This is a genomic window from Yaniella halotolerans DSM 15476, from assembly GCF_000420805.1.
Taxonomy (GTDB): Bacteria; Actinomycetota; Actinomycetes; order Actinomycetales; family Micrococcaceae; genus Yaniella; species Yaniella halotolerans.
The window spans coordinates 115344-173014 of record NZ_ATVQ01000001.1 but is presented as its reverse complement, the minus strand read 5'-3'; the positions used below and the strand labels follow the sequence as shown (position 1 = coordinate 173014).

53 protein-coding genes, 1 tRNA gene and 1 riboswitch (2 of these 55 cut by a window edge) are annotated in these 57671 nt (G+C 55.6%); of the genes, 32 read left to right on the top strand and 22 right to left on the bottom strand.

Features of this window, described 5'->3' with window-relative positions:
* From G583_RS0100830 to G583_RS0100815, 4 genes are all read left to right on the top strand, one after another.
* Positions 1 to 809 carry the 3' portion of an MFS transporter gene (locus G583_RS0100830; protein WP_029629135.1) on the top strand. Its footprint begins 520 nt before the window's first position, so only the last 809 of its 1329 coding nucleotides appear in the window; its start codon lies off the left edge, out of view; the stop codon is at positions 807 to 809.
* 99 nt (positions 810 to 908) lie between these two features.
* A complete protein-coding gene (locus G583_RS0100825) occupies positions 909 to 1256 on the top strand; it encodes a DMT family transporter (protein WP_022869295.1) in 348 nt (115 codons plus the stop codon).
* Positions 1253 to 1567 carry a DMT family transporter gene (locus G583_RS0100820; RefSeq protein WP_022869294.1) on the top strand — a complete coding sequence of 105 codons (315 nt, stop codon included), beginning with the start codon at positions 1253 to 1255 and terminating at the stop codon, positions 1565 to 1567. Before G583_RS0100825 ends, G583_RS0100820 begins: the two co-directional genes overlap by 4 nt.
* A gap of 18 nt (positions 1568 to 1585) precedes the next feature.
* Positions 1586 to 2563, top strand: a complete 978-nt coding sequence (locus tag G583_RS0100815; protein WP_022869293.1) for an arsenic resistance protein — start codon at positions 1586 to 1588, stop codon at positions 2561 to 2563.
* Here G583_RS0100815 and acs read toward each other — a convergent pair.
* The 6 genes from acs to G583_RS0100785 all read right to left on the bottom strand — a co-directional run bounded on the left by acs (position 2560) and on the right by G583_RS0100785 (position 10424).
* On the bottom strand, positions 2560 to 4515 hold the full coding sequence (acs, locus tag G583_RS0100810) for an acetate--CoA ligase (protein ID WP_022869292.1): 1956 nt from the start codon (positions 4513 to 4515) through the stop codon (positions 2560 to 2562). The genes G583_RS0100815 and acs overlap by 4 nt on opposite strands.
* A 109-nt stretch (positions 4516 to 4624) precedes the next feature.
* Positions 4625 to 5782 carry a cysteine desulfurase family protein gene (locus G583_RS0100805; protein WP_022869291.1) on the bottom strand — a complete coding sequence of 386 codons (1158 nt, stop codon included), beginning with the start codon at positions 5780 to 5782 and terminating at the stop codon, positions 4625 to 4627.
* Positions 5782 to 6636 carry a carboxylating nicotinate-nucleotide diphosphorylase gene (gene nadC / locus G583_RS0100800; RefSeq protein ID WP_029629367.1) on the bottom strand — a complete coding sequence of 285 codons (855 nt, stop codon included), beginning with the start codon at positions 6634 to 6636 and terminating at the stop codon, positions 5782 to 5784. The genes G583_RS0100805 and nadC overlap by 1 nt, the downstream gene beginning before the upstream one ends.
* Complete coding sequence (locus G583_RS16490) at positions 6623 to 8224, bottom strand: L-aspartate oxidase (protein WP_022869289.1); 1602 nt, start codon at positions 8222 to 8224, stop codon at positions 6623 to 6625. The genes nadC and G583_RS16490 overlap by 14 nt, the downstream gene beginning before the upstream one ends.
* Positions 8221 to 9534 (bottom strand): quinolinate synthase NadA, encoded by a 1314-nt coding sequence (gene nadA / locus G583_RS0100790; protein ID WP_022869288.1) that lies wholly within the window; start codon positions 9532 to 9534, stop codon positions 8221 to 8223. The genes G583_RS16490 and nadA overlap by 4 nt, the downstream gene beginning before the upstream one ends.
* Before the next feature lie 29 nt (positions 9535 to 9563).
* Positions 9564 to 10424 (bottom strand): NUDIX hydrolase, encoded by an 861-nt coding sequence (locus G583_RS0100785; protein WP_022869287.1) that lies wholly within the window; start codon positions 10422 to 10424, stop codon positions 9564 to 9566.
* A gap of 205 nt (positions 10425 to 10629) precedes the next feature.
* Between G583_RS0100785 and G583_RS17020 the strand changes: the two genes are divergently transcribed.
* The 9 genes from G583_RS17020 to pth all read left to right on the top strand — a co-directional run bounded on the left by G583_RS17020 (position 10630) and on the right by pth (position 17026).
* On the top strand, positions 10630 to 11172 hold the full coding sequence (locus G583_RS17020; RefSeq protein ID WP_022869286.1) for a methylated-DNA--[protein]-cysteine S-methyltransferase: 543 nt from the start codon (positions 10630 to 10632) through the stop codon (positions 11170 to 11172).
* Positions 11156 to 11797 carry a DNA-3-methyladenine glycosylase I gene (locus G583_RS13365; RefSeq protein WP_022869285.1) on the top strand — a complete coding sequence of 214 codons (642 nt, stop codon included), beginning with the start codon at positions 11156 to 11158 and terminating at the stop codon, positions 11795 to 11797. The genes G583_RS17020 and G583_RS13365 overlap by 17 nt, the downstream gene beginning before the upstream one ends.
* A 4-nt stretch (positions 11798 to 11801) precedes the next feature.
* Complete coding sequence (locus tag G583_RS0100770; protein WP_022869284.1) at positions 11802 to 12329, top strand: type 1 glutamine amidotransferase domain-containing protein; 528 nt, start codon at positions 11802 to 11804, stop codon at positions 12327 to 12329.
* A gap of 147 nt (positions 12330 to 12476) precedes the next feature.
* On the top strand, positions 12477 to 12854 hold the full coding sequence (locus tag G583_RS0100765) for a hypothetical protein (protein WP_022869283.1): 378 nt from the start codon (positions 12477 to 12479) through the stop codon (positions 12852 to 12854).
* A 61-nt stretch (positions 12855 to 12915) separates the two neighbouring features.
* Positions 12916 to 12987: transfer RNA gene (locus G583_RS0100760), tRNA-Gln, on the top strand.
* 46 nt (positions 12988 to 13033) lie between these two features.
* Positions 13034 to 14494, top strand: a complete 1461-nt coding sequence (glmU, locus tag G583_RS0100755; RefSeq protein ID WP_029629133.1) for a bifunctional UDP-N-acetylglucosamine diphosphorylase/glucosamine-1-phosphate N-acetyltransferase GlmU — start codon at positions 13034 to 13036, stop codon at positions 14492 to 14494.
* Between the two features lie 85 nt (positions 14495 to 14579).
* Entirely contained in the window at positions 14580 to 15560 is a 981-nt protein-coding gene (locus G583_RS0100750; RefSeq protein WP_022869281.1) for a ribose-phosphate diphosphokinase, read from the top strand.
* A gap of 224 nt (positions 15561 to 15784) precedes the next feature.
* Positions 15785 to 16408: a 50S ribosomal protein L25/general stress protein Ctc gene (locus tag G583_RS0100740; protein ID WP_022869279.1), complete on the top strand. Its 624-nt coding sequence runs from the start codon at positions 15785 to 15787 to the stop codon at positions 16406 to 16408.
* 6 nt (positions 16409 to 16414) lie between these two features.
* Entirely contained in the window at positions 16415 to 17026 is a 612-nt protein-coding gene (gene pth, locus G583_RS0100735; protein ID WP_022869278.1) for an aminoacyl-tRNA hydrolase, read from the top strand.
* A gap of 69 nt (positions 17027 to 17095) precedes the next feature.
* Here pth and G583_RS0100730 read toward each other — a convergent pair whose 3' ends face one another.
* The gene (locus G583_RS0100730) at positions 17096 to 17620 is read right to left on the bottom strand and encodes a DUF2505 domain-containing protein (RefSeq protein ID WP_022869277.1); all 525 of its coding nucleotides are present in this window, start codon (positions 17618 to 17620) and stop codon (positions 17096 to 17098) included.
* A gap of 191 nt (positions 17621 to 17811) precedes the next feature.
* On the opposite strand from G583_RS0100730, the gene mfd reads away from it, so the two are divergent.
* A complete protein-coding gene (gene mfd, locus G583_RS0100725) occupies positions 17812 to 21351 on the top strand; it encodes a transcription-repair coupling factor (protein WP_084677272.1) in 3540 nt (1179 codons plus the stop codon).
* Here the strand turns inward: mfd and G583_RS0100720 are convergent.
* The 6 genes from G583_RS0100720 to G583_RS0100695 form a co-directional block, all read right to left on the bottom strand.
* Positions 21348 to 22418, bottom strand: a complete 1071-nt coding sequence (locus G583_RS0100720; protein ID WP_029629130.1) for an acyltransferase — start codon at positions 22416 to 22418, stop codon at positions 21348 to 21350. The two genes, mfd and G583_RS0100720, sit on opposite strands and share 4 nt — an antisense overlap.
* A gap of 16 nt (positions 22419 to 22434) precedes the next feature.
* The gene (locus tag G583_RS0100715; protein ID WP_022869274.1) at positions 22435 to 23493 is read right to left on the bottom strand and encodes an acyltransferase family protein; all 1059 of its coding nucleotides are present in this window, start codon (positions 23491 to 23493) and stop codon (positions 22435 to 22437) included.
* Positions 23494 to 23577: 84 nt separating this feature from the next.
* A complete protein-coding gene (locus G583_RS13360; RefSeq protein WP_022869273.1) occupies positions 23578 to 23850 on the bottom strand; it encodes a hypothetical protein in 273 nt (90 codons plus the stop codon).
* 71 nt (positions 23851 to 23921) lie between these two features.
* Positions 23922 to 24617, bottom strand: a complete 696-nt coding sequence (gene deoC, locus G583_RS0100705; protein ID WP_022869272.1) for a deoxyribose-phosphate aldolase — start codon at positions 24615 to 24617, stop codon at positions 23922 to 23924.
* Between the two features lie 9 nt (positions 24618 to 24626).
* Positions 24627 to 26327 (bottom strand): phospho-sugar mutase, encoded by a 1701-nt coding sequence (locus G583_RS13355; protein ID WP_022869271.1) that lies wholly within the window; start codon positions 26325 to 26327, stop codon positions 24627 to 24629.
* 1 nt (position 26328) lies between these two features.
* The gene (locus G583_RS0100695) at positions 26329 to 27156 is read right to left on the bottom strand and encodes a purine-nucleoside phosphorylase (RefSeq protein ID WP_407635162.1); all 828 of its coding nucleotides are present in this window, start codon (positions 27154 to 27156) and stop codon (positions 26329 to 26331) included.
* Positions 27157 to 27255: 99 nt separating this feature from the next.
* Here G583_RS0100695 and G583_RS0100690 point away from each other — a divergent pair, with 99 nt between their 5' ends.
* Together G583_RS0100690 and G583_RS0100685 are read left to right on the top strand one after the other, a co-directional pair.
* The gene (locus G583_RS0100690; RefSeq protein WP_022869269.1) at positions 27256 to 28662 is read left to right on the top strand and encodes an NAD(P)H-quinone dehydrogenase; all 1407 of its coding nucleotides are present in this window, start codon (positions 27256 to 27258) and stop codon (positions 28660 to 28662) included.
* 117 nt (positions 28663 to 28779) lie between these two features.
* Complete coding sequence (locus G583_RS0100685; RefSeq protein ID WP_022869268.1) at positions 28780 to 30768, top strand: acetoacetate--CoA ligase; 1989 nt, start codon at positions 28780 to 28782, stop codon at positions 30766 to 30768.
* 119 nt (positions 30769 to 30887) lie between these two features.
* Here the strand turns inward: G583_RS0100685 and G583_RS0100680 are convergent, their stop codons facing one another.
* The 6 genes from G583_RS0100680 to G583_RS0100655 all read right to left on the bottom strand — a co-directional run bounded on the left by G583_RS0100680 (position 30888) and on the right by G583_RS0100655 (position 38572).
* Positions 30888 to 32300, bottom strand: coding sequence for an MFS transporter (locus G583_RS0100680; RefSeq protein WP_022869267.1), 1413 nt, complete (start codon positions 32298 to 32300; stop codon positions 30888 to 30890).
* A gap of 131 nt (positions 32301 to 32431) precedes the next feature.
* Positions 32432 to 34267, bottom strand: a complete 1836-nt coding sequence (locus G583_RS0100675) for an acetyl/propionyl/methylcrotonyl-CoA carboxylase subunit alpha (protein WP_029629126.1) — start codon at positions 34265 to 34267, stop codon at positions 32432 to 32434.
* A gap of 176 nt (positions 34268 to 34443) precedes the next feature.
* A complete protein-coding gene (locus G583_RS0100670; protein ID WP_022869265.1) occupies positions 34444 to 35079 on the bottom strand; it encodes a Maf family protein in 636 nt (211 codons plus the stop codon).
* The gene (locus G583_RS0100665; RefSeq protein WP_022869264.1) at positions 35076 to 36704 is read right to left on the bottom strand and encodes a DUF885 domain-containing protein; all 1629 of its coding nucleotides are present in this window, start codon (positions 36702 to 36704) and stop codon (positions 35076 to 35078) included. Before G583_RS0100665 ends, G583_RS0100670 begins: the two co-directional genes overlap by 4 nt.
* A 45-nt stretch (positions 36705 to 36749) precedes the next feature.
* The gene (locus G583_RS0100660; protein ID WP_022869263.1) at positions 36750 to 36956 is read right to left on the bottom strand and encodes a hypothetical protein; all 207 of its coding nucleotides are present in this window, start codon (positions 36954 to 36956) and stop codon (positions 36750 to 36752) included.
* A complete protein-coding gene (locus G583_RS0100655; RefSeq protein ID WP_022869262.1) occupies positions 36953 to 38572 on the bottom strand; it encodes an acyl-CoA carboxylase subunit beta in 1620 nt (539 codons plus the stop codon). The genes G583_RS0100660 and G583_RS0100655 overlap by 4 nt, the downstream gene beginning before the upstream one ends.
* 74 nt (positions 38573 to 38646) lie before the next feature.
* On the opposite strand from G583_RS0100655, the gene G583_RS0100650 reads away from it, so the two are divergent.
* From G583_RS0100650 to G583_RS0100600, 11 genes are all read left to right on the top strand, one after another.
* Complete coding sequence (locus G583_RS0100650; RefSeq protein ID WP_022869261.1) at positions 38647 to 39378, top strand: biotin--[acetyl-CoA-carboxylase] ligase; 732 nt, start codon at positions 38647 to 38649, stop codon at positions 39376 to 39378.
* A gap of 28 nt (positions 39379 to 39406) precedes the next feature.
* Positions 39407 to 39946 carry a PH domain-containing protein gene (locus G583_RS0100645; protein WP_022869260.1) on the top strand — a complete coding sequence of 180 codons (540 nt, stop codon included), beginning with the start codon at positions 39407 to 39409 and terminating at the stop codon, positions 39944 to 39946.
* Positions 39943 to 41100 carry an adenylate/guanylate cyclase domain-containing protein gene (locus G583_RS0100640; protein ID WP_022869259.1) on the top strand — a complete coding sequence of 386 codons (1158 nt, stop codon included), beginning with the start codon at positions 39943 to 39945 and terminating at the stop codon, positions 41098 to 41100. The genes G583_RS0100645 and G583_RS0100640 overlap by 4 nt, the downstream gene beginning before the upstream one ends.
* On the top strand, positions 41100 to 41822 hold the full coding sequence (locus G583_RS13350; protein ID WP_022869258.1) for a PP2C family protein-serine/threonine phosphatase: 723 nt from the start codon (positions 41100 to 41102) through the stop codon (positions 41820 to 41822). Before G583_RS0100640 ends, G583_RS13350 begins: the two co-directional genes overlap by 1 nt.
* Positions 41823 to 41829: 7 nt before the next feature.
* A complete protein-coding gene (gene ligA, locus G583_RS0100630) occupies positions 41830 to 44034 on the top strand; it encodes an NAD-dependent DNA ligase LigA (protein ID WP_022869257.1) in 2205 nt (734 codons plus the stop codon).
* Positions 44031 to 45101 (top strand): inositol monophosphatase family protein, encoded by a 1071-nt coding sequence (locus G583_RS13345; protein WP_022869256.1) that lies wholly within the window; start codon positions 44031 to 44033, stop codon positions 45099 to 45101. The genes ligA and G583_RS13345 overlap by 4 nt, the downstream gene beginning before the upstream one ends.
* Positions 45095 to 45604, top strand: coding sequence for a GNAT family N-acetyltransferase (locus tag G583_RS0100620; protein WP_022869255.1), 510 nt, complete (start codon positions 45095 to 45097; stop codon positions 45602 to 45604). Before G583_RS13345 ends, G583_RS0100620 begins: the two co-directional genes overlap by 7 nt.
* Before the next feature lie 21 nt (positions 45605 to 45625).
* Positions 45626 to 45892: an Asp-tRNA(Asn)/Glu-tRNA(Gln) amidotransferase subunit GatC gene (gene gatC, locus G583_RS0100615; RefSeq protein ID WP_022869254.1), complete on the top strand. Its 267-nt coding sequence runs from the start codon at positions 45626 to 45628 to the stop codon at positions 45890 to 45892.
* Entirely contained in the window at positions 45892 to 47166 is a 1275-nt protein-coding gene (locus G583_RS13340) for an amidase (RefSeq protein ID WP_022869253.1), read from the top strand. Before gatC ends, G583_RS13340 begins: the two co-directional genes overlap by 1 nt.
* Positions 47163 to 48635, top strand: a complete 1473-nt coding sequence (gene gatB / locus G583_RS0100605) for an Asp-tRNA(Asn)/Glu-tRNA(Gln) amidotransferase subunit GatB (RefSeq protein ID WP_022869252.1) — start codon at positions 47163 to 47165, stop codon at positions 48633 to 48635. The genes G583_RS13340 and gatB overlap by 4 nt, the downstream gene beginning before the upstream one ends.
* 103 nt (positions 48636 to 48738) lie before the next feature.
* Positions 48739 to 49803: an NAD(P)/FAD-dependent oxidoreductase gene (locus tag G583_RS0100600; protein ID WP_022869251.1), complete on the top strand. Its 1065-nt coding sequence runs from the start codon at positions 48739 to 48741 to the stop codon at positions 49801 to 49803.
* On the opposite strand, the gene G583_RS16085 is transcribed toward G583_RS0100600, so the two are convergent.
* Complete coding sequence (locus G583_RS16085) at positions 49800 to 50633, bottom strand: phosphotransferase (RefSeq protein WP_022869250.1); 834 nt, start codon at positions 50631 to 50633, stop codon at positions 49800 to 49802. The two genes, G583_RS0100600 and G583_RS16085, sit on opposite strands and share 4 nt — an antisense overlap.
* A gap of 295 nt (positions 50634 to 50928) precedes the next feature.
* Here G583_RS16085 and trhA point away from each other — a divergent pair, with 295 nt between their 5' ends.
* The 3 genes from trhA (at position 50929) to G583_RS0100580 (ending at position 53334) form a co-directional block, all read left to right on the top strand.
* The gene (gene trhA / locus G583_RS13330; RefSeq protein WP_022869249.1) at positions 50929 to 51615 is read left to right on the top strand and encodes a PAQR family membrane homeostasis protein TrhA; all 687 of its coding nucleotides are present in this window, start codon (positions 50929 to 50931) and stop codon (positions 51613 to 51615) included.
* A 54-nt stretch (positions 51616 to 51669) separates the two neighbouring features.
* Positions 51670 to 52296 (top strand): hypothetical protein, encoded by a 627-nt coding sequence (locus tag G583_RS0100585; protein ID WP_156832024.1) that lies wholly within the window; start codon positions 51670 to 51672, stop codon positions 52294 to 52296.
* 150 nt (positions 52297 to 52446) lie between these two features.
* Positions 52447 to 53334, top strand: a complete 888-nt coding sequence (locus G583_RS0100580) for a VOC family protein (RefSeq protein ID WP_022869247.1) — start codon at positions 52447 to 52449, stop codon at positions 53332 to 53334.
* A gap of 109 nt (positions 53335 to 53443) precedes the next feature.
* Here G583_RS0100580 and G583_RS0100575 read toward each other — a convergent pair whose 3' ends face one another.
* On the bottom strand, positions 53444 to 54088 hold the full coding sequence (locus G583_RS0100575) for a VOC family protein (protein WP_022869246.1): 645 nt from the start codon (positions 54086 to 54088) through the stop codon (positions 53444 to 53446).
* Between the two features lie 138 nt (positions 54089 to 54226).
* Positions 54227 to 55321, bottom strand: coding sequence for a baeRF3 domain-containing protein (locus tag G583_RS0100570; RefSeq protein ID WP_022869245.1), 1095 nt, complete (start codon positions 55319 to 55321; stop codon positions 54227 to 54229).
* A gap of 146 nt (positions 55322 to 55467) precedes the next feature.
* Positions 55468 to 55579: riboswitch (SAM riboswitch) on the top strand.
* 75 nt (positions 55580 to 55654) lie between these two features.
* Between G583_RS0100570 and G583_RS0100565 the strand changes: the two genes are divergently transcribed.
* The gene (locus G583_RS0100565) at positions 55655 to 56992 is read left to right on the top strand and encodes an O-acetylhomoserine aminocarboxypropyltransferase/cysteine synthase family protein (RefSeq protein WP_022869244.1); all 1338 of its coding nucleotides are present in this window, start codon (positions 55655 to 55657) and stop codon (positions 56990 to 56992) included.
* A 16-nt stretch (positions 56993 to 57008) separates the two neighbouring features.
* Positions 57009 to 57671, top strand: the 5' portion of a protein-coding gene (metX, locus tag G583_RS0100560; protein ID WP_022869243.1) for a homoserine O-acetyltransferase MetX. Its footprint extends 468 nt past the window's final position; 663 of the gene's 1131 nt are visible here — the first part of the coding sequence; it begins with the start codon at positions 57009 to 57011; its stop codon lies off the right edge, out of view.

The window sequence follows — 57671 nt, the reverse complement described above, 5'->3', positions numbered from 1 at the left end:
CCGCTGGTTTCGTCGCAATTACTTTGGGATTGGCGATCCGAGTATTTGGCGGCCAGGACCTCTCCAATGTGCAACTTGCCTGGTTTTTGGCCATCGGTGCTGCCCTATGGGTCGGAGTTTCTTTGATCTACGCCGGTATTCGTGAACCACAGCAAACGGACCAAAAGACGGCTTCGGACAACGATGCTGAGACGGCAAATACCTTTGTGCGGATGTACCGTTTGCTTCGGAATGATAAGCCTTTCCGGCACTTTGTCACCGTGCGCAGTTTGCTGCTGGTCTCGTCACTGAGTCCGCCATTCATGGTCACCCTATCGATCCAATACGGTGCGGATAGTCTGGCAGGCCTGGGCGGCTTCATCATCGCTTCGGGGATTGCAGCACTGATCGGCGGTCGCATATTTGGACGGATGGCTGATCGATCGAGCAAACGGCTGATGAGTATTGGTGCTGGCGTAGCCTCGACCATTCTGCTGCTCATCGTCATCATAGCGTGTGTCCCGGGGGTTCTCGGTGGCAACTGGTACACGAACCTCATGTTTATCGCGGCGTATTTCTCGCTGACACTGATGCACACAGGTGTCCGTATCGGTCGCAAAACATACGTCGTTGATATGGCTGAAGGCGACCAACGGACCACCTACGTAGCAGTTTCCAATACGGCCCTGGGCATCGTATTACTGGTCGTTGGGGGAGTGAGTTCATTACTTGCAACGTTCCACGTGCTTTTGACCTTACTGTTTCTCGCGCTCACCGGGTTTGCGGGGGTCTTTGCTGGTTCCCGTCTCCCAGAGGTGTCCAAAGCTTAAGATTGTCGCAAACTGCGATCTCAGAGCCGGTTTCTGGGCCCCGCAAGGTTGCTAGAGTAGAGGTGCCCTAACGACGAAGAAAAGTAGGTCCTTGAAGAAATGAAACGATGGCTGTTGGTCTTGGGCGCGGTCGTTGCCGAAGTGCTCGGCACGATGGCTTTACGCGCCGCAATCGACCAACCGTGGTGGGCAGTAGGTGTTGTCGTCGGATATTTCCTGGCATTTACTCTGTTGGGTTTTGCATTAGGCGAGGGTATGCCAATTGGGGTGGCCTACGGTATATGGGCCGCAGCCGGGGTAGCGTTGGTTGCTATTTTGGGCGCAGCCTTGTTTGGCGAGACCCTTAGCTTGCCCGCTATAGCGGGTGTTGTGATTCTGATGGTCGGCGTTTATCTGGTCCAAGCCGGTGAGAGAGCGCCAAAAGGTGCAGAGGTGGTCGAATCATGAGTTGGCTCTATCTCTCCTCCGCCATTGTTGCTGAAGTTATCGCAACGCTGAGCCTGCGTGCGACCGAAGGCTTTCAGAAAAAACTTTGGATCATCCCCATGGCGGTTTTTTACGCTGTCGCCTTCTTTTGCTTGGCGTTGACCCTGGTGGCCGGGATGCCGGTAGCTATCGCGTATGGCATCTGGTCTGCGGTCGGTGTCGCACTCATCGCTCTGCTTGCACGGGTCATTTGGAAGGAAAAACTAACCCCACGCATGGTATTGGGACTGGTGCTGATTATGGTCGGCGTGATCTTAGTTGAAGTTGGGTAATTTTCGATCGGTTAGAGCATGACCGACCAGCTGAGCCAGTGGGTGGAGCGCCATCAAATCTGGTGTTATCTGTTCGGCTTGGCCCTTGGCGCAGGTATCGGGTTGAGTGTTCCCGTGGTTGCTCCTGTCGCAGAGAGTGCCATCATGCCACTGTTGGCGGTGCTGTTATACGCCACCTTCCTCGGACTACCGTTGGGCAATATCACCGCGGCATTCAAGGACTGGAAATTTATGTCTGCCGTGTTGATACTGAACTTCGTGCTTGTCCCCATCGTGGTGTGGTTCGTCTCAAGAATCGTTGCACACGACCACGTTGTTTTGGTCGGCGTATTCTGTGTTTTGCTGACCCCTTGCATCGACTACGTGATCGTTTTCGCTGGTTTGGCGAGAGGTAATGCCCAGAGTCTGCTCGTCGCAGCTCCGGTGCTGATGGTCCTGCAACTGATGCTTCTCCCGGCGTATTTTTGGTTGTTTTTGGGGCATGGATTCATCGCCTCAATGGACCTAAGACCGTTCATTGAGGTATTCGTCTGGATCATTGTCATCCCGTTGGTCTTCGCCGCCATCACCCAGTTGCTTGCACGACGCTGGCAACGAGCAAAGGTCATCGACACCGTGAACACAGCACTGATGGTGCCGCTCATGACGGCTACTCTCGGTGTCGTGGTAGCAGCACACATCGCGAATGTAAGTCATCAGCTTGGTGATCTGCTGCTAACCGTTGTGGTGTATGTCCTGTTTGCCAGCATCATGTTTGTCTTAGGACTCTGGGTTGGACGTGCGGCAAGATTAGACGTCCCCAAACAACGCGCGCTGGTCTTCAGTGGCGTCACCAGAAATTCATTGGTGATCCTGCCACTCGTGCTAGCGTTGCCCGCCAAATATAGCTTGGCACCACTGGTGGTGGTAACGCAGACCCTAGTTGAGTTGCTGATGATGCTGGTTCTGATCAACGTGGTGCCACGGATGATCCAAGATCGTAGCGGTCGAAGTTAGCTCGTTGACCGACCACGGATTTCTTCTTGGATTTGTTCCATCACTGACGCATCAGCCAGGGTGGTGACATCACCAATTTCGCGGTTCTCTGCGACATCCTTGAGCAGTCGACGCATAATCTTGCCCGAACGGGTCTTTGGTAGATCCGGTACCACCATGATGCCGCGCGGTGTCGCAATCGGTCCGATCGATGCGCGCACGTGATCGCGTAGTTCCTTGACGACATCGTCTTTGTCTCCTGCACTTTCGCGCAAGATCACAAATGCTTCAATGGCGTGGCCGGTTGTTTCATCGGCGGCACCGACCACGGCGGCTTCAGCAACCATGTCGTGCGAAACCAACGCAGACTCGATTTCGGTGGTGGACATCCGGTGACCAGAAACGTTGAGCACATCGTCAACCCGCCCCAGCACCCAGATGTCGCCGTCTTTATCGATCTTGGCACCGTCACCCGCGAAGTACACGCCGGGGTACTGTGACCAGTAGGTTTTCTTGTATCGTTCTTTGTCACCCCACAGGGTCCGCAACATGCCCGGCCACGGCTCGGTAATCACCAGATAGCCACCCTGACCGCGTTCGACGGAATTGCCTGCTTCATCGAATACATCGGCCTCGATGCCCGGAATAGCACGCATAGCCGCACCGGGTTTGGTAGCGGTGACCCCGGGTAGGGGACTAATCAGGATGTTGCCGTTTTCGGTTTGCCACCAGGTATCGACGACCGGGCAGTTGTTCCCACCAATATTTTCGCGGTACCACATCCAGGCTTCCGGGTTGATCGGTTCACCCACGCTACCCAATAACCTGAGGGAAGACAGGTCGTACTCGGCCGGAATATCGCGTCCCCACTTCATGAAGGTGCGAATCCCCGTCGGAGCGCAATACAACACCGTGACACCGTAGTCTTGCACGATTTCCCACCAGCGGCCCCGATGCGGGGTATCCGGGGTGCCTTCATACAGCACCGAAGTGGTCGCATTCAGCAGGGGCCCGTAGACGATGTATGAGTGCCCGGTGACCCAGCCGATGTCTGCGGCAGTCCAGAAGATATCGGTTTCAGGTTTGATATCGAATACTGCCCAGTGGGTATAGGACGTGCCGACCAGGTAACCAGCGGTGGTGTGCATGATGCCCTTGGGTTTCCCGGTCGTGCCCGAAGAATACATGATGTATAGCGGATGTTCTGCATCGAATGCTTCGGGTGTATGCTCGGTACTTTGGCGATCGACGACGTCGTGCCACCACAGGTCTCGGTCATCCTGCCAGTCGACGTCCTGCTCGGTGCGTTGCACGACCAGCACATTTCGGACCTGGGGTAGGTCTGCAATGGCTCTATCGACGGTGGACTTGAGACCGCCGGCTTTTCCGCGGCGGAATCCACCATCGGCGGTAATGACGATTTCAACGCCGCAGTCCTGAATACGGTCCGCGATTGCTCGGTCGGAGAAGCCACCGAAGATGACCGTGTGCGGGGCGCCAATACGCGCACATGCCAGCATCGCGTAGACCGTTTCGGGGATCATGGGCATATAGAGAGCGACCCGGTCACCGGTTTTGACGCCCAGCTCGATCAGCGCATTCGCGGTTTTGGATACCTCGCGCAGCAGATCCGAATAGGTAATCGTGCGAGTATCGCCACCTTCGCCGACGAAATAATAGGCGACGCGATCCCCGAGTCCTGCCTCGACGTGTCGATCCACGCAGTTATAGGCAGCGTTGAGCTTTCCACCCGTGTACCATTTCGCAAACGGTGCTTCAGACCAGTCCAGGACTTCCTCAAACGGGGTATCCCAGGTGATGCGGTTAGCCTTCTCCGCCCAGAAACCGATTCGATCTTTTTCGGCGTGCTCATATTCGGCAGCCGTAGCATTCGCCTTGGCCGCAAAGTCTGGCGGGGGAGGAAATGTTCGGTCTTCGTGACTGAGTTCTTCAATGGTTGGGTTCTCTGTCATGACATACTCCTAACACCAAGCGTCACTGTGATGTGCGTCTCACTTGGTACCCTACGCGGCATGAGGGTGAAGTCAAGACGGAGGCCGGGAGTACCTCGTGCGGCCAGCATTACCGTACTGGTGCAGTGTGGGAGGCGAGTGCTTGCAGAACGCGGTCCATGAGTTGTTGAAATGCTGACTCTTCCAGCGGATCGGCGAATGTGAAGCGCAGAGCCGTTACTGCGAGATCCGGTGAATACCCCATGGCCAGCAGGACGTCGGAAGGGTCTTTTTTGCCTGCTGAACAAGCCGACCCGGACGAGGCTGCGATGCCAGCGACGTCCAGGTCCACCAATAAGGATTCACCAGAAACCCCCTCGACGACAAACGAAGCATGGTTTGGCACCCGCTCTGTTGGATGGCCGGTAAGTTGGGCGCCAGGAACCTCTTGAAGTACACGAGACACCAGGGTATCGCGCTGTGTCATCAGGGACTGTGCGCGGGTTCCGGCTTGCGGCATCAGCGTAGCCACTGCGGCACCGAAACCGGCCAGCGCCGCAATATTTTCCGTACCGGAACGTTGTCCGGACTCTTGTCCGCCGCCGTGGATTAGCGGTTCAAGTGGTATCCCACTGCGCAGCAGAAGCGCGCCCGCACCCTGCGGACCACCAAATTTGTGCGATGCCACGGACATAGCGTCGACAAACGACCCGGGCCAACTCCCGGTGCCAAAATCCACCGGTAGAGCCGCGGCTGCTTGCACAGCGTCTGTATGCATGACGGCCCCCGATGCTTGGGCCGCTTGCCCGATGCGCTCCAGCGATTGGACGGTGCCGATCTCGCCGTTTGCCAGACCGATCGATACCAGCGTCGTGTCATCCCGAATTGCAGCTAGTGCCGCGGCTTCATCCACCCGACCGTATGCGTCCACGGCGATTTCGGTGATCTCAAAACCCGCAAACTTGGATAAGAAGGCACAGGTTTGACGCACTGATGAATGCTCGACAACGGAGGTGACAATGTGTTTGCCGCGCGGCGCAGCTAAGGCCACGCCCTTGAGCAGGAGGTTGTTGGCTTCTGTGCCACCGGAGGTGAAAACCACTTCAGCATCACGTGCCCCAAGCCCGGTTGCAACCTGCTGTCTGGCCTGACGTAAAACATCCTTGGCGAGCTGACCGGGCGTATGGACCGAGGAGGCATTGGCAGGTGCCCCTTCCAAAACCTTCAGCATTGCGTTGCGTGCCGCTGATCGAAGCGGTGCCGTGGCTGCTGCGTCAAGATAGTGCATTAGCTTGCGTCCAATCCCAGATCAAGCGAGCTGGCTCCGTGCGTGATAGCACCAACCGAAATGACGTCCACCCCGGTGGTGGCGATGTCTGCGACCGTATCTAACTGGACACCACCGGATGCTTCAGTGGTACATCGCCCATTGATGACCTGAACGCCCGTTCGCAGGTCTTCCACAGAAAAGTTATCCAATAGAATCCCGGTGACTCCGGCTGCTACCACGGGTTCAATTTGTTCTAGACGATCCACTTCAACGATGATCGAGGTGGTATGCCCGACTGTGGCTTTGACCCGCTGAATCGCTTCGGTCAGCTCGCTGTCTGCGGTCGCCCCCAGTGCGGCGAGATGATTATCTTTGAGCATGATCGCGTCCGACAGGCTAAACCGGTGATTGATGCCGCCGCCTGCGCTCACCGCGTGTTTTTCAAGCGCTCGTAAACCTGGTGTGGTTTTCCGGGTGTCGGCAATGCGAGCCTGCGAATCCACGCTACCAATGTGTGCAACAAATAATGAGGTCAAGGTGGCGATACCACTCAGCCGCTGAATAAAATTGAGTGCTACCCGCTCGCCGGTAAGAATGCCAGCCGCTGGGCCGGACAAGGACGCCAGCACATCTCCGGCGGAAAAGGCCGTGCCGTCTGGGACCAGGTTCGTGACGTGGATGTCTGGATCGATCTGGTGGAAGGTTTCCCCGAACACTGCCCCACCGGCGAATAATCCAGGCTCTCGTGCCACCAGATTTGCTTGGAAGTCGAGGTCAGTAGGAATTGATGCCGCGACTGTGGCATCACCCCAGGGACAGTCCTCGGCCAGGGCTCGTTCTACGACGTCGGTGACAAGCTTAGGCGTCAACATACAGTGCATTCTCCTTGATCCGGCCGGCAGCAAAGTCGTGTCCGGGGTCGGTGTGTGTGGTGGTTAACCGCCACCCTGTGCGGCGGTTTTGCTGTGCATCGGGTTCCGGATAGTCGGCACGCCAGTGGCCCCCACGCGACTCGGTGCGTGCTAACGCAGCGGCTGTCATGAGCCGCACGAGGTCGGCTGCAGGATGCGCGATGGTTTCAAGCGCCGCCAGGAGTTCTACGAGCCCGTCGTGGTGTCGCATGATGCCCAAATGTTTTCCGATGAGCCGCTGAAGATAGTCCGGCTCGGAATGTTCGGCCATAAGCGCCCTGCCCGAAACGACGTCTTTGGCAGTACTCATGAGTTCCCGTAGTGGTGATGCCACCTGCCAGACGGCGTCCTGACGAAAACGCAGTGCTGTATCTGCAGCCCGAGCCCCAAAGACCAGGCCTTCCAACAGAGAGTTCGACGCCAGTCGGTTGGCGCCGTGTACGCCCGTGGAGGCGACTTCTCCTGCAGCCAATAGTCCTGGAACAGACGTGCGAGCGTACCCATCTGTCGCGACCCCACCCATGCAGTAGTGAGCTGCAGGGGCAACCGGAACGTATTGTCTCGTCCAATCAATCCCATGGGTCATTAACATTTTGGTTAATTGTGGAAAGCGCAGGGCCAACGTACCGGGACCATACCGCTCCTCGATCACGGTGGCATCTAGGAACACCGCCGATGACTCAAATTGCTCCAGTACTGTAAAGGAAGCCCTGGCGACCACATTGCGGGGCGCAAGGTCAGCATCCGGGTGATAATCCGCCAGGAACCTATGACCTGCTGGATCGCGCAAGACAGCACCGGCACCACGAACGGCTTCAGATAACAGTTCACCGGTACCGACAAGCGCGGTGGGGTGAAATTGGAGAAATTCCATATCGGCAACGACTGCTCCGACACGTGCTGCGGCAAGCAGACCCTGTCCGGTGATTGCAGCGGACGACGACGTGGTAGGAAACAGTCCGGCATAACCGCCGGTTGCCAAGAGCACGGTGCTGGTATCTAGCTGCTGAGCCCCAGCCGGGGAGGTATAACGCACTGCACTGATGCTTCCGTTAGTCACCATCAACTCGGTCAGCGACGCCTGTTCGATAACGTGCATGCGACCAGTGGCTGCCAGCCGTTGCACACGGTTGGTCAGAAAGACTGACAGCGCCGCGCCCGTACTGTCTTCACCGGCATGGAGGACCCGGGCACGGCTATGGGCTGCCTCGAGGCCAAAGGTGAGTTCGCCTTGCGCATCGGTGTCAGCGGGAAAACCTGCGTCCAGTAGCTCGCGCACTCGGTCTGCACCATCGGTCGTGAGGATCTCTGCTGTTACAGCATCAACGAGCCCCGCGCCTGCCTGAATCGTGTCCTCAAGGTGAAGCGAAGCCGAGTCGTCCGGCCCCAGAGCTGCAGCAATACCACCCTGGGCCAGGGCGGTATTCCCCGCGGAGATGGCGTCAGCGCCGAGGTTGCCGCAGGTTAACAGTGTCACAGGGACCCCAGCGGTGGCTAGACGCTGGACCGCAGTGAGTCCAGCGACGCCGGCTCCTACGACCACGATCATGGCCGGGCCGCCAACATGCGCTCTAGCGCGACCGATGCATCGGCTGAAACTGTGGAGGCTACGGAAATCTGGTTGGGCGTTTCGCCGGCAACCAGCGACTCTAGGACCCACGCCAGGTAGGCAGGATGAATGCGATACATGGTTGAACACGGACAAATAACCGGATCCAGGCAGAAGATGGTCATGTCGGGGTGCTGCGATTGTAACCGGTTCACCAGGTTGATTTCGGTTCCAACGGCAAACACGTCACCTGGTTGACCGGCAGCAATTGCCTTGCGAATGTACTCGGTTGAACCGACGCCGTCGGCGGCTTCCACCACGGGTGCTGGACATTCAGGGTGGACGATGACTTGAGCTTTGGGGTAGTCGGCACGGGCCTTGTCGATTTGGGCTACGGTAAAACGTTTGTGAACCGAGCAGAAACCGTTCCACAAAAAGACTTTGGCATCTTGCAACTGCTGTTGAGTGTTGCCGCCCATAGGCAGATATGGGCGCCACAGTGGCATCTGCTCTTCGGTGATCCCCATGGTTTTGGCAGTGTTGCGGCCAAGGTGCTGGTCCGGGAAAAAGATGACCCGTTTGCCCCGCGCAAAGGCCCATTCCAGCACAGTTTTCGCATTGGAGGATGTGCACACGATGCCGCCGTTACGTCCGCAGAAGGCTTTAATGGCCGCCGAAGAGTTCATGTAGGTCACAGGAATGATCTCGGCCTGATCCGTGGAAGACGTTCCGAGTGCTTCGGTGAGTTGTTCCCAGGCTTCTTCGACTTGGTCGATGGTTGCCATATCGGCCATCGAACACCCTGCAGCCAGGTTGGGCAGAATGACTGATTGCGCATCCGTCGACAGGATGTCAGCGGTTTCCGCCATAAAATGCACGCCGCAAAAGACAAACGATTCGGCTCCAGGATGTTCTTTCGCGGCCTGTGCCAGCATGAAGGAGTCGCCCACAAAATCGGCGTATTGGACGACCTCGTCACGCTGATAGAAATGGCCCAAAATTTTTACCCGATTACCAAGAGTTTCTTTGGCCGTCATGATTCGAGCATCCAGTTCCGCTGCACTGGCCTCGGTGTACTCGGCAGGAATGGCACCCTGCCGCGGGGCCGTCGCCGGAGCGGTATCCAAGGTTGAAGCACCCGGACCATAACCTGGTTCGGTATCGATCTGCCACGGTGCCGTCGGTAGCTGACTATCGCAGGTGGTCGTGATGTTGGTGGGCTCGCCAAAGGTGATGGTGTCGCCCAACTTGGTGCGACTGCGCTGTTCGGTAGCGGCAGCCGAGGCAACTAAATCTGCAACGCTGGTCATAGGACTCCTTGAGGTAGAAACTGCGGAACTCATGGTTGTTCTGGCTGGTCTTTGAACCGATACAGCCGGGCCGGGCGATGTGGTGTCCCTTCTTCAACTCGTTGTGTATCAATGAGCTGACCCTGGGCCAGCATGTCTCGACGAAAATTCGCCGGATCAATTTGATCGCCCAAGATCGCTTCGTGGACCCGTCGCAATTGGGCGAGAGTGAATTCTCTTCCTAGAAAGCGGTGGGCGACCATGGAATACTCGGTCCGCTGGCGTAACCGCCACACCGCGTACTCGATAATTGCCGCGTGATCAAACGCCAGTTCGGGGAGACGATCAATCGAAAACCACGCGACGTTCGCGTCGGCTGAATCGACGAGCGCTTCGGAAAACTCTGCGACCGAGTCCCGGGTATCGGTAGCTACGTCGCCCGCCATGTTTCGCGCGAGCCCGGGGGTCGGTTCTGCGGTCAAATCCAATTGACCATAAAGCCCCCAGTAGGCGATGGTCACCAGACGTTGAGCAGAGGCCGAACGGGTGGTCTCGCCAAACGTAAAGAGCTGTTCTAAATAGCTAGGGGAGCGCAGCACCGCTTCGTGCAGGGTTCGCGAAGCCGTCTGAGATAAATCCTCATCCCAGGGAATAGGTCCACCTGGTAGCGCCCACAGTGAGTCAAACGGCGGTCGGGTACGACGAACCAGGGGCAGCCACAAGGTCGTGGCGTGCTCGACCCGTGAACCTTCGCGGCTCGCGTACTCGCCCCACGTGGAGATCACCTCGCCTGAACGTGGGTCCGCAACGTTAGCGTCCACGGGCGGATGTAATGCAAATGCGACCGTCGATACGGCAACGGCTGGCGGCATAAAGCGGCGTTCTGATGCACTCGGTGCAGAAAAACTCACCGTGCTCCTTTTCCCTGCGCTCGCAGTAGGTCTACTGCAATCGGCCAACTTAAAGTCAATCTGACTTTAAGTAAGTATGAGGCTCGTTACATACGTTGTCAAGCGAAGCAATGCGCGGTTATCCACACAGGGGTAAGAAGCCAGCTGACGCGATCCCTGAAAGCGGGCATAATGAGCTGTGACATCACAACCGAGGTAGAACATCATGTCTGAATCTGTCCATACTGCAGCCATCCGCTATGCGATCATGTCCTCACCGATCGGCAAGCTATTGATTGCCGCCAAGGAAGCTGGCATCGTTCACGTGGCATTTGAAAATCACGACTTTGACCGCGTGCTCGACGGACTCGAGGACCAATTTGGGGTCCCGGTAGTCCGCGATAATGACGCCCTGCAGTATGCCACCGACCAATTCGACGAATATTTTGCTGGCACACGAAAAACGTTTGAACTGCTTCTACAGCGGGGGAGTGCAGACCGTTTCATTGCCACCGTGCAGCACAATTTAGAGACGATCCCTTATGGGGAGACCCGGTCATATGTTCAGCTGGCCAAGCAGCTCAACAGGCCCGGTGCAGCGCGCGCTGTTGGTAGTGCATGCGCGCGCAACCCCATGCCGATTATTCAGCCGTGTCATAGGGTGGTGCGAGCCGATGGCACCTACGGAGAATTTAGTGGCACCCCCGAGGCGAAGTGGTACTTACTTGCTTTAGAACGAGGTGAAAACCCATATGCAACAGCACGGTGAAGTCCCCGGAGTTGTGTTTGATGACCGTGGCGTTGCACGCCCACCCTGGGCCATGACACACCCATTGTTACGGCACTATTTCGATACCGAATGGGGTCTGCCGGTTCGTGATGAACAAGGTCTTTTCGAACGCCTGAGTTTGGAAGGATTTCAAGCGGGCCTCTCCTGGTTGACGATCCTGAAAAAGCGTCCCGCATTTCGTGATGCGTTTGCCGATTTCGACCCCGACGTCGTAGCCAGTTTTAGTGAGGATGATGTCGTATCATTGATGGCCAACACTGAAATTGTTCGAAACCGTCGAAAGATACAGTCGGTGATTGGAAATGCCAAAGCGACTCTTATGCTACGGCAGCAGGGCGGTCTCGCACAGCTCATTTGGTCATATGAGCCCGATAGTGATCCCGTACTCGATAGCGATGGTAATCCACCCAGTCAATCAGCCGAATCGGCAGCGCTTGCGAAACACCTGAAAAAACTGGGTTTTGGCTTTGTTGGACCCACCATTATTTTTGCGATGTTTGAAGCGATCGGCGTGGTCAACACCTTCCCGTATAGAGAACTCCCGAACCTTTCGAACACCTCCACGGCCGACTACGGTGGTAATACACCCAATCGTAAGGAGTGAATTCATGAGCGACCTTAAAGGCCGTCGCATAGCGTTTCTTGTTACCAACGGATACGAGCCATCTGAGCTCTATTCGCCGTGGGACACCGTTGTCGAGCAAGGCGCAGAAGCTGTTCTCGTCTCGCCGGAATCAGGAGAAGTCAGTGGCGGAGACCACTCACAAAAAGTAGACCTTGATATCGCCGAGGCGAACGCTGATGACTTTGACGGGCTCGTGCTCCCAGGCGGAACCAAGAACGCTGACCAGATTCGCATGAACAAAGACGCCGTGAATTTCACTCGCGCTTTCTTTGACGCGAATAAGACCGTGGCCTCTATCTGTCACGCGGCGTGGATTCTCACCGAAGCCGATGTGCTCAAAGGCCGGAACATGACAAGTTATCCAAGCTTGCAAACTGATCTACGTAATGCCGGAGCGAACTGGGCAGACGAAGAACTCGTCGTTGATGGGAATCTGATTACCTCTCGCACACCAAAAGATCTCCCAGCCTTCAACGAAGCGATCATCAACAAATTTATTGAGAATGACTAAGGCTTCTTGAAGCCGGAAACTATGGTGCGGATGAGCAATCATCCGCACCATAGTGTTTCACCGACCTTTGCTAAGAGCTCACCGCCATAGAGTGTAAAGGGTTGGCGGTCGATAAAACTGTCAAGCTATAAAAACGGGGACTGATACGTGAAGAAAACTCTGAAATCATCAAGTAAACCCGGTATCGGGGAGATCCTTGGTGCTAGCGCAGTTGCGCTTGGCAGCGCCGTAGTTGGCATGTATGTGCTCAACAGACTCCGCCGGCACAGCAAGACGCAAGCGCTGCTTGATACTCTGCCGCCCCGGACAGATGTGGGCCTCGAGGACCACACTGCAGAACCCGCCGATGATGTGTACGACCCAGCAGAGGTGACTCGGGACAGCGCAACACGTTTGGAAGAGTTGCGTTATGACGAGCTGTATCAACTGGCCAAACAGCACTTCGTTGTCGGCCGCTCGTCCATGGCCAAGCCTGAACTCGTTGCAGCGCTCCAAGATCTCGAGATCAACCACAGACCGTTGTAGAAATTCGGAATTTACAAATATCTATGGCACAATGTTTGAGGTGTTGATCAAAGGTCAACATTCCGCCCTGGTGTAATGGCAGCACGCCAGCCTTTGGAGCTGTGTGGTCTAGGTTCGAATCCTAGGGGCGGAACTGCCGCATCGCGGTTGAGAAATAGTGTCTTACGATCAAAGGTGCGATTGTTTTGAATTCCTCTTCTCCCGCGGCTGTAATTGTGCTCGCCGCCGGCGCTGGCACACGAATGAAATCTGATCTTCCAAAAATTCTCCACCCCATGGGTGGACGTTCGCTCGTTGGACACGCCCTTGACGCAGCCATGAGCTTGAACCCTGAACATCTTGTCGCGGTCGTTCGTCACCAGCGCGAACGCGTGGTGGAGCATCTGCTCGAACACAACTCAGAGCTCGTCATCGCCGATCAGGATGAAGTACCAGGCACTGGTCGAGCCGTAGAGCAAGGGCTGGAAGCTATCGGAGCAGTCACTGGCACCGTCGTTGTGACCTACGGCGATGTTCCACTTCTGACCCCCGAAACGCTCAACGCCTTGGTGAGTGAACATCAGAACTCTCGGAACGCGGTTACCGTGCTCAGTGCCAATGTTCCAGATGCTACGGGATACGGCCGCATTGTGCGCGACGAGCAGGGTCTCGTGAGTGGGATTGTTGAGCACAAGGATGCTCTCAAAATTGCCGAAGAAACCGGTGACTCCACGATCGCAAATATCACGGAGATCAACTCGGGTATTTACGCATTCGACGGCGAAATCTTAGCCCGAACATTGGCAGAAGTTACTACCGATAATGTCCAGGGCGAGAAATATCTCACTGATGTTCTCGGTTTGGCCCGGGCCGAAGGTGGCCGCGTGGCAACCTATGTGACTGACGACTTGATGGAAGTCGAAGGCGTCAATGATCGCACGCAGTTATCGGCGCTCGGTGCCGAACTCAACCGTCGCATTACCGACCGCTGGATGCGAGCTGGCGTAACGATCGTGGATCCTGCAACGACTTGGATCGACGTTGATGTTGACCTGGCACAAGATGTGACCATTAAACCCAATACTCAGCTGCACGGTGCCACTAAGATTGCCCCGGGCGCCGTCATTGGACCAGACACCACTTTGCAAGATGTCATCGTTGACGAAGAAGCGACCGTTCGACGCACTGAAGCAATCGAAGCGGTGATTGGCATTGGCGCGAATGTCGGGCCCTTCACCTACCTTCGCCCGGGCACAGTACTCGGTGACACCGGCAAGATTGGTGCGTTCTACGAAACGAAGAACGTCAAAATTGGCCGCGGGGCGAAACTGTCTCACCTCGGATACGCCGGAGACGCGGAAATTGGCGAAAACTCGAATATCGGCTGCGGCAACATCACCGCGAATTACGACGGAGTGAATAAACACCGCACCGTCATCGGCGCCGAGGTGCGCACCGGTTCAAATACCGTCTTTACAGCACCGGTAGAAATTGGTGACGGTGCATACACTGCCGCCGGCGCTGTCATCCGCAAGGATGTACCGGCGGGCTCTCTGGCGATGAACGCGATGGAGCAGCGCACCATTGAGGGCTGGGTCCTGGAGCGTCGACCTGATTCGGCAGCTGCCAAAGCAGCCCGTGCCTCCAACGAAAAATCATAAACTTCCCAACAGACTGTTGGAAGGCTGTAGTAGCGTTTACAGTTGAAGCATTCAGAAGACGCCGAACGTTCGAGGGAGAACTTGGTTGAGCGAAATCGTCACCAATGAGAACAAAAAACTTGTGTTGGCCTCCGGGCGGGCGCACCCAGAGTTGGCCGAGGAAATTGCCGAGCACTTGGGCACTGAACTCTTGCCGTTAGATGCTTATGACTTTGCAAACGGGGAAACATACGTTCGGCCAGGTCAATCCGTGCGCGGTAAAGACGTGTTTGTATTACAAGCACATCCGGCACCGATGAATAACTGGGTCATGGAACAACTGCTGCTCTGTGACGCGATGAAGCGTGCTTCAGCCCGCCGCATCACCGTTGTATCCCCGTTTTATCCATATGCACGACAAGACAAGAAAGGTCGCGGACGCGAGCCCATTTCGGCGCGTATGATCTCCGACCTCTACCTTGCTACCGGTGCACACCGCATCATGACCATGGACCTGCACACATCGCAGATCCAGGGTTTCTTTGACGGACCGGTGGATCACCTGTTCGCATTCCCGATCCTTGCGGATTATATCCGGGGGCGTGTCGACGTCGATAACGTCACCGTGGTGTCGCCAGATACGGGTCGCGTACGTGTCGCTGAGCAATGGGCTGAACGCCTCGGTGGCGCACCGCTGGCATTCGTACACAAATCACGTGATCTGACACAGCCAAACAAAGCCGAGTCCAAGACCGTTGTAGGTCAGGTCAGCGGACGCACCTGTGTGCTCATCGACGATATGATCGATACCGGTGGCACAATTTCCGGCGCGGTGAAGATCCTTAAAGATGCCGGCGCAACGGAAGTTATCATCGCTGCAACCCACGCTGTATTCTCGGACCCTGCTGCTGAACGTCTCGCGAATTCCGGAGCATCAGAAGTTGTTGTTACTAACACCTTGCCGATTCCACAGGAAAAGCGATTCGAAAACCTTACGGTGCTTTCGGTCGCCCCAATTCTGGCTAACGCAATTCGAGAAGTCTTTGAAGACGGTTCTGTTACCAGCCTGTTCGACGGCAACGCATAACGAATAGAAGATTCGCTAACAATTCGACCACTATCCTTTGCGGATGGTGGTCGAATTCGTTTTCTGACAGTTGCTAATGCTATAGTTATGAGTCGTTGCCCAGGCGAGGGAGTCTCACCCACTCCGTGATCGACGAGGCTTTGTCAACACCCTTGGTGTTGTACAGTTCCTGCCTGGAGAATCTGAGTGCATCCCGCACTTGAACATACACAGGAGGAATGAACATGGCTCTAGATATTCTTGATCTAGTCGTAGAATCTCGCACCGACTTCGGTAAAGGTGCTGCCCGCCGCGCACGTCGCGAGGGCTACATCCCGGCCGTACTGTACGGACACGGAGAAGAACCACGTCACTTGCTGTTGCCACGTCACGAAGGCTTTTTGGCACTGCGTAACTCGAACCAGCTACTGCGTCTGGTCGAAGGCGATTCCAAAGAAATGGCACTGCCAAAAGACATTCAGCGCAACCCGCTGAAGGATGAAATCAAGCACGTGGACCTCATCATCGTCCGTCGCGGCGAGCGAGTCACCGTTGATGTGCCAGTCGAAGTCACCGGTGAAGTTGCACCAGAGCACACCTACGTTCTTGATGTCAACAGCGTTCCAGTTGAAGCTGATGCTCTGGATCTGCCTGACCACGTCACCATTGACCTCACCGACCGTAAGGCCGGCGAACACGTTTATGCGCCAGATGTCATCCTGCCAGCAGGCGTTAACCTGGATCTTGACGAAGAATACCTGATTGCAACCGTCGACCTGGTCATCGAACAGGATCTGGGCGAAGACACCGACGAAGAAGCCAACGGTGAAGTCCCAACTGTCGCTGAAGAAGACGCCGAAAAAGAGTAAGCTCCCTTGGCTACTTCAACAGTAGGTTCGCTTGATCCCACCATCGGCCCCGTGCTGGTGGTGGGATTGGGCAATCCCGGTGACCGCTATGCTGCTACTCGCCACAACATCGGGCACATGGTCGTCAACGAACTCGCGGCACGCAACTCCGAACACTGGAACGTACATAAAGCTGGTGCCGCAGTCGCAGAATTCCGAATGGGCATTGGCGGTCCCAAGGTCGTATTGGTAAAACCAGCCACCTACATGAACCTTTCCGGTAGGCCTATCGCAGCACTCCTGAAATTCTTCAAAGTCGGCGTCGAAAACCTCATCGTTATCCATGACGAACTCGATATTGAATTCGATATGCTTCGCATAAAGCGCGGTGGGGGAGAAGGCGGCCATAACGGCCTGAAATCAACTTCCCAGGCCCTGGGAACAAAAGACTATCTTCGTGTCCGTGCAGGCATCGGACGGCCACCCGGACGCATGAATGCCGCTGACTATGTCCTGCGCCCTTTTGCCAAGACAGAGCAAGATCATCTTGCGCTACACATTGATAGCGCTGCAGATGCGGTGGAATCGCTCATAGAATATGGCCTCGCCGCCACTCAAAACCGATTCCACCAAAAGTAATTAATACAAAAATCGGCGGGGACAGCCATACGCTGCAGCCCGCCGATTATTGTATTTGGTCGAAGGTTTTTAGTGCTCCTTGAGCCAAGCTTCAAGCTTTTTGGTCAAACCATTCAACAGCTTGCCAACTTGCGGTTCGGCCAACTGGGCAATCTTTGAACCCACCAAAGGAATCGTTGATTTCACACTGCCTTCAGTCTCCACGACCGTCCCGGAACCATCTTCGGTAGGGAAGAGCTTGATGGTGGCTGTCGCTGTAGCCTTGACCATAGGAACTTTAATCGTTGCATTCGCGTCACGAGCGCCATCGTCAGCCGCAGCAGACCAAGCCTCAGTTTGTTCGATCGACACGCGTCCTTTTGCAAAGCGCTGTACAGCTGAGGGCAGCTTGCTGGCGAAGTCCTCACCGTTGACCGTGCGCTGGATATTCACCGAGACAGTGTCACCCGCTGCTGGTTCTTGCGGCATGACCGAGAACTCATCAAGATCAGCTCGGAATGCATCGGCTGCATAGATGTGAAAATCTCGACTTATGAGTCCGCCAAACACCTGTTCGGGGGTGTAAGGGATGGTAGTAGTTTCTTTAAAAGCCATGTGCTTCCTCTCTCATGCTCGCGAGCAGTTGATATTTAAGCCAGTGTAGACGGTGAAGCTGTAAAAACAGTTATGCTTGTACGTGCGCCGGATGTGAACAATACCAGGATAGTGGGAAGTTAGATTTGTCTGAAAACGCTGTGTTATCAGGGTTACTAAACCACCTTGAAACCGATACCGCTGTAGCGGCAATGCGGACCTCAATTACGCGAACCGAGCGCACCTCGGATCTTTCCCTGACGCTACCTGATGGTGCCAGAGAAGCCGTCACCGCACTCCTGGCAAAAGCCTTGCAAGATGCTGCATTTACCGCGCCGGTGGTGCTATTAGTGACTGCAACCGCTCGCGAGGCAGAAGACCTGGCGCGCGGGCTGGACTCCTGGATGGATGCCGAGACCGTCGGGCATTTCCCATCCTGGGAAACGCTGCCACACGAACGTCTTTCACCACGCAGCGATACGGTGGGTGCACGCATGGCAATCTTGCGCAAGCTGGCGCATCCTGGACGTGACGGGCAAAAACCGCTTAAGGTCGTGACCGCACCGGTACGGTCCATTGTGCAACCGGTCGTTAAAGGCCTCGGAGATCTTGAACCGGTCCTACTTCAGACCGGAGAATTTTATAACTTTGAACAAGTCGTTGAGGACTTGGCTAATGCCGCCTATTCCCGTGTTGACATGGTCTCGCGCCGTGGTGAGTTCGCTGTTCGTGGTGGCATCATTGATGTCTTCCCGCCCACCGATGATCACCCATACCGCGTCGAATTTTTTGGTGATGAAGTCGAAAATATTCGTTACTTCTCCATCGCTGACCAGCGCTCACTGGTAGACACCTCCGATGACGGTTCGGAAACGCCAACCAAGATGTACGCGCCACCGTGCCGTGAGCTCCTGCTGACTGCAGCAGTGCAACAGCGCGCACGCGATCTCCAAGCATCGATGCCGAATGTTTTGGAAATGCTGGAGCCCATGTCCAATGGGGTAGCCGTTGAAGGAATGGAGTCTCTAGCACCACTGGTCACCGAGATGCAATCCTTTTTGGAAGTCCTACCGGAAGGTTCCCTCACCGTGATGGTGGAACCTGAAAAGGTCCGGCATCGGGTGGACGATCTGTTGAGCACCAACGAAGAGTTCTTGGAAGCCGCATGGGCGGCAGCTGGTGAAGGCCTGGCAGCACCCGTTGAAAATCAGCAGGAAGCAGGTGGCTTCGCCACACTCGGCGACACACGAACGTTGGCCCTAGAACACGATCAGGGTTGGTGGCAATTTACTACCTTCGACCACGACGGCACCATCGACGCGACGGCCTTACGCAGTGGTTTTGCCGCACCTGCGCAATTCTCCGGTGATATGACAGCACTGATGGAACACGTTGGTAACCGGATTCAAGACCGATGGTCCATCGTGGTGGCTACCCACGGTCCAGGACCGGCACGGCGTCTTGCGGAACTCTTCTTGGAACAAGGTCACACCGCCACGGTGGTGGAAGCCATCGATGACGTGGAACCAGCCCAGATCCAAGTGACCGCAGCTTCGTTGGGATCCGGATTCGCCTGGGCCGAGCAACGCTTGGCCGTGGTCACTGAGTATGACCTCTTTGGCCGGCAAGCGGCAGGCACCCAACGTGGTGAGCGTCGATCACTGGCTCGTAAACGGCGCAACGCTGTTGATCCTCTGACCCTTGAAGAGGGCGACTTCGTAGTCCACAGCCAACACGGCATTGCCAAATTCATTGAACTCCAGCGTCGCAAAGTTGCTGGTGCTCGGTCTACTGCTGGAGAAGAAGGCTATCGCGAGTATTTGGTCTTGGAATTTGCTCCCTCGAAACGTGGGGGCGCAGGGGATCGACTCTTTGTTCCAACTGATCAACTGGACCAAGTGTCCCAGTACGTTGGCGGAGACGTCCCGACCCTTTCGAAAATGGGTGGGTCCGATTGGGCGCAGACGAAATCCAAAGCCCGCCGTGCGACCCGTGAAATTGCGAAAGAACTCATTCAGCTGTACTCAGCACGAATGGCGACGTCGGGGCATGCCTACCCGCCGGATACCCCGTGGCAGGCTGAGCTAGAAGAAGCCTTCCCGCATATGGAAACCCCGGATCAGTTGACCACTGTTGAAGAGGTCAAACAGGACATGGAAGCTCAAGTGCCCATGGACCGTTTGGTGGCAGGCGACGTGGGCTTCGGTAAAACAGAAGTCGCTGTCCGTGCGGCCTTCAAAGCTATCCAAGACGGTAAACAGGTTGCGCTGCTGGTCCCGACGACGCTCTTGGCACGTCAGCACGCCGAAACGTTTACTGAGCGTTTTGCCGGCTTTCCGGTGACGATCCGTGCCCTATCGCGTTTCCAGAAGGCGAAAGAATCGCGTGAGACAGTCGATGGACTGGCCGAAGGTACCGTGGACATGGTGATTGGTACGCATCGACTCTTGTCAGATGAAGTGCAGTTCAAAGACCTCGGTCTGGTCATCGTGGATGAGGAACAGCGCTTCGGTGTAGAGCATAAAGAAAAGCTCAAGAAGATGCGTACAAACGTGGATGTACTGGCCATGACGGCCACACCGATTCCACGTACCTTGGAAATGTCGATGACCGGCATTCGAGAAACCTCCACTTTGGCGACTCCACCAGAACAACGCCACCCGGTCTTGACCTACGTGGGGCCATACACTGATAAGCAGATTACCGCTGCCATTCGTCGAGAACTGATGCGAGAAGGACAGGTCTTTTATGTCCATAATCGTGTCAACACCATCAACAAGGTCGCGACCCGAATCCAGGAACTCATGCCCGAAGCACGCGTGGCTGTTGCTCATGGACGAATGGGCGAATCCACGCTCGAAGAAATCATGGTCGATTTTTGGGAAAAAGAATACGACGTGCTCGTTTCGACCACGATTATTGAAACCGGCTTGGATATCGCCAATGCCAATACGCTCATTATCGAAGACGCCCACCGCTACGGGTTGTCACAGTTGCACCAGCTGCGTGGACGTGTAGGACGCGGTCGAGACCGTGCCTATGCGTATTTCCTCTATGACTCAAATAAGCCACTCAACGAAGTCGCTATGGAACGGCTCAAGGCAGTAGCTACCCACAACGAACTCGGCTCCGGACTCCAATTGGCACAAAAAGACCTAGAGATCCGTGGGGCAGGCAACTTGCTGGGTGGCGAGCAGTCGGGTCACATCGCCGGTGTTGGTTTCGATCTGTACCTGCGCATGGTGGGTGAGGCAGTGTCTGATTTCAAAGGTGAGGAAGATACCTCGCCAGAGGAAGTCAAAGTGGAGCTACCAGTGAACGCACACCTACCGCATGACTATATCCCGGGTGAGCGACTCCGCCTCGAAGCTTATCGAAATCTCGCCCAGGCCGCCGACGCCGAAGCCGTTGAGGGTGTTGTGGAAGAGCTCCGAGATCGTTACGGACAGCTTCCAGAACCTGCAGAGAACCTCGTTGCGGTAGCTAATTTCCGCAACACTGCCCGCGAATATGGCATCTATGAAATCATGCTCATGGGCAAGAACATCAAGTTTGGTCCTGTTGAATCGCTGCCTGATTCGCGTGCCATGCGACTCAAACGGATGTACCCGGGCGCAACGCATCGGGCACCGATGAACGCACTCATGGTGCCGCGGCCGAAAACGAAATCAGTAACTGGAAAAGATCTCGTCGATGCTGATCTGCTGAAGTGGGCCGGGGACTTTATTGCGCATGTTTTTGGTGAGAACTAAGACGGTAGCCCGCCGCGCTTTCGGAAAACATTAGGCTCCTGCGCAGCGCCCGACAGTAAACGTGCTGTCGGCGCGCTGTTGATCAGCAGTGCGACAAGAAATGATGCGACGACACCAACGAGCACACGCCAACCGAAGTGCTCGAACGAGTCTTCTCCAAAACCGTTTTGGTACATCCACACCAGGGCCAGTCCATGGATAAATACCACTGGTGTCCCAGTCCGCACCAGGCGTGATACTGCGGCTTGCGGTGAGGGAAACTTTTGGAGCACATCATTGACCCAGGTGGCAAAGACGAGGATGAATCCCACCGTCACGATGATTGCTATCAGTGGGGTCAGGACGGGCGTTCCGAAGCCACCGGCCTGAATATAGTGCGCACTGATGTCGAATGTCATCGTGGTGTAGAGTCCAAGCCCCACCAAAGCGATGCCCACGAGTGCTAAGACATGCGATGTAAATTTCTTGACCAACGGCATCAGCAGGCTGTGTAATAATTCGCCGACCAGGAGATAGAACATCACGGGCCACGCCAAACCTAAACGCAAAGGGGTATCCACCAGCGGGTGAGTGTCTAGGGCGCCGCTGTTGACCAGGTCCGTGAGAACATAGGCGACGACGATTCCAGCAGTTGCCACTATCCACGGGACAAGGCTTCCAAAACGTTCGAGGAACCGGCGCAGGATGGTTGCGCCAGCTAACGTCGTGATGAACCACGCTGCCATCCAGTAAATCGATTGGCCTGAACCGCCGGCCCAACCAGACTGTAAATGGTCGAAAAATGTCTCCGGTTGCCCCCATAACGTCATAATGACCCAAACGGAGATGACCACGGACCAGGCCAGATACGGAATGATCAATGTGTTCCACCGTTTCGTAAACTCGCTAGTCAGGCTACGGCCCGGAGTAAAGAAAAAACCCGACAGCATAAAAAATAGGGGCATCCGCCAGACCGTCAGTAGTTGGTCATTGGGGAATGAACCGGCGTGCCCCACGACAACCATGACAATAGAGAAGACTCTCAGCAGGTCGATACCGACGTTGCGAGGCACTCGAGTGGAGGACATAGACCCGTTTCGGCGATTAGGCGGCTATCGTCACCCGCAGCGGACGTTCTCTTGGAACGCCGGACAACACCCGTGCCGCCGGTGACATATTGATGAGAAGACCAACAGCAAAAGCCGTCGTCAACGCTATTCCAAACCTTACTAATAAATCCGGGAGAGAACTGAAATTCATGCCGAGGGAATGCATAAATAATAAGATCAAGCCGTGGAACATCACAACGGTTGACCCTGTGCGCGCGAGTCTGACGATAAGGCTGCTCAAGAAATCCGACGCCTGAAGTGCCCGATTCACCGCGGTAGCAAAAATCATGATGAACCCGATGGTCACAGTAATGGCAATCATCGGGGTGATAAGAGGCCACCCGAATAAGCCAGCATGCATGTAGTGAGCTGGAATTGAGAAATGCTGGGCGAGGACCAATGGAGCAACGACGAGCACGAGACCGATAGATGAGGCACGGGCCACGGATAAGTGTTCCACTGCGGGCATGACACGTGTTCGGATTTCCTGGCCGATGAGTAAGTAGAAGATGATTGGCAGACTAATGCCAAGGCGCAACGGTACTTCAGCAAAGGGATGGCCGTCTAGGATATCTGCACGGTTCAAATACACAAAAAGACGGGAGACCACAATACTGCCGCCCCCGACAGTCCAGGCCATCCAGCGGGGGAAACGCTCCAGATACCGCAGAATGACAGCTGAGATTGCCAGGCTGAGAAGGAACCAAGCCGACATCCAAAAGATAGAACGACCGGTTCCGCCCCGCCATCCCGTAAACAGGTGGTGCATCATTTCGGTTGGCTCTGACCATTTCACAACGATGACTACAAGCGAAATGACTAACGACCATGCAAGGTATGGGATGACGAGCGTTTCCCACCGCCGACTGAGCTCGAAACGTAGCGATCTCCCATAGGGAACGAAAAAGAAACCGGACAAGATAAAGAACAGAGGCATTCGCCACATCGACAAAAGCGAGGAACCTTCAAACGATCCGGAGTGGCCCAAGACGACCATAGCGATTGAGAATAGCCGCAGTGCGTCAATCCCGATATTTCGTTGAGCAGTTTTCATAGTCTACAAACAACACAACAGCACCCGGGGCAACAGACCCCGGGTGCTGTCTTAGATCGTTCTAAAACTGTGACGACGAATCGTTTATAAGTTTGGCGACCGGGTTTCGTGCACTGGATCGGTCACAAAATCACCATCAACGGTGTTTGATTTGCCGATGAGCTGCTTCGGAATGAAATAGGCCAGCGAGCACAGTCCGATAACGCCCAGCATTGGAATCCAGACGCTTTCAAAGGAAAGTGTATTGAACATGTAGAGCCCACCAATAAACAGCACCGCTGTGATGGAGGCTGCGATTAAGTTCCCGGCAGTATTGCCCTGGCCTGAGTAATCTACCGGTTTGCCGTCACGTATCAAGGGGACACCTCTGTTCTTTCAAAAAGTTCTCGTAGCCAGGATAGCCCGGCGAACGGTGCGATGATGTGTTGTTAACTAAGAATAGCGTACGTTGAGCTGGCACCAAGACGGGTTGCGCCAGCTTTCAGCATAGCGAGGGCGTCTTCACGAGTGCGGATACCGCCAGAGGCTTTCACTCCGAGTGCGTCGCCGACTGTGTGACGGAGCAGAGCAACATCTTCGACTGTGGCACCGCCCGGGCCGAAACCCGTTGAAGTTTTCACATAATTTGCGCCTGCCTCAACGGCTGCTTTGCAGGCTAACACTTTTGCCTGTTCCGTCAGTGAGGCGGTCTCTAAGATGACCTTGACCAGGACGTCATGACCTTCGGCAGCCGAAACTACAGCTGAGATATCTTGCACTAGCCGTGTACGGTCCGCTGACAATGCGGCGGCCTGGTCGATCACCATATCGAGTTCTTTGGCGCCGTTGCGGATTGCTTCGGCAGCTTCCGTTGCTTTGGTCTGTGGTGTTTGAGCGCCCGTCGGAAAACCGATCACGGTACAGACTTTCACCTCGGTGTTGGTCAGGCGAGTAGCAGCACGCGCCACCCAAATTGGTTGTATACATACCGAAGCTGTCTGAAACTGTGCCGCCTGATCACAGAGCTCGTCAATTTCGGGTGCCGTGGTAGTTGGTGACAGCAAGGTGTGGTCAATTCTTGCGGCCAGCTCAAAGCGATCTAGTGCCTCGACCTCAGTTGGCTCTAACGGTGCAGTGTTGGACACGGTGACTCCTTATTCGATATTGACAAGGTTGGCAGCTTCTTCTCGTAAATCAACCATTGCTGCTTGGACAGTTTCAAATGGCGTACCTGGTGTAGCAGAAACAGAAATATAGCACTTCACTTTTGGTTCCGTACCGGAAGGCCGAATCATCAATCTGGCGGTGACTAGTCCCTCGGTAGAAAACTCCACCATGTTCATAGGGCCGTAGCGTTGTGCCAAATCCACCTGGGAGTTCGCATAGTCCACGGCGATCACGGGGCTTTGTTGGGCAAGCTTCAAGGGAGGGTTCTTCCGAAGGTCGTCAACGAGAAGTGAACCAACGGACGGCGACGGCACCGGCACGGAGATCTGGTCGGTAATGGTGGGGCCGACCTGTTCTGTAAGCTCCTGCAGATATCCCACGAGATCGGTGCCTTGAGCTTTCAACTCCGCTGCCAAATCGGCTAAGATAACCGCGGCACTGAGCCCGTCTTTATCATTGACCAGGTGTGGGGCCACGGCATATCCGAGAGCCTCTTCATAACCAAAACCGAGGTCGGGTGCACGGCAAATCCATTTGAACCCGGTGGGAGTTGCCTGGTGGGGGACACCATAATGAGATGCCAGCTGTGCCAGTTGTGGAGCCGACACGACCGAATTGGAAATCGAGAGGTTGTTGGCCGCGAGATAAGGCATGAGCCGGGCGCCGAGAAGTAATCCGACGTGGTCGCCCGATAGCCGCCGCCACTCACCGGCAACCAGGACCGCAGCGGCCAGCCGGTCTGCATCCGGGTCATGGGCAATAATGAGATCGGTATCACGGAGGGAATCCGCCGTCGAAATGGCGAGGTCTAAAGCCCCGGGTTCCTCAGGATTTGGAAAAGCAACGGTCGGGAAGGCTGGATCAGGATCAACTTGTTGATCCACCACAGAGACCGTATTAAAGCCGGTGGCGTCCATCAGCTGACAGAAGACGCCGGCGCCCACACCATGCATCGGTGTATAGACGACGTTCAGAGCATGGCGATCCTTGCTGGAGGACACATTGCTTAGGAAATGTCGGACAGCTTCGACGTAGTCAGTACTGATGTCTTCGGAGAGGAGCTCCCAGCCGGATCCAGCCAGTTCGGGTTGGTCACTCGAAATATTCCATGCGTGAATTTTCGCAGCGATGAGCTCGTCTGTCGGTGAAGTAATTTGAGCATATGCGCCCGTGGAGTCCTCTGGTGGCAGCAGTCGCGGGCCCAGATAGACCTTATAACCATTATCGGCGGGCGGATTATGGGATGCCGTGACCATGATGCCAATGTCTGCCGCCAGGTGTTTGAGGGCATAGGCCAGTATTGGAGTCGGCGTGGTCGTGGGCATGAGCTGAACTCGACATCCGGCAGCGGTGAATACTGCAGCTGAATCGACGGCGAAATCTCTCGAGCGGTGCCGTGCGTCGTATCCGATTACTACTACTGGTTCATCTGCGCGTTCGTGGGCAAAATCAGCAATGCCTGCTGCCGCACGCTGGACCACAATCCTGTTCATGCGAGTGGTCCCTGGACCGACAGGCGCTCGAAGCCCTGCCGTGCCAAAGGTGAGGAACCCGGCAAATCGGGCAGTCAATGCGGCGATGGCCCAATCTTCTTCACGGCGGGCAGCGGAGATTTCCTTGGCGAGGATCTCGGCGTGTTCTGGGTCGAGATCCATCCAATGCTGAGCAGTGGTGAGGAATTCATCCATGCTAAATCGCCTGAATGATGTCGGCCAATAATTGGGAGGCCCGTGGGGCTGCAGATTGGCCGGCCGCGATGACATCCTCGTGGGAGAGCGGGGCGTCAGTGACGCCGGCACCGGCGTTGGTTACAAGAGATACCCCCAGGACTTCGAGGCCGGCGTGGCGGGCTGCGATGGTATCCAGGGCAGTAGACATGCCCACCAGGTCGCCTCCGAGCTTGGCGGCCATCTGAACCTCAGCAGGTGTTTCATACTGGGGACCAGCAAACTGCACGTACACGCCCTCTGTGAGACTAGGGTCCACCTGTTTGGCAATCTGTCGTAGGCGTGGTGCATACGCGTCCGTCATATCGACAAATTCGGGCCCGACCAACGGTGTGGTACCCGTGAGGTTGATATGGTCAGAGATCAGAACCGGTGTGCCCGGGGCGACCTGTGGGTCCAAGCCTCCACAGCCGTTTGTTAGTACCACGGTGGAAGCTCCCGTTGCGGCAATCGTTCGCACAACGTGGGCGACTGCTTGGGCATCCCGATTGGCGTAATAGTGCGTGCGCGATCCAAAGACCAGGACGTTGTTGCCATTTGGAAGCCGAACAGACGTCACCTTCTGCACGTGGCCGGCCACGCCATCGCCACCAAGTCCGGGGATATCAGCAAATGACAGCTCGCCGTTGATGTCACCCAAGGCACCGATCGTGTGAGCCCAGCCGGAGCCTAAGACGACACCTATGTCATGTCGTGCTACCCCGAAGTGGTCGGTCAGGACGTCAGCTGCCTGCCGAGCGAGGTCGAATCCAGGATGGTCACCGTCTAAAAACATGTTTGTATCGCTCACAGCCACTACTGTATCGCCATGAGACAACGAGTTTTGCAATACAACTCGAAACGCCGTAGGGATTGTGCATTCTCAGTCAAAAGAGACCACAATGGATGCGTGAGCACTTTAGAAATTGTCCCTCGTCCCTCCATCACTATTATCGGCGGCGGCCCCGGCGGTTATGAAGCTGCACTCGTCGCCTCGAAGTTTGGCTCCGACGTCACCATCATCGAACGAAACGGCATTGGTGGTTCCGCGGTGCTAACCGACGTGGTACCTTCCAAGACGCTGATTGCTTCCGCAGACTCACGCAGGCGCGTTTTACGAGCGCCGTCGTTGGGGTTGGAGTTTGACGCTGACTCCGTGCGTTCGAACATAGAGCGCATTGACCGTCGGCTGTTGCGTCTGGCCACAGAACAGTCCGAGGATATTCGCCACGCGTTACAGGCTAACGGTGTGCGTATTGTTATTGGCGAAGCCAAGCTCATTGACCGAAATGTTGTTGAGGCCACCACGATGGATAGCAAAGTCGAGGAAATAACCTCCGACGCTGTGCTCATTGCCACGGGTGCCACACCCCGTGAACTGGATACCGCGAAACCCGACGGCGAACGGATTTTCAACTGGAAACAGCTCTACTCAATGGAAGAGCTACCAGAACATCTCGTGGTTGTCGGCTCAGGTGTTACCGGTGCGGAATTTGCCTCGGCCTACCAGCTGCTGGGCTCAAACGTCACACTGGTCTCGTCCCGTGAGACCTTGTTGCCAGGCGAAGACCCGGATGCTGCCAAAGTGCTCGAGGAATCATTTTCTGCCGCCGGTGTCAATGTCATCTCACGAACTCGTGCACAATCGGTGACCCGCATTAAGGACGGCGTGCGCGTCGAGTTGTCTGGCGGCGGCTATGTTGAAGGTTCACACTGTCTCCTAGCAGTCGGAGGCATCCCGAACACCGAGGGCATTGGCCTGGAAGACGTCGGTGTGGACGTCACCGCGTCCGGTCATATTAAAATCGATGCTGTCTCGCGCACCTCTATGCCCGGTATTTACGCGGCGGGTGACTGTACTGGTCGGTTGGCCTTAGCCTCCGTTGCGGCCATGCAGGGGCGGATCGCCGTCAATCACTTGCTTGGCGACGTCGTCAAACCGTTCTCTAGCAATCGGGTTGCGTCGAATATTTTCACGTCACCAGAGATCGCTACGGTCGGTGTCACCGATGCGATGGTTGCCAGTGGTGAGTACCAGGTTGATGAGTACATGATCCCAATGGCGACGAATCCGCGAGCAAAAATGATGAACCTTGATGAAGGGTTCGTCAAGATCTTTGCTCGCCGCGGGTCTGGCCACGTCGTTGGTGGGGTAGTGGTTGCACCACAGGCTTCTGACCTGATCTATGCGCTCTCGCTAGCGGTAACGCATAAACTACACGTCGATGATCTAGCGGATACTTTTACCATCTATCCTTCGCTCACCGGAACGATCGCTGAAGTTGCTCGTCAGATGCATCGGCGGGAAGAGTTCTAACGAATCCGCGCACACGCTTGTGATCTCTACTACACTGTGAATCTGTGATGCCTTGCCCATTGAGTTGGTACTCATTAACTTAGAGGGCGAGCATCCAGAACACAGTTGGGAGACACGTTGAGCGAAAAGATTCTGTGGCAGCCAGATACTGAAGAGATTCAGGCTACAGCCATGTACCAGTTCATGCAGGACATGAATACCAAGCATGACCTGACTATGGAAACATACCTCGATTTGTGGACTTGGTCGGTGGAGGAACTGGAAGTTTTCTGGGCCGAAATTTGGGAGTACTTTGACATCATCGGCGACAAGCCGACTGGTCCAATCCTTCAGGGTCGTATGCCAAAGGCACGCTGGGCTGAAGGCGCTAAAGTCAATTATGCTGAAAACATCCTGCGTCACGCAGAGACAATGGGCGACCAAGAAGCCATCGTTGGTCTTGATGAATCACTGAATCGGACCACACTGACGTGGCACCAACTCAACGAACAGGTGGGCGCGTTTGCCGACCACCTTCGAAATATCGGTGTTCGTGAAGGTGACGTCGTAGCTGGCGCGATGCCCAACATTCCTCACTCGATCGTCGCGCTGCTGGGGACCGCTGCGGTTGGCGCTATTTGGTCGGTCGTCAATGTGGATTTCGGCGTGCCTGGTATCGTCACGAGGTTCAAACAGCTCGAGCCCAAAGTCCTCATGACCATCGACGGACTCGAGCTCGGCGGTAAAGTTCGTAAGCAAATTGACGACCTGGATAACCTGCTAACTGAACTCGATACGGTGACTCATCACGTCCTGGTCGAAAATACCCACACTGGTTCACGAGAAACCGTCAACAGTATCGCTGCGCAGCACAACATTGAAACCGCTGTGCTCAGTGACATAGTTGCTTATGGTCAGCAACCCGAATTCAATCGCGTTGATTTTTCACATCCGCTCTGGGTGCTGTACTCCTCGGGGACCACTGGCACCCCCAAGGGGATTGTCCAAAGTCAGGGTGGCACGGTATTGGAAATCGCGAAGTCCTTTGGTCTGCACTACAAAGTACCGAGGGGCGAAGCCGTCTATATTTCGACCTCGACCACGTGGATGCTGTGGAACATGTTGGTTGGGGTATTGATTACCGGGGCAAAATCCGTCACCTATTCGGGTGGTGTCTTCGCTGGGGGACCGGGGCGACAATTTGAGATCCTGGAAAAAGAACAGGTTGCCCTCTTTGGCTGCGGGGCAGCCATCCTTACCGGCGTGCAGGAAGCCGGTATCGTGCCGCAAGACGACTACGACCTTTCACACCTGACCGACATACTTGTTTCTGCATCACCTCTGCCAGCACGCACGTGGCACTGGGTCTATGACGCAGTCAAGTCGGATTTACGGTTGCGTTCTGATTCTGGCGGGACCGACGTGTGTTCGGTATTTGTCGGGTCGAACCCCATGGATCCGGTGTATGTCAACGAATTGATGGGGCCGGCATTGGGAGTCGCCGCCGATGTCTTCGATGAAGCTGGCAAAACAGTGACCAATGAAGTCGGCGAGCTCGTCATCACCAAGCCGATGCCAACGATGCCGTTGTACTTTTGGAATGACGACGATGATGAGCGTTATCGCGAAGCCTATTTCACTGAGGATCCGCATATTTGGTATCACGGCGACTTCGCAACTCAAACGGAACGACAGTCGTTTGTTATCCACGGGCGCTCCGATGCAACGCTGAACCGCGGTGGCATCCGAATGGGTTCTAGCGACCTCTATCAAGTGGTGGATGCTCTTGACGCTGTATCTGGGTCCATGGTTATCGGCGCTGAGTTGGAGGACGGCGAGTATTATATGCCGCTCTTTGTGGTCCCCTCGGATCCAGACATGGCCGCGGAGGAGCTCAAGGACCAGGTGGTGCGAGCTATCCGAACCGAATTGTCTCCTCGGTATGTACCCGATGAGATCATCATTGCACCGGGTGTGCCCATGACGAAGACTGGCAAGCTCATGGAAGTTCCCGTTAAACGCGTACTGCAGGGTATGGCGGCTCAAAAGGTTTCGAAAGAGACAGCAGCTGATCCGTCGGTGTTGCAGTGGTACCTCGACTATGCGCAAGAATACTCGCAACAATAGTCTCAACTCTTTGTAGCGCTGAATGCGTGACAAACCAGTAGGACAGCAAAAGGCCCGGGCACATTTGAAGTGTCCGGGCCTCTATGCATCGAAGAGTTTATCCCCGGTGCGTTGTTGTTCTAGCGCTGACGGTGGACTTCATCGACTTCGAAGTTCGCCAGTGAGCGGTATTTTGTTTCGGGGCTCAGGGCCAAGAAGATCAGGGTAATGACCGATGCTGCGGCTAGGTAATAACCTACATACGAAACATCGAAGGTACCCATCAACCAGGCTGCAATGAACGGAGTCAGTGCTGCACCCAAAATGGAGGACACGTTGTAGGCAATTCCGGAACCGGTATACCGGGTTTCTGTTGGGAACAGTTCAGGCAGAATGGCGGACATTGGCCCAAAGGTGAGACCCATCAGGGACATTCCCACGATCATGAAGATGATCATTCGGGTGGCGTTCATGGTGCCGTCATCGCTGATAATGACATCCGCGTTGAGCCACCATCCGAACAGCAGCCCAAATACCACCATCAGCCCGGTAATGACGAGCATGGTCGGTTTTCGTCCAAATTTATCGGCAAGGAAACCGGAAACGGGAACGAAGGCCGCAAAGAAGAGGATTGAGATCAACTGGATGACCAGGAAATCATTATAAGAAGTCCCGAGACCACCGGTCTCGGCAGATCCAATTGCGTAGGACAGCACCCACGTGGTCATGAGATAGAACAGCACGTAGGTCGCATACATGATGAAGGTACCTAAGATCAGTTCCCACCAGTTTTTGGCAAAGACGTCTTTCAGAGGTGCTTTTACGCGTTCGTCTTTGTCGATGGCTTGTTTGAACACTGGAGTTTCTTCCAGCGCTAGACGTACCCACAGGCCGATGGCGACCATCACGATGGAAGCTAAGAACGGTACACGCCAGACCCAGTCGATAAACACATGGTCAGCGCCGTGCGCGGCGGAATCATAACCAAACGACAGTGTGAGAATCAAGAAGAAGCCGTTGGCCAACAGGAACCCGAAGGGTGCACCGAGTTGGGGCCACATGGCTGCTGAGGCGCGTTTACCTGGTTTGGCGGTTTCGGTGACCAGCAGAGCTGCACCGGACCATTCGCCGCCGAGGCCCAGCCCCTGGCAGAAGCGCATGATGGTCAACATCGCAGGGGCCCAGAGGCCGATCTGGAAGTACGTGGGCAAAAGACCAATAATAAAGGTGGCGATACCCATGGTGAGTAGCGCTCCGATAAGGGTTGCTTTACGGCCGATCCGGTCGCCCATGTGTCCGAAGATTACGGAGCCTAGCGGTCGAGCGACGAAGGCGGCACCGAAGGTAGCCATGGATGCTAGCAGTGCGGTTTGAGCATCCCCGCCCGGAAAGAAAATGAGGGGGAAGATCGAGACGGCCGCCGTAGCGTAAATATAAAAGTCATAAAACTCGATGGTGGTGCCTACTACCGAGGCCAGGATGATTTTCCACCGGGCTACGCCCAGGTCCTCATCCTTGACACCATGCGAAGTCTCTGTGGGTTGCGTTGACATCGAGAGTACTTTCCTGATGGTTATGGAAACAATGCAGGTGACGTCCGGTTTATTGTGACCTGGACGTCACCTGTAAAAACAACCTAAGTGTATAGGTCGGATGAGTTAGCCGTCAAAAGGCGAGTGCGTTACTACCCCTCGATGGTGGCGAGAGCAGCTCCTGCGTTGACGGTAGCACCTGGTTCGGCGGTGAGCTCGGTGATTTTGCCCGCTTTGTGTGCGGTAATGGGTTGTTCCATCTTCATCGCTTCTAACACCAGGATGAGGTCGCCGACCGAAACCTCGTCACCGACTGCAGCGCCCATTTTTACAATCGTGCCCTGCATCGGAGAAGTCACGACATCACCAGAAGCACCGGCAGCGTTCGCTCCGCTTGCACCGGTTGCGCTGCGTGACGTACGGCGACGTTTCGGCTTCGATTCAACGGCTGAAATACTGGCCAACGAGTCGGGCAAGGTTACCTCAACACGTTTCCCGTTGACTTCAACCGTGACCGCGCGACGTTGCTGTTCATCTTCTGCATCCATCGCCGGTTGGGTTACCTGAGGTTGTAGATCATTAATAAAGTCGGTTTCGATCCAACGCGTATGCACGGTGAATGGACCATCCGCAGGCAATCTCTGGCCCGGCTGCTCAAGTTCTGGTGCAAAATTGGGATCTTGGATGACGCGGCGGTGGAAGGGTAGTACGGTTGCGAGTCCAGCAATGCGCATCTCTGTTAATGCGCGGTGTGAACGTTGGAGAGCTTCCTTACGGTTCTTACCGGTGACGATGAGTTTGGCGACCATCGAATCAAAGGCACCGGAGATGGTTTCGCCTTCTTCAATGCCGGTGTCAATACGGACACCAGGTCCACCGGGTAGACGCATCTTCGTGATGGTTCCCGGGGCCGGCATGAAATTCTGGCCCGGATCCTCCGCAGTAATACGGAACTCAAAGGAATGTCCGTCAACTGTTGGATGCTTGTATCCCAGGAGCTCACCGCGGGCAATCCGGAACTGTTCACGTACGAGGTCAATACCAGTGACTTCTTCGGACACCGTGTGTTCGACCTGCAGGCGAGTGTTCACCTCTAAGAAGGAGATCGTGCCATCTTGACCGATCAAGAACTCACAGGTTCCTGCACCCACGTAACCGGCTTCTTGAAGCAGGGCCACGGAGGCATCGTAGAGCTGTTGTTCTTGGTCTTCGGTGAGAAACGGGGCAGGAGCTTCTTCAACCAGCTTCTGGTTGCGCCGCTGCAATGAGCAGTCTCGGGTGGAGACCACGACGACGTTCCCGGCTTGATCCGCGAGGCATTGCGTCTCAAGATGTCGTGGAGCGTCCAGGAAGCGCTCGACGAAGCACTCGCCTCGCCCGAATGCTGCGGTGGCCTCACGGACGGCGGAATCATAAGCATCTGGAATTTCGGACCGTTGGCGAACGACCTTGATGCCGCGGCCGCCTCCGCCATGTGCGGCTTTGATCGCCAGCGGCAGCCCAAACTCATCGGCAAAGTCGATGACATCTTGAGACGACTCGACGGGGTCCGGGGTCCCGGGTGCTAGGGGAGCGCCAACCTTGTGGGCAATGTGGCGGGCAGCCACTTTGTCGCCCAGTGCATGGATTGCAGCGGGAGGGGGCCCAATCCAGACGATACCCGCATCGATAACAGCTTGTGCAAACTCGGCGTTTTCTGCCAGGAAGCCATATCCGGGATGAATGGCATCAGCGTCCGCGTCCTTAGCAGCGCGGAGTACTTTATCGACTGACAGATAGGTATCGGCAACTGTGTCACCGTTCAGGGAGAATGCGTGATCAGCCAAGCGCACGTGCATCGCCTCACGGTCCGGATTCGCATAGATGGCGACTGCTTCGAGCCCCTCATCTTGCGCGGCTCGGATAATGCGGACCGCGATTTCACCTCGATTGGCGACCAATACCTTCGAAAACGACCGGTAGACCATCGAGGATGACGCAGTGGTCATGGACATAGAAACTATTCTCCTTGGTTGGGATGCTGACCCGAATGACAGTCGACGAGGCCATTCTAATCGAAGCCATCTAAAGCAGCTTAGGACGAATCCGTGGGAAACATACAGAAGGACGCACCGTGCGCCGCCAATCCGCCCTATATGTTGTAGGAAACCTACAAAAATGTGGTTTATTCGGTAGCAATCCAGAGGGCGGTCATAGAGACACCGAGGCGATCCAGCATTTCGCGCACCGCCCGCAGGGATAACCCGAGAACAGCATTCGGGTCGCCATCTACGCCCGTTATCATCGTGGCGCCGTGGCCTTCAAGGGTGAACCCTCCGGCAACAAACAGCGGCTCACCGGTCGCGACATAATCATCAATGACCGAATCAGTCACGTCAGCGAACGAAACAGTGGCACTGACCGTTTCTTGTAAAATGCGCTGTTTGCGGCCGCCAAGTACGGCAACGACGGTATGGCCGCTGTGCAGCATGCCAGTTTTACCGCGTTGTGCGCGCCATCGTTGGGTTGCGACTTCGGGACGCTGGGGTTTGCCATAGGCTTGGCCCTCGAACTCGAAGACGGAATCGGCTGCGATGATATAGGTGGGCTCGTGGGGTTGCGGGTCGTGTAGAAGCTTGTTTGCCACAGCATGAGCTTTTGCGGTGGCTAACGCTTGTGCCTGAACTCGGGGTTCCGGAATGTCGGTTACCAGGGCTGCTTCATCAATGTCTGCAGCGAGTTGGGTAAAGGGGATGCCAGCGCGGGTCAAGATCGCAGCGCGAGCCGACGAGGCAGAGCCCAGCAAAATAGTGACGCTCATCGAAGTGCTTTCTGTAGTGTGTCCAACCCCATCGAGCCGATTTCTAGGGCGCGGGTATGGAATGTTTTCAGATCGAAGCCCGGTTGTTTTTCGTCTTCTGCACGAATGGTCTGCCAAATCCGTTTGCCGACCGCATAGCTTGGGGCCTGACCTGGCCAGCCCAAATAGCGTGTGAATTCAAAATCCAGGACTTGTGGGGTTTCGTTCAGATGGGCTTGTAGGAAACGGTAGCCAGTTTCGACATCCCACACATGGCCACCCCAGACTTGCGGGGCTAGAAAACCACAGTGGAAACCAATGTCGAACACCACACGAGCTGCGCGCATCCGCTGGGCGTCCAACATACCCAAGTAGTCACCTGGATCGTTGAGGTAGCCGAGTTCTTGCATGAGGTCTTCAGCGTAGAGCGCCCAGCCTTCGCCGTGTCCGGAAACCCAAAGCCAGTTGCGACGCCAAGTATTTAGATGCTCGGCGTTCATCATGGTGGTAGCAATCTGTAAGTGATGTCCCGGTACGCCCTCGTGAAAGACCGTGGTGGTTTGTTGCCAGGTGGTAAAAGTATCTTCACCTTCTGGCACCGACCACCACATCCGTCCTGGACGGGTGAAATTCTCGGAGGGACCGGTGTAATAGATGCCCCCGTCCTGGGTTGGTGCAATCATGGCTTCGACTTTGTCCATGGGCGAGGGGATATGGAAGTGCTGTTTCATATCCTCGATGGTGGAATCGGAAAGCTCTTGCATCCATGTTTGCAGCGCCTGGGTGCCGTGGAGTTGTCGTTGCGGGTCAGCCGATAATAGCGCACGTGCTTTATCAATGCTGGCACCAGGTTGTATCCTCTCGGCCACGGCGGCTTGTTCAGCAGTGATCCGGTCAAGTTCCGCGAGGCCCCACTGATACGTTTCAGCCAAATCAATGTGTGTTCCCAGGAACTGTTGGGAGGCCAGTTGATAGTAGTTTTGCCCGACGGCATCTTTGTTGTGTGCCTGGCCGTATAAGTCATCGGCTAAATACTGCGCAAAATCAGCATATGCTTGTGCCGCCGCTGTCGCACCGCGCTCGAGCGCGGTGCGAAGTGAAGATGGAACGTTTGGAGCCAGACGCACAAATTCCGTAAAGAATCCGTCTGCTGCTGCCTGTGCTTGAACGATGCATGCATCGACCTGACGAGCAGCGGGGGAGTGTCCTTGCGCGGCGGCCGCTGCTAAGCGGTGTTGATAACTCGATAACGAATCGCCGACCTGTGCCAAGCGAACGGCGATGTTCTCCCAGTCCTGGACTGCTGCCGTGGGCATGAGATCGAATGTGGAACGGATGTCTTGGACCGGAGAAGCAATATTGTTCAGCTCCACTATGCCGGTGGCGTGCAGCTGACGGTCTACGGTCAAACGTTCTAACAACGCAGCTTTGGTCGTGTGATCGGTCGAATTTTCTGGCTCGAGATCTGCTAGCCTCGTCAAGATATCGGCATGAACAGCATCGAGCGCGTCGGCCGTTTCCTGCGAATAGTCAGGCATCTGATCGGCGTATTCGATCAGTCCCAGCTCGGAGGCAACGACCGGGTGAAAATCGGCGAGCCGGGTAGCGTACTGCTCTGCTAGGGCATCAATGGGTGATTGCGACATGCCTTCACTCTCATAGTGGTGTGCTTCCGGCTGGGTGCACTCGGATTAGTGACCTCGAGACAACGGTTGCCAGGATGCTGCATCAGCCCAGGTCGAGGTGATTCGACGACTGGTTGCATAATCAACGGTTGGCTCTTCCACGGGAGCATCGATCAGCTGGGTGTTGACTACCGCCAGTAAGGCAGCAGTTTCTTCTTCGGAGAGTTCTGTGCCCTGGACTCTGATGCCGGTGGATTCAGGTTGTGACGTCATAGCGGGATATTTCCATGCTTCTTCGCGGGACGGGATTGACGCTTTGCTGCAGTCGCGCGAAGTGCTCGAACCACCTGCGCGCGAGTTTCTGACGGTGCAATGACCGCGTCGATATAGCCAGAGTTTGCCGCCTCGTACGGATTCAGCAGTGCCGTTTCATAGTCTTCGATCAACTCTGTACGACGTGCTTCAACATCGTTGCCGGCTTCTTCGGTGGCGATGAGGTCGCGACGATACAGAATATTGACGGCCCCCTGCGCGCCCATGACACCGATTTGAGCGGTCGGCCATGCCAGGTTGACGTCGGCACCGAGTTTCTTGGAACCCATCACAATGTATGCTCCACCAAAAGCTTTACGCGTGATGATGGTGATTTTTGGAACAGTGGCCTCAGCGTAAGCATAAATGAGCTTGGCGCCGCGACGAATGATCCCGGAGTGCTCTTGGTCCACGCCCGGGAGGAACCCTGGAACATCGACCAGCGTCACAATTGGAATATTGAAGGCATCACAGAAGCGCACGAACCGAGCTGCTTTTTCGGAAGCCGCAATATCTAAGGTGCCGGCTAATTGGGAAGGCTGGTTGGCAACCACGCCGACGGTCTGTCCTTCGATTCGCCCCAGTCCAACAATGACGTTGGGAGCGTAGCGTTCTTGTACCTGCAGGAACGCGCCGTCATCAAGGATGGTGGCCACGACCTCCAACATGTCATACGGTTGATTGGCAGAATCCGGGATGATGGCGTCCAGCGCCAGATCGTCAACGGTAGTGTCCAGGTCCTGTTGGAATGTGGCTTCCTGGGTGATGAAGTTATGAGCTGGCAAGTAATCCAGCAGTTCAGATACCCAGTCGAAGGCATCCTGTTCATCGGCTGCCATATAGGCCGCTGTACCCGAAGTTTCGTTGTGCTGACGAGCTCCACCCAGGGTTTCCATATCGACTTCTTCGCCGGTCACAGACTTGATGACATCCGGGCCGGTAATGAACATGTGCGACGTTTGGTCGACCATGACGACAAAGTCAGTCAGCGCTGGCGAGTAGGCTGCCCCACCGGCAGCCGGACCCATAATGATAGAGATCTGGGGGACCACCCCTGAGGCCATCACATTATTGCGGAAAATGTCGGCGAACATTGCCAACGAATCCACGCCCTCTTGGATGCGAGCGCCACCGCCGTCATTGATAGCGATCAGTGGGAAACCATTAGTTGCTGCGAATTCTTGGGTTTTGACGATTTTCTCGCCATTGACCTTGGATAAGGAACCACCAAAAACGGTGAAATCCTGCGCGAAGACGGCAACGTTCCGACCGTCGATGGTGCCGTAGCCCGCTACCACACCGTCGCCTTCCGGATGGCGGGCATCCATACCGAACGCGGTCGTCCGGTGGGTTCGTAACTGGTCGAATTCGACGAACGAGTCGTCGTCGAGCAAGGCGTCAATACGTTCTCGCGCGGTTTGTTTTCCCCGGGAGTGTTGGCGATCGACGGGTCCTTGTCCAGTCGGCAAAAGTGCTGCTTCGCGCCGGTGGAAATAATCTTCAAGTTTGCCAGCCGTCGTAGTGATATCCGGGGTAGTGACACCCAGGTTTTCACCAGTGCGTTCGGGGTTGGTCAACGGGTCCTCCAGGGTAGAGTATGGCCTGTATCGTGGATAATACTACCGGTTGTACTTTGTGAAGGTTGTAGTGCGTGGCGCAAAAGGAACATCGACGGATCGCCTCGGGCGTGTATTGGGCTGAACAAGTCGCCTCCACCCAGGATGTTGTCGTGGCTGGTGCGTCTAATTTCGTACACGGAGACGTGTTGGCTACCGACAACCAGACTGCTGGACGGGGGAGGCTGGATCGTAGCTGGGATACCCCCGCTGGCACCGCTGCGGCGATGTCTATGGTCCTGCGGCCGCATCTAGAACCTCAACAATTTGGCATGCTGACCCTTGTGGTGGCTGATGCCTTGGTGCGATGGTTCCGCGAACTTAATGTCCATGCGGGGGTCAAATGGCCCAATGATGTGTTAGGGCCAGACGGTAAAAAACTCTGTGGCATTTTGGCACAATGGATCCCTGAAACGAAGACCGTCGTCGTTGGTATCGGTACCAACCTGGAGTTTGGCCAAGCCAAAGTGGTGGCGACAGCCGCTGCGCTCGCAGACTACGGTGTGACGATGACGGCACACGAATATGTAAAGCTTGCGCGCCGGCGTTTGCTGGATGCTGTGGCTGATTTTGAAGCTGATCCAACAGCACAGCGCTTCGAGCCGACCATGTCGACGCTCGGCCAGTATGTCAGAGCAAAGATGCCAGATGGTAAAGATATTGTTGGAACGGCTATTGGCCTGGGCGACACAGGTAGCCTATTAATACAGGACGAGACCATGCACGAGGTTTTTGCCGCAGATATCGTGCATTTACGCTCGGCGTGATATGAAGGTACCGGATACAAGGAGGGGCATGCGATCACATTATGTGACAGGTGAACACCTGTTGGTTCGTACTCGAGCGCACCCATCGGTGCTCATCCGCCCTGCCTGGAATCTGGTGCTTTGGGCCATGCTATCCGGCTTTATCTCAGGTGTTTTATCCAGCTATGCTCTGCCAGAGTTTTTACGTACTTCTGCCACGACCCTGACCACTATTGCTCTTGGACTGATAGCAATCGGCGTGTTTCTTAGCGTGGTGCGCCCGGCCTGGCAGTGGTTGGTGTCCCGGTATGAAATCACCACCCACCGGGTAGCGCATAAGCTTGGGGCCATCGCAGTCAAACGCCACTGGGTTGCCCTGCATTCGTTGGTATCACTGCAAATACGCCAGTCGCGCAGTCAACGTCGCCGAGGTTCCGGAGATCTCCATTTAATGAATTCTCGTGGTCAAACCTGGGTCCTGCAAGAGATCCCAAAAGTTTCAGAATTTCAGACGCTGGTCGATACGGAACGGTTTGGTTCCTATGGTCGGTACACCGGCGGTCCGCTCAGTGAAAGTAGGGGCATGTGAGCAACGATTCAACCGACGACATTTATACGGATCCCACACCCACCAAGCCGTTGGACATCGTCCAGCCGGACACACCGACTTCTGCAGACCTCGGGGATGCAGAACCGTTTTCCGAAACCTGGACCCAAGCGATCAAAGTGCTTGATGAAGAACTCATCGGTGGCCCCCGCTATCTAACGCCTCGCGCCCTGGCCAAGGAGCTGGGAGTTTCAGTGGTCTCGGCACGCAAAATTTGGCGTGCGATGGGTTTCCCCAATATTAAAGCCGACGAAAAGGTGTTTACCGAGCAAGATGTAGCCGCCATGGCGACCATCGTGGAGCTGGTGCGTGAGGATGTGCTGAACGAGGAAACCGCAATATCGGTGGCTCGTTCGATCGGTCAGATGACGGACCGCATGGTCGTCTGGCAGATTGAGGCACTGGTCGAAGACAAGATGAGTGCAGAGCAGTTTTCCGACCCGGAAGCGCGTCGTGAGGTTGTCCGTCTGCTGCCCTCGGTGATCGAGTCGCTAGAAGACGTCGTCACATATTCCTATCGCAGGCAACTCAATTCGGCGCTGCAACGCCTAACCGTTCGTGTCGAAGCAGGGTTGGTAGCGTCCGAAGAAGGTCGCGACGGTACTGAAGATGATGCACCACTACCGTTAGCCCGGGCCGTTGGTTTTGCCGATATGGTTTCCTACACGGCGTTGTCTCGTACGATGAGCGAGCGTACGCTTGCACAAATGGTACAGCGGTTCGAACAAACCTGTGCCGAAATCATTGCGGTTGGTGGCGGCCACTTGGTCAAAACCGTTGGTGACGAAGTGCTCTTCAACGCTGAGACTCCAGAAGCAGGAGCTGATATTGCTTTGGCGCTATCGCAAGCGTTGAGTGAGGACCCTGTGTTGCCATCGGCACGTGTTTCCGTGGTTTGGGGCAGGGTGTTGTCCCGCTTGGGCGATATTTATGGACCAACCGTGAACCTAGCAGCTCGTCTGACGGCGCTGTCTGATCCAGGGACGGTGCTGGTGGATCAGTTGACCGCAAATGTCTTGGCCGACGACGAACGGTATATTCTCATTCCACAACCGCCGCAATCGGTGCGTGGATTTGGGCCGATTAATCCGTCAATGCTCTTGCGCGGCGCCGGAGATGGGATCGAGGTTGACTGATGTATAGCTTTACAGCTGCCGCTGCCACACATGTGGGACACGTGCGAGACCTCAATGAGGATTCCTACCTGGTGCGTGAAGGCCTGTACCTGGTCGCAGACGGCATGGGCGGGCATGACGGGGGCGAACTCGCATCAGCCGCCGTTGTCGAAACGTTTCGCCAGGCATGGGAAGGAAACATCCAGCCATTGGAGCTGTCGGGCTTGCAAGAGTGGCTGACCCACGCAAACCGTGCCGTATATGACATCGCTGAAGGTCGTGCCGGCACCACGCTGACCCTTCTCACCAACGTGTATCACCAAGATAAAGAACAACTTGTTGTTGCCAACGTTGGTGATTCCCGGACGTATCGATACCGGGCCAATGACGAAGCGTTCATCCAGTTGACCCAAGACCACTCCGCGGTGGCTGAAATGGTCCGTCTGGGCCAACTGACCGCAGCCGAAGCCCGCGAACATCCGGCACGAAATGTCATTACTCGAGCGGTAGGATCCTCCCTGCGATTACTGGCCGACGTCTTGTTACTCGAGGCAGAGGTCGGCGATCGGTTTCTCCTATGTACCGATGGACTCACCGGTGAAGTCGAGGATCAAGAAATCGGTTTGATATTAGCCTCAGCATCATCGGTGCAAGAAGCCGCAGATCAGCTCGTTGAACTCGGCCTGGAGACTGATGGTTCGGATAACATCACAGTGCTGGTCGCCGAAGTGACGGAACAATAACAGTACAATGTCAGGTGTGAACACTCCTGATCCTGAACTCCTGGAACGATACGAAGACCTCAAAGACCAGGTACGCCACCACCGCCGTGCCTATTACGTTGAGGATGCTCCGGAAATTTCAGACGCCGCTTTTGACGCTCTCTTCCGCGAGCTAGAAGATCTCGAAGCACTACACCCCCAGATCGTGACCGGTGATTCGCCAACTCAAGAGGTCGGCGGCAACGCCGTCTTCTCGCCAGTTGAACATCTCAGCCAAATGTACTCACTGGAAGATGTTTTTTCGCTCAGTGAGCTCCAAGAATGGTTCAGCAGGGTCGGTGGGGGACTACAACGTGTCGGTGCTGGAGACGACGTCGGTTGGTTGACCGAGGTAAAAATTGATGGCCTTGCGATCAACCTGGTCTACGAAAACGGCGCCTTAGTGCGGGCTGCAACCCGGGGCGACGGTCGAGTGGGAGAAGACGTGACCCGCAACGTGCTCACCATTCAAGAAATCCCCAACCGACTGGTCGGCGAGGACATTCCTGACCAGCTTGAAGTACGCGGCGAAGTATTTATGCCGGTCAAAGACTTCACCGAGTTCAACGAAGCTCGTGTAGAAGCCGGCGAGGTGCCCTTTGCAAACCCACGCAATGCTGCGGCCGGTTCGCTGCGGCAAAAGAATCCCGCTGAAACAGCCAAACGTCCACTGGCCATGTTCGTGCACGGACTGGGAACCGTATCCGGTACAACCATCACCTCTCAGCACCAGGCCTATGACCTATTGCAGCAGTGGGGCCTGCCGGTGTCGCCCTACACCAAACTCTTCCACGGGACCTCCGCCGAGGTTGCCGAACAAGTGGAACACTACATTAGCTATTACGGCGAACACCGTCATGACCTCGTGCACCAAATCGATGGCATCGTCGTCAAAGTCGACCACGTCGCCTATCAGCAGCAACTGGGGTACACTTCCAGAACGCCGCGCTGGTCCGTGGCATATAAGTATCCGCCCGAAGAAGTTCACACCAAACTGCTCGATATTTTGGTCAATATTGGACGGACCGGACGAGTCACACCCTATGCGGTCATGGAGCCGGTGTTTGTTGATGGTTCGACCGTATCGATGGCCACCCTGCATAACCAAGATGTGGTAAAAGCTAAAGGAATTAAAATCGGTGACACGGTCGTGCTGCGTAAAGCCGGCGATATCATCCCGGAAATCGTAGGACCCGTCATGCCGTTGCGTGACGACGATGCCGTCGACTTTGTGATGCCTAGCAACTGTCCGGCATGTGGCACGGGATTGCGATCCATGAAAGAAGGCGATGTCGACCTTCGATGCCCAAACGCCGAAAGCTGCCCGGCACAACTTACTGGCCGCATCGAACACGCGGGGTCTCGAGGAGCATTCGACATCGAGGCCCTGGGCGAAGAAGCTGCTATCTGGCTTACCAACGGACCGGGCCCCGACCCAGCCGAGAACTCCGGGATCGTTGAGCCCACGGGCGCCGGGGTGCTCACCTCCGATGCTCAGCTCTTTGACCTCGCCGAATCTGGCGACGAGGAGCTGAAAGCCCGACTGGCCGAGGTGTATGTGTGGCGTCAAAAGCGCTCCAAAGGTCAACCCACGGGTAAATGGGAACAGGTGCCGTACTTCTATACCCGAAGCGGCCACCCCACCGCCAACACCAAGCGGCTCTTTGAGGAGCTGGAGAAAGCCAAGCAGCAACCCCTGTGGCGCGTACTTGTAGCGTTGTCCATTCGGCATGTTGGACCAACCGCAGCCCGAGCGATCGCGGCGTCATTTGGTTCCATGGATGCCCTCCGGACAGCAGCCTTGGCAGAAGACTACGAACGGTTCACCTACGTCGACGGTGTGGGTGAAGTCATTGCCACAGCCGTCATGGAGTTCTTTGCCACTAACTGGCGGCTGGACATCATCGATGCATGGGACCGGGCAGGGGTGACCATGGCTGATGAAGTTTCCGAGAACTCAACGCTCTTGGAAGGCGTCACCATTGTTGTGACCGGGACGCTGGAAGAGTACACGCGAGACTCGGCAAAGGAAGCCATTCTCTCCCGCGGTGGTAAATCCACCGGGTCGGTTTCTAAAAACACCGACTACCTGGTGGCCGGAGCTAATGCCGGTTCGAAACTCACACGCGCTGAGGAGCTGGGCGTGACAGTATTGGACGAACAAGGATTCACCGAATTGTTGGCAGGAGAATGATGAAGGCTTTTCTAGCGGTTGCACGAGCTGCAGCACAGGCCGGTGCTGCTCAACTCGCTCGACGTCCAGACAACACTGCACCATTAGGCGTTGAAGACCTCGGTGCAGAAACCAAGTCTTCAGGTTCCGACTGGGTTACTGACTTTGATCGGAAAGCCGAGGATGCGATTCGGTTCGTGCTGCAATCGTACCGACCTCACGACGAAATATATGGCGAAGAATACGGCGCCACAACCGTTGAGGAGCCCAGCGGATACCGTTGGTCGATCGATCCGCTGGACGGCACGACGAACTTCATTCGCGGCTTGCCGCACTACTGCTCATCGGTTGCCGTCGAGTACCACGGACGATGGGTAGCCGCAGCCATAGTTGCCCCCGCGTTGAGGCGTTCATGGTGGGCATCGGTTGGAGCCGGTGCTTACACCTCGATAGACGGACCATTGGATGTGGGCCTGACAGGTCGTCCCGCGGAACCAGTGCGACTGGCAGGGCCCGTGCTTGGACGCTCCGGACGCCTGCTCGCCTCCGGATTTGCTTACGACTCGGCACGCCGGGTATTCCAGTTTGAACAACTGCAGCGCATTTTAGGGGCTGGCGATTTCGCGGATATGCGCAGAGCAGGTTCTGCCGCGCTCGACCTCTCCTTAGTCGCCGATGGCACGCTGGATGCCTACGCCGAATATGGTTTGCAAGAATACGACTGGGCAGCCGGTGCACTTATTGCTCAGGAAGCCGGTGTCCCCGTACGCCGTCCGGCCTGGCCACAATCTGATACCACACCAGACTGGACCCTTGCCGGCGATATCGGCATTCCGCACGCTGAACTTGACCTGGATCCGCAGCATCCCATCGGTAGAATAGTCCTTAATGGCACAGTTGACACCAACGACCCGGCCGACTGGATTCGGGAACAAGCCGCCGCCTATGGAGCACGAGACGGTGTTTGGACAGTAGAAAACTTCACGCTTGAATGCAGCGTTGGCCACGAGGCAGTAACCGTGACGGCAACTGGTCCGGCAGATCGTGCTGAGGCTATGAAACAGCAGTTGAAAGAGGTCCGTTGGTAATCGTCAGACCCGCTACCCTAGACGATCATCCGGCCGTGTCCGACCTGACCCACCAGGCATATGTGGAGTCTGGTCACGTGTCGGCTTCAGACCCGTACGCCGCCGCACTGACCGACATGCAAGCCCGCGCAGCGAATCTTTTCGTCGCCGAGGTTGAAGGTCAGATCGCAGGTAGCGTGAATATCGCCACCCCCGGATCATCGATGATCGAAGTTGCTTACGACAACGAGCTCGAATTTCGTATGCTAGCCGTGCATCCTTGGTACCAAGGTCGGGGGATAGGCCGCGAGCTTGTCAAATTTGTATTGAACCACGCTCGCCAGCACGATCTTTCCCAGGTGGTCATCACCACGATGGGCTCAATGACCACCGCCCAGGCGATGTATGCCAGATTAGGTTTCCAACGAGCACCAGACCGAGACTGGAATCTATATACCGCCGGTATCGTGGACGACGAACAAGGACTCGAAACCTTCCTCGTCTATGTCCACCCCTTAAACTGAGATATCTAGTAAAGGAGAACCATGGTTGACAACATAGCAGCGACCGCCCATATAGCCCTGACGGAGGACGAACGTCAGCGTCTCACCGCAGAGTTTGACCCGATTATTGATGCATTGGTGGTGACCGCAGATGAACAGCTACCGGTGACCGTCAACCCGCTGCCCGTCAACAATAAGCTCCGTGCCGACGTCGTCGCCAATGAGCTGTCCAATGAACAGGCACTTTCTGCAGCCCCCGAATCGCAAGACGGACAATTTATGGTTCCCGCAATCCTGGACGGAGAATAATGCATCTCACACAACTGACCGCCACCGACATGGCGGCAAAGCTTCGTGCCGGTGAAACTACGGCCGTGGAATTAGTACAGGCGCACCTGGACGAGGCCTCAACCGCATTTGTCTTCATCAACGCCGACGAGGCGCTGGCCGTTGCCGCAGAGGTAGATGCAGGCAAATATGACCACACTCTTGCCGGTGTCCCCGTCGTTTTGGCGGATGTACTCGTCACAGAGAACATGCCGACCGCTGCAGGCTCCGCATACCTCGACGGTTGGGTCGCTCCATATGAAGCCACCGCGGTAGCTCGACTGCGGGCCGCCGGCTTGCCGATTCTAGCCAAGGCCCGCGTTGCCGAATTTGGCATGGGCCAAGAGTCGGGAGCTCACGAGGCCGTTGCCAATCACCAGGCACCCTTTGCCGTCGTGTCTGATACCGCCGGCACAGCACGTCATATCGCAACAGAGACCGGGGTTGTCGCAGTGAAACCGACTTACGGTGCGATCTCGCGGTTCGGGCTGGTTGCCGCCGTATCCTCGATGGATACCGTGACGCCGATTGCACGAAACACCGCAGACGCGAAAGCCCTGCACCAGGTCATGGTCGGCGCCGATGAACTTGACCCAACCAGTGTGGAATACGACTGGGACTTTTCCTCGGAGGCCGCTGTCGCAGGCGGCACCATCGGGGTGCTCACCGAACAACCTGCCGACGTTACCGACGAAGCGTGGGCAACCTACCAGGCCGGTATGGAGAAGCTCCAGGACGCTGGAATGAACACCACCGAGGTCACCATGGACACCCTGGGGCAAGCAGCACAAGCAGCCCACATCATCGGGGCCGCAGAATTCTCAGCCAACCTGGCAAAATTCGATGGTATTCGCTTTGGAAACCGTGTCACCCCGGACAATGGAACCGTCCAAGACGTCATCACCGCATCACGTGGTGCCGGATTCGGTTACGAAACCAAACGCCGTATCATCGTGGGAACGCACCTGCTGTCGGCGGGAACCATCGACTCCCACTTCTATCCAGCACAGAAAATCCGCACCGCTGTCATCAACGAATACAACACCGCATTTAAATCCGTTGACGCCATCGCCGTACCGGCGGGCATCCAGCAGGGCGAAGAATACGAATCCACCAACGCAGGTATCGGTGCTTCACTAGCAGGCCTGCCCGCAGCAAGCGTGGCAGGTGTCCACATTTGTGCACCAACCTATGCAGACGAACTGGTCTACCGCATCAGCGCCGTCGTTGAAACCACGGCAGGAGCAGCAGCATGAAAACCGCACTACAAACGTACGAACCGGTTCTCGGCTTTGAAGTTCACGTAGAACTCAATACCGTGACCAAAATGTTCTCCACCGCCACGAACGCATTCGGAGATCAACCCAACTCCAACGTCACCGCAGGCGACCTGGGTATGCCGGGCACCCTGCCGACCATCAACCAAGCAGGCATCGATTACGGCATCAAACTCGGGCTGGCATTAAACTGCACCATTGCGCCGGAATCACGTTTCGACCGCAAACAGTACTTCTATCCGGACCTCGGGAAGAACTACCAGACCTCGCAGTTAGAACCGGCCATTGCTTATGACGGCTACGTGGATGTGGAACTCGACGACGGCGAGATTTTCCGCGTTGAAATTGAACGCGCCCACATCGAAGAAGACGCCGGAAAACTTACCCACATTGGGTCCACCGGACGGATCCACGACGCTTCCGCCTCGTTGGTTGATTACAACCGTGCAGGCGTGCCGCTGGTGGAAATTGTCTCGCGCCCCATCACTGGAGCAGGCGAACGTGCACCCGAACTCGCTCGGGCATACCTGGCCACCATCCGAGATATCGTCAAAGCGCTCAACGTCTCCGATGCCCGCATGGAACGCGGCAACATCCGTTGTGATGCGAATGTCTCGTTGATGCCGATCGGTTCGGAAACCTTCGGCACCCGCACCGAAACGAAAAACGTGAACTCCACACGCGCTGTCGCTGCAGCCGTGGAGTCTGAAATCATCCGTCAGGCCAAAGTCCTGGATGCGGGTGAAGCTATCACACAGGAAACCCGGCACTGGGATGAAGAAGCCCGGTCCACTCGTTCCGGCCGCCCTAAATCGGATGCCGACGACTACCGGTACTTCTCGGACCCAGACTTGGTCCCAATCGTCACCGATGAAGCCTGGATCGAGCGCCTTCGTGCAGAACTGCCCGAGAATCCACTACAACGCCGTCGCCGACTGCGTGAAGAATGGGCATTCTCGGAATCCGAGTTCCGCGACGTTGTCGCCGCCGGTGTACTCGATGAAATCGAAGCGACCGTCGTGGCGGGTGCAACTGCCGAAGCTGCACGCAAGTGGTGGATGGGCGAAATCGCGCGTATTGCCAACGAAAAAGGTGTGTCACCTGAAGGTCTTGGCGTGACTCCGGCCGATGTCGTCGAAATCGAACGCTTAATCGCCGACAAGACCATCAACGACAAGATTGCACGCCAGGTGGTCGGCCATGTTGCTGAAGGCGAAGGTCGCCCAACAGAAGTCGTCGAGGCACGCTCACTCGCTGTCGTTTCTGACGAGGGCGCTCTCACGACCGCAGTGGATGAGGCGATGGCTGCCAATCCAGATGTCGTTGAACGTATCAAAGGCGGACACATGCAAGCCGTCGGCGCCCTGATCGGTCCGGTTATGAAAGCCACCAAGGGACAAGCCGATGCTGGCCGCGTCCGTGAAATCATTCTGGAAAAAATCGGCTAACTGAAGCGATAAAAACGGGCAGCCATATAAAGGCTGCCCGTTTTTTGCTAGCAAAAGCGAAACACCTACAGCCTCACAACCAATCCGGACGAAAGATATCAACGTGATCATTATCGGCGGCGGGATCGCCGGCATCTCACTGGCGCGCGAACTGTCGAAACGCGGACAACACGTCACCCTGCTGGAAGCTGAAGAAGCATTGGCCCACCACACCTCGGGACGATCTGCCCAGCAACTCGTCCTCGGATATGGTCCGGCAGCGGTCCGCGAGCTGACAGACCTCACCGTCAGTATGCTGAAATCGCAACAGCAAGTATTAGAGACGCCAGTAGTATGGCCATCCTCATTCATGATGGTTGGTACCGACGATGAGGTCGACACGCATGCGTACCCGGGCCAGATTCGTCAGGATGACCATATGCTGCACACTCTGGTTCCTGAGTTGCGGCCCACACGGCTTACTGCCGGGGCACTAGATAACCGGTCATTGCGGATTCGAGCAACCGCCATGATCGACTGGCTGGTGACCGAAGCAAAGCTTGTAGACATTCATCTCGGTGAACAAGTTGTCGACGCTAAGTTCCATGACGGGGCGTGGACGGTGACCACACAGCAGTGCACGTATACCGCAGACACGGTCATTAATGCCGCCGGTGCCTGGGCCGACGAAGTAGCTGAGGTATTTGGGGTAGCTCCGCTCGGGCTCACGCCACTGCGTCGCAGTGCAGCCATCCTAGAAATCGATACTCCAATTTCCCCAGATCGTTGCATGGTCATGAAGATCGGTGGATACTACTATCGCTACGAAGACGAGTACGCGATTTTAGCATCACCGCAAGAAACCGTGCCATCCCCACCGGAAGATGCGCAGCCAAATGACACCGATATTTCGGCGATGATCGAAGAGATCCACGCCGATACGACGCTCCGTATCAAAAGGGTACGCAGCTCTTGGACCGGGCTTCGAACACAAGCTTCCGACGGTGTACCGGTCGTGGGTTACGACGACCAGCCTGGCTTTTTCTGGCTGGCCGGCCAATCCGGCTATGGTTTCCAAACAGCTCTAGGTTTTGCCAAACTTGCAGCCGAGCTCTTACTCGAGGACACAGTGGGGGACTGGGTCAGCCAGCAAGCCGTGACAGATCTGCAGCCGAACCGTTTACGCTAATCTTCCGCGTACTGTAACGCTTGGTAGGCTCGCTGGATACGTGGTTGAACCTTGGCATTGAGCCGTCGCCAGCCACCGGGTGAAACGTCCCAACTCAGTGCATCTGCTAGAGAATACAGCCCCAGTGCGCCGGACCAGACCCGTGCTCGGTTTGGTACAGCCGAAAACTCTTCTAATGCAACACCGTGCCACAGATTCAAATAGGTTGCATTGAGCGCTGTATCCCAGACTGCAGCGTAGTCCCAGTCCAGGATTCCGATGAGTTCACCATCTACCCAGTGCATATTGTGACCAGCCAGATCTCCGTGCACGAGCCCAGCGCCCACCCCCTCGTCTGTCCACGCATGTATATGTTCGGCAATCGCACGGTGCATATCGTGTTCAACAGCTGAATCTAATCGAACCAGCATTTCGTCGGTGATCCGACCGCGCTGCGCAAAGGGTTGTCCCAAGCTCAGACCCGAGGTGTCATAACGTTCTAGCGTTTGGACAACGGTCGCCAACGTTGTCGCGTTCCCACTATGGTGCGGATGCGCCGAGCCTGGGATATACGCCTGTAGCACGCCGCCATCTACGGACGATAACGGAGTTGGCACCTGCCAAGGCAAGCGGAGTTCCTCTAAGAGCCGCGTCTTACGAGCCAGCTCTGGATCATTACGACGAGGGATCCGGGCGACTGCAAGCCCTTCCGCTATCACCAGCACATGATCTTTGCCGCGCTCAACGACGTTGGCTTGTTGCCAGTCATAGGCTTGGATTTGGGATGCCAATGTTCTGGGCACCGTATCAAGGAGCTGGAGAGCCAGATTCTGGGCATACGCGACGGGCATGGTTCGATTGTATAGGGCCTATCTCGGAACCTCGGTCCAGAGTCAAGTCTGCGGCCACGAAGTGTCCGCTCCATTTTCCGGGAGGCTTCGTTGCGGGGGTCGCCGGTATGCCACTATGACCCGTACATGTAGTGCAAGCGGATTGAGCACGGACAAGATGACTAGGGTGGAAGCATCCGCAGCCCTCGGCTGATTGGCAAGGACGAACGACCAGAAACTGTCCAAACCTTGGCTGAACCAAAGCGGACGGCTCCCAAGAGGGAATGCTGCGACCAAAACCGTGAAGGAAAAGCACATGACAACTCACGAGCCCACGGAGTTTGCTCATAACGCGGAGCAAGATACTGATCCGACAGTGGTTCAGAAACCCCTGCTGCGCGGGTGGATTCATCTGGTTGCCACACCGGTGGCGCTGATCGCCGGTCTTATAGCCGTCGCGCAACCTGAAGAGACTTACCAGCGGCTCAGTGTAGCCGTGTTCGTTCTGTGCTCGGTCGTGCTCTTTGGCGCGTCAGCGGTATATCATCTGGGTAATTGGGAACCAACACGTCGGGCCATTCTTCGGCGTATAGACCACTCCAATATTTATCTGCTCATAGCTGGTACCTACACTCCATTGGCCGTGCTCTTACTAGAACCAGACACACGAAACTTGCTGTTGGGTATTATCTGGCCGGGCGCACTTTTGGGTATTGCCGTGCGGCAGTTCTGGATCTCGGCACCACGGTGGGTTTACGTTCCGATTTACGTGATCCTCGGGTGGGTAGCAATATGGTTCCTGCCAGATATCTATCATGGCGGGGGTGGCGCAGTCGTGTGGCTTGTGGTTCTGGGCGGCCTCTTGTATACCGCTGGTGCCCTCATCTATGCCATCAAGCGGCCCAATTGGTTTCGATACACATTCGGATTCCACGAGACTTTTCATGTTTGTACGGTTCTGGGATGGATGCTACATTTTGGCGCGATCGCTGCATCCTGGTGATGCAGCGATCGTCATCACCGACGCACTGTGGAACGAATCTGTACCGTGGGCGAGATGGGTCCCCAGATTTTCACTCTTTCCACGCTGAAGCAGTACGCAATTATGGGTGGTGCAGGATTGCTGTTTGCCATCTCGGCAATCGTATTCATGTTTCAACAGATGTGGGGACAGGCCGGCATTGCACTGATCTTATTACCGACGATTTTCGTGCCGCTGTTGCTCGAAAAATGGCTCCAGTTCCGCATGCCGGTGAGTCTGCAGGTGCAGTACGCACTGTTGCTCGTGCTGGGCCCGTATGTTGGTGGAACGCTGGGCCTCTATATCGCATGGCCACCGTGGGATACTGTGGTGCATTTCTACTCGGGTATTCCCATTAGTTTTGCAATTATTCGCGCGTTGGGCCTCGTTCAGCAGAAATACCGAATTGCAGTGCCCGTGTGGTTCGAAATATTCGTGCTCATCGCCGCAAAAACCTTCATCGCGTTTATATGGGAAATCGGTGAATTCAGTTTCGACTTGCTCTTCGACGCCAATACACAGGACGACAATTTTGACACGATGACGGACATGATTGCCGGCATTACGCCCTCCCTATTCATAGCGAGTGCCTTGGTAATGCATCGTCGAAACGGCAGGTTCAAATATTTCAACTCCCTGCTTACACATTGGCGTGCTATATGACAGTCAGCCGCTGGCACGAGTCGTATGTGCATTCGATCACTATCGGAACACTTTCCGTGGCAAGTAAGTTATAGTGGGTGAAAGCTTCAAATTTGAACGCATCATACTTGTGAAATGTGTGCGCTTCGACGCGATAGTTTAGGAACAGCTATGACTCAGAACGCAATGCCCCAGACCGATACCCGACTCGCCGAGGAAACTGAGATGGGTGCGGTGACGCTGAAAGTCGCCGATCTCGATAACATGATTCGGTATTACACCAACGCGCTGCCGCTGAACGTTATCGACCAACAGGGTTCATCTGCCGTCATCGGCCGCGGCAACCGTCCGCTAGTCATTCTGGAGCATTCGCCAGAACTCAAACAAGCTTCCCCGCGTGCGGCTGGGCTGTTTCATACAGCCATACTGTTTGAAACGGAAACCGCTTTGGCAGCTGCGGTGTACTCAGTAGCCCAGTACGCGCCGAACACCTTTACCGGCAGTGCCGACCACCTAGTCAGCAAAGCATTTTACTTCAGCGATCCAGAAGGAAACGGCATCGAGCTGTACTGGGACCGCGATCGCAGCGAATGGAGCTGGGTGCATGGACAAGTGGAGATGGACAATCTCTTGCTGGATCCTAATCAGTATCTTCAGGACTACATGACAGAAGGTGCCATGCTGAATCCGGCCATCGGCGATGCCACAATTGGGCACGTGCACCTTCAGGTTGGAAGTCTCGAGGGCGCGCAAAAGTTTTATGTCGATTGGCTCGGCTTCGATGCAACAAAGGCCGATTTTCCCGGAGCGCTTTTCGTGAGTGCCGGGGGATATCACCACCACATGGCTATGAATATCTGGAACAGTCGTGGCTCCGGCAGACGCGATAACACGCTGGGTCTTGGTGAAGTTGATATCGTGCTCCCTACCAAGAACGATATTGGTGAAGTTGCTGAAAGGGTTCAACACTACGGAGTTGACGTCGCTGATGACGGCCGTACTTTGCGATTCGAAGATCCGTGGGCGAACGTCCTGCGACTGCGAACCTCGCAAGAGTAAAATCTGGTTCTGAGAATAAAACAAATGCGACCATGACTAAAGGGTCATGGTCGCATTTGTGCATTGCACTGGTGCCGGTTGCTGGCAACGGTGCACACGTGGAAAATTTCTAGATGGTCACGATGCCTTTGGGAGTCGAGAATGATACTTCTGCGATCCCGGGAGTTCCTGACGGAGCTACGTATTTAATGTTCAGGTCGTCGACAAGCTCATCGGTGTCACCGAGGCCTAGCCAGTCGCGTACGCGAGGCCGGTTTCCTCCAATGGTGATTGATTCGATCGAGGCATCGGCCGGTTCTGCCTGTGACGGGTGCAGATCCTCGGTCCCTTCGAGCCAGCGCAGGATGTAGGGCACCTGCGGGTCTGCGATGAGGCCTTTGATACCGATCTGTTCCCATTCGAGCGTCCGGCCATCAGGAAAGGTGCGCCCACCGGGGACGGCGCGGCGGTCGAGGCGTTCCTCGAAGGGTGTCATGTCATCAACAGAGACAACCCAGCCCATCCAGCCTCCACCCATATTTGAGCGGGCCCGAACGGCCTGTCCGAACGGGGCTTTTTCAGCTGCCGGGTGTTCGAGAACTTCGACAACTTCAAAATATTGACGGTTTTTCATCGGGAAGAAGACGTTACGTGTCCCAAAGCGCGGGTGAATACCACCATTGACCCAGTCGATACCGAGTTGCTGAGCAATTTTGTCAGCGGTAGCAACGAGTCCTTCGGGACCTACAGCATAAGAAACATGATCCAAGCGCATGTCAATAGTTTTTCACGCTTCAACCGGTGGAAATGAAATAAGTCACGAAAAGAGGCGAAAGCCACACTTTGTGAAGCAGTTAGGCAAAAATTTGCCCCTCGGGTTCAAACCGAGGGGCAAATTTGCGTGCTGACTTCGTTAGTAGCGCATGAGTGCGGCAACGTTTTCAACACGTCCATCAGAGATGATGACGATATCGCCGGAATTGAGCTTGGTGTGCAGGATGGCCGTATTGACATCGCCTGTGCCGTCGGAGGCATTCAACGATGGGTTGATGAAGAGGGTGTCGATACGACCTGCCTCGGCTGCTTCACGAATTAGATCCGGTTGGGTCTCTCCAAGACCTGTGCCGGAGACATCTGCGAAGCGACCAAATGCAGCGTCGTCGTTCGCTGCGAAGTGCGGACGTACAACTTCCCAACCAGCTTTCTGTAGGTCGCGATTTGATACAGAATCTGGATTACCTGAGATGAAATCCTCAGCCACCACCGGGTAAGAGGATGAGGCCTTCAAAGTAGTTACATTTTCTGCGACCCCTGCCAAGACCATAGGCTGGGAGCGGGCGCGGCCGAGGAGATCGCCGAGTGAATCTCCAACTTTATGGAGGTAGCGAGATACTTCAGCATCTTGGCTGTCAGCGATGCCTCCGTGGCCATGGAACATAGTGCCATTACTGCCGACAGAGCGATTCTGTAACGTTGCCTGTCGATCATCAGTGTTGGTCACGTCTTCGAATGATTCTGGAACGATATCTTGCAGGTCGAGCTGAACGACGGAATCTTTGGTGGCGTCGAGTAGTCGAACCTTATTTTGCGAAACGCCGAGAATGTAAAACGCGTGAGACTTCGTGAGGGTTTCTGAAATAGGGCGGAGCACGAAATGCTCGGCAACGTTGGTGTATTCGGAGACCGGAACTCCCAAGCGGTAGACCAGGTTCAGACCCTTCGCAGCATATAGCGCAAGTGACTCGCCCTGCTGACGAAGGAAGGGTGCATCGGTGGCTATCGCGTCGAAGGATGCCATCATGTCTTTGGCGTCTGATTCGGGTACGCCGGCATTGACGAGTTTTCGACGAGCCTCATTCACCAACGATTTGACACGTGTTGCTGTGTCCTGAGGCTGATGTTGTGGAGGGGCAGTGGGCAGATAGATTGTGACCTTTGGGCCTGTGGCTGCGGCCATCGCCTTCAGGTCATCAGCTGTGATGTCATCAAAGTATCCGAGTTGTTCCATGCATCAACACTACAACGACTAATCCAGCTTTTGCAGGGTTCAAAATCGGCCAGTTCGTTGCTACCGGCATAATTTTTGAAACAGGTCTCACGCCACTCAATATCAAGTCGCCATTTAGGGGTTTTTCTGGCATAGTAGTGGGTATTGGTCACGAGTGTCAGTAGTAATGCCCCGGCTTACTGACCGGCAACCCTCCTCCGCGGTGGGGTGCCCCGGGTGAGGACCAGGTCTCATGACAAATTGAGACAAGCGCGGGTCTTCGCGCACGTCATGTAGCCTGCGCGGTAGACGTAGCGTTGAAAGACCCCTTGACATTCAGAAGGAGTCTTTGCATTGACACAACGTGACATCACCGACCAGTCCACCTGGGGATTGACTACCCGTCAGATTCACGCAGGAATGGCCGAAGACACAGATTTCGGGGCAACGCAACTGCCCATCTATCAGTCCACGAGCTTCAACTTTCCTGATACGGAAACAGCCGCTGGACGATTTGGCTTGTCAGAACTGGGCCCTATTTACTCGCGACTTACTAACCCCACAAATGACGCAGTCGAAAACAAGATCGCAGCGCTCGAAGGGGGCGTTGGTGCAGTACTGCTGTCTTCGGGACAGTCAGCAACCACTCTGAGCGTGCTCAACGTTGCTGGTGCAGGCGATTCTGTTGTCGTTTCTACCTCGCTGTATGGCGGTACACAGAACCTGTTCAAGCACACACTGCCACGCCTTGGTATCGAAACTATCTTTGTGCAGGACCCAGAAAATCTTGATGAGTGGCGTAACGCCATCAAGCCAAACACGAAGGCTGTGTTTGGCGAAGTCTTGGGTAACCCGAAAGCTGACGTGCTTGATGTACAAGCAGTGGCAGACGTCGCGCATGATGCGGGCATTCCGCTTATTATCGACGCCACGCTGACCCCGCCCACAGTCTTTCGTGCTTTCGAATACGGGGCAGACATCACCGTGCACTCCACTACCAAGTATCTCAGCGGTCATGCCGCAGGCATTGGGGGAGTGATTGTCGATTCTGGCAACTTTGACTGGACAGCGAACCCAGAAAAGTTCCCGTGGTTCAACGAGCCAGACGAGTCCTACCACGGCGTAGTTTTCGGTACTGATTTTGGTCCGAACGGACCACTGGGTGCCAACCTCTCTTATATTCTGCGAATCCGCACACAGCTACTGCGTGATCTCGGAAACTCCGCTTCACCATTCAATTCGTTCCTGCTGAACTTAGGGCTAGAGACGCTGTCACTGCGGATGGAACGCCATATAGAAAACGCCCAACGAGTCGCTGAATGGCTCGAAGCACATCCCCAAGTTGAAAGCGTGCAGTACGCCGGTTTGAAATCTTCGCCGTATTACGAACGGGCACAGCAGCTGCTACCCAACGGTACTTCAGGCATCGTTGCCTTCAACATCGTCGGTGGCAAGAACGCTGGCCAAAAATTTGCGGAGTCGTTGACGCTGCACAAACTCGTGGCAAACCTTGGCGACGTACGTTCGCTCGTTGTGCATCCTGCTACCACTACCCACGCTCAACTTTCTGAAGTTGAACAGCTCGCTGCGGGCGTGAATCCCGGCCTTGTCCGGCTCTCGGTCGGCTTGGAAGACATAACAGACATTTTGGACGACCTGCAGTCCGGCTTTGACGCCGCTGCAGCTGTTTAGCAAGGAGTGAAAGGTCATGTCATTGGATCTTGAATCGGTGACCGACCCGGCAACTTATGCGGCAGGATCTGCCCTCAAGTCAGTAGCTATCGGTGAGCTTCACTTTGAAACCGGTGGGTATTTGCCACAGGTCGAGGTCGCATATGAAACATGGGGGAAACTGAACGCCGATAAAACCAATGCGGTGCTCATCCAACATGCTTTGACCGGAGACAGCCACGTTGCTTCGTCCGAACTGCTAGCCGAACCAGGTTGGTGGGAATATCTCGTCGGCCCCGGAAAACCCATCGATACGGATAAATGGTTCGTCATAGCCACCAACATGATAGGTGGCTGCTACGGATCGACGGGCCCCTCATCACTAGACGATCGCCAACAGCCTTATGGCGCACGCTTCCCCTTCGTAACCCTGCGGGATGCGGTTAATGCCGAAGCCAGACTTGCCGACATCCTAGGAATTGAACGTTTCCATGCGGTCATCGGAGGGTCCATGGGTGGTGGGCGCGCACTTGAATGGGCAGCCATGTATCCAGAGCGTGTGGCAGGCGTTGGGGTGATCGCATGTGGCGGTCACTCAACAGCAGAACAGATTGCCTTTGCCCAGGCTCAGGTCGAAGCAATCCGCCTGGATCCCAACTTCAACGACGGCGATTACTATGACGGCCCGGCTCCTGTGCAA

Excerpts from the sequence above, each read along its gene's own strand:
- G583_RS13355 (WP_022869271.1), bottom strand. The coding sequence starts at position 26,327 with ATGGATGAATTCCTCACCACTGCTCAGCATTGGATGGATCTCGACCCA.
- G583_RS0100815 (WP_022869293.1), top strand. The coding sequence starts at position 1,586 with ATGACCGACCAGCTGAGCCAGTGGGTGGAGCGCCATCAAATCTGGTGT.
- G583_RS0100730 (WP_022869277.1), bottom strand. The coding sequence starts at position 17,620 with ATGGCTTTTAAAGAAACTACTACCATCCCTTACACCCCCGAACAGGTG.
- gatC (WP_022869254.1), top strand. The coding sequence starts at position 45,626 with ATGGTTGACAACATAGCAGCGACCGCCCATATAGCCCTGACGGAGGAC.
- ligA (WP_022869257.1), top strand. The coding sequence starts at position 41,830 with ATGTCAGGTGTGAACACTCCTGATCCTGAACTCCTGGAACGATACGAA.
- G583_RS13365 (WP_022869285.1), top strand. The coding sequence starts at position 11,156 with ATGCAACAGCACGGTGAAGTCCCCGGAGTTGTGTTTGATGACCGTGGC.
- G583_RS13340 (WP_022869253.1), top strand. The coding sequence starts at position 45,892 with ATGCATCTCACACAACTGACCGCCACCGACATGGCGGCAAAGCTTCGT.
- trhA (WP_022869249.1), top strand. The coding sequence starts at position 50,929 with ATGACAACTCACGAGCCCACGGAGTTTGCTCATAACGCGGAGCAAGAT.
- G583_RS16490 (WP_022869289.1), bottom strand. The coding sequence starts at position 8,224 with ATGATCGTGGTCGTAGGAGCCGGCGTCGCTGGACTCACTGCGGTCCAG.
- G583_RS0100715 (WP_022869274.1), bottom strand. The coding sequence starts at position 23,493 with ATGAAAACTGCTCAACGAAATATCGGGATTGACGCACTGCGGCTATTC.
- G583_RS0100720 (WP_029629130.1), bottom strand. The coding sequence starts at position 22,418 with ATGTCCTCCACTCGAGTGCCTCGCAACGTCGGTATCGACCTGCTGAGA.
- G583_RS0100575 (WP_022869246.1), bottom strand. The coding sequence starts at position 54,088 with ATGCGCTTGGATCATGTTTCTTATGCTGTAGGTCCCGAAGGACTCGTT.
- G583_RS0100770 (WP_022869284.1), top strand. The coding sequence starts at position 11,802 with ATGAGCGACCTTAAAGGCCGTCGCATAGCGTTTCTTGTTACCAACGGA.
- G583_RS0100680 (WP_022869267.1), bottom strand. The coding sequence starts at position 32,300 with ATGTCAACGCAACCCACAGAGACTTCGCATGGTGTCAAGGATGAGGAC.
- G583_RS0100660 (WP_022869263.1), bottom strand. The coding sequence starts at position 36,956 with ATGACGTCACAACCTGAATCCACCGGCATCAGAGTCCAGGGCACAGAA.
- G583_RS16085 (WP_022869250.1), bottom strand. The coding sequence starts at position 50,633 with ATGCCCGTCGCGTATGCCCAGAATCTGGCTCTCCAGCTCCTTGATACG.
- G583_RS0100585 (WP_156832024.1), top strand. The coding sequence starts at position 51,670 with ATGGGTCCCCAGATTTTCACTCTTTCCACGCTGAAGCAGTACGCAATT.
- gatB (WP_022869252.1), top strand. The coding sequence starts at position 47,163 with ATGAAAACCGCACTACAAACGTACGAACCGGTTCTCGGCTTTGAAGTT.
- G583_RS13350 (WP_022869258.1), top strand. The coding sequence starts at position 41,100 with ATGTATAGCTTTACAGCTGCCGCTGCCACACATGTGGGACACGTGCGA.
- G583_RS0100645 (WP_022869260.1), top strand. The coding sequence starts at position 39,407 with ATGCGATCACATTATGTGACAGGTGAACACCTGTTGGTTCGTACTCGA.
- G583_RS0100740 (WP_022869279.1), top strand. The coding sequence starts at position 15,785 with ATGGCTCTAGATATTCTTGATCTAGTCGTAGAATCTCGCACCGACTTC.
- nadA (WP_022869288.1), bottom strand. The coding sequence starts at position 9,534 with ATGACCAGCGTTGCAGATTTAGTTGCCTCGGCTGCCGCTACCGAACAG.
- mfd (WP_084677272.1), top strand. The coding sequence starts at position 17,812 with ATGCGGACCTCAATTACGCGAACCGAGCGCACCTCGGATCTTTCCCTG.
- G583_RS0100675 (WP_029629126.1), bottom strand. The coding sequence starts at position 34,267 with ATGACCACTGCGTCATCCTCGATGGTCTACCGGTCGTTTTCGAAGGTA.
- G583_RS0100820 (WP_022869294.1), top strand. The coding sequence starts at position 1,253 with ATGAGTTGGCTCTATCTCTCCTCCGCCATTGTTGCTGAAGTTATCGCA.
- G583_RS0100825 (WP_022869295.1), top strand. The coding sequence starts at position 909 with ATGAAACGATGGCTGTTGGTCTTGGGCGCGGTCGTTGCCGAAGTGCTC.
- G583_RS0100580 (WP_022869247.1), top strand. The coding sequence starts at position 52,447 with ATGACTCAGAACGCAATGCCCCAGACCGATACCCGACTCGCCGAGGAA.
- G583_RS0100570 (WP_022869245.1), bottom strand. The coding sequence starts at position 55,321 with ATGGAACAACTCGGATACTTTGATGACATCACAGCTGATGACCTGAAG.
- nadC (WP_029629367.1), bottom strand. The coding sequence starts at position 6,636 with ATGTTGACGCCTAAGCTTGTCACCGACGTCGTAGAACGAGCCCTGGCC.
- G583_RS17020 (WP_022869286.1), top strand. The coding sequence starts at position 10,630 with ATGTCTGAATCTGTCCATACTGCAGCCATCCGCTATGCGATCATGTCC.
- acs (WP_022869292.1), bottom strand. The coding sequence starts at position 4,515 with ATGACAGAGAACCCAACCATTGAAGAACTCAGTCACGAAGACCGAACA.
- G583_RS13345 (WP_022869256.1), top strand. The coding sequence starts at position 44,031 with ATGATGAAGGCTTTTCTAGCGGTTGCACGAGCTGCAGCACAGGCCGGT.
- G583_RS0100670 (WP_022869265.1), bottom strand. The coding sequence starts at position 35,079 with ATGAGCGTCACTATTTTGCTGGGCTCTGCCTCGTCGGCTCGCGCTGCG.
- G583_RS0100805 (WP_022869291.1), bottom strand. The coding sequence starts at position 5,782 with ATGCACTATCTTGACGCAGCAGCCACGGCACCGCTTCGATCAGCGGCA.
- G583_RS0100665 (WP_022869264.1), bottom strand. The coding sequence starts at position 36,704 with ATGTCGCAATCACCCATTGATGCCCTAGCAGAGCAGTACGCTACCCGG.